Below are 57,671 nucleotides of genomic sequence, written 5' to 3' on the forward strand. Positions count from 1 at the left end.
CATAGGTGACGCGGGAATCCCCGAAATGCTCCACGATGTGCCGCGTTCGCCCGAAATAGGCGTCCGTCCGCGCTTCGATGGTTTTCTCGTCCAGCGGGCCGAGTGTTCCAAGCGCGCGCTGGAGCGCGACCTGCGGAGTATTCTGGGGATCGGAGGCGGTCATTATTTCTTTCCTGCTCGTCCCGTCAATTCCTGAGCAAGAAGGAAGGCCATTTCAAGGGACTGTTCCGCATTAAGGCGCGGATCACAGAATGTTTCATAGCGACCCGCCAGATCTTCTTCGGTGAGGCACTGTGCGCCGCCGATGCATTCCGTGACGTCCTGACCCGTCATTTCAAGATGGATTCCGCCCGGACGACGGCCAACCGCCTCGAAAACATCGAAGAACCCGAGAACTTCACCGAGGATATTGTCGAAGGAGCGGGTCTTGATCTTGCTGGACGTGGTCGTGGTGTTGCCGTGCATCGGATCGCACAGCCAGGTCACCGTACGGCCCGTACGGTTCACGGCGTCGAGCAGCGGCGGCAGATGCTCACGCACCTTGTCCTTGCCCATGCGCGAGATCAGCGTAATGCGGCCGGCCTCGTCATTCGGGTTCAGGATTTCGAGCAGCTGTTCGAGATCCGCAACCGTGGTGGTCGGGCCGACCTTGATGCCGATCGGGTTCTGCACACCGCGCAGGAACTCGACATGCGCACCGTCCGGCTGACGCGTGCGGTCACCGATCCACAGGAAATGCGCCGAGCAGTCGTAGTAATCGCCGCTCGTGCTGTCCACGCGGGTCAGGGCCTGTTCGTAAGGCAGCAGCAGGGCTTCGTGGGACGTGTAGAACTCCGTCTCATCGATCTGCGAGGCCGAGCCGTCGAAACCGCAGGCACGCAGGAACGACAGCGTCTCATCGATGCGATGGGCCAGATCCTGATAGCGCGCGGCGAGCGGCGAGCGCTCTACAAAGCCGAGGTTCCAGCTGTGGACCTGATGCAGGTTCGCATAACCCCCATGCGCGAAAGCACGGAGCAGGTTCATCACGCCGGCAGACTGGAAATATCCGGTCTCCATGCGGCGCGGATCAGGGATACGTGCCTCGGACGTGAATTCAGGTCCGTTGATGATGTCACCGCGATAGCAGGGCAGCGTCACACCATCGATCGTCTCGGTATTGGACGAACGCGGCTTGGCGTACTGGCCCGCCATACGCCCGATCTTCACGACCGGAACCTTGGCGGCAAAGGTCAGGACGACGGCCATCTGAAGCAGGACACGGAACGTGTCACGCACGATGTCGGCGGTGAATTCGTCAAAGCTTTCCGCGCAGGCGCCACCCTGAAGGACGAAGGCTTCTCCGCGCGATGCAGCCGCCAGACGCGTCTTGAGGCGGCGGGCTTCCCCCGCAAAAACCAGCGGGGGGTATCGATGCAGACGAGCTTCGACAGCAGCAAGCGCCCCTTCATCCGCATAGGACGGAGCCTGGACGATGGGACGGGAACGCCAGCTTGCAGGAGACCAGGACATCGTGGTGGTGGACGTCGGGGTCTGGCTCGAGGGGTGCATCAAATGCCCTCCGGAAGGATGTGAATGCGGGACTTGCGGGGCGCTGGTTATGGCCGAAAAAGCGCCGCGTTGATAGCGCGAAACGTCAGATTGTATCGCATGGCTCCTGTCTGCGGATGGAATGTTTCACGTATGGGCGAGACCCCATGCCACGCAAACCGGGATGCGCCACCCCAGACCACGACATCCCCATCCATCAGTTCGATGATGCGTTTCGGGTCGGACCGGCTTAAGCCGCCAAACGAAAAACGCGCAGGCACGCCAAGGGAAACCGACACCACAGGCGCTTGTGGATACTCCTCGTCCCGGTCCTGATGCAGTCCCATTCCCGCCCCCGGAGCATAGCGGTTGATGAGGCAGGAGGCGGGATCGAACGCCTCGTATCCCGCTTCCGCCGCTGCACGGCGCGCCAGATGACGAAGTGCGTCTGGCATGTCGGGCCAGGGCTGGCCGGTCTGGGGATCGGTCCGGGAATAGCGGTATCCCGACGGATCCGCCGTCCAGCCACAGGCTCCACAGGATGTCATGGCGGCGGACATCTGCCCCATACGGGTACGAAAATGGCGGAAAGGCGTCACAGCACTCACCTGTGTAATGGCCTTATGGAGCGTCTCCGCTTCAGGGAGCGCGAAACCGGGCAGCCACACGGCGCCCTCCGCCAGAACGGTCCGGGGACGCAACCGGGCGAAAAGATCATCCATCTTCCGATACCCCGGAGGGGAAAAGACTGCTGAAGATCGGCATCTCTTACATATAGGGGGCCTGCAGGAGGGGTGAAGGGGAAAAGAACTCTTGAACCCTGCGGGAAGCAGGCCGATTATAGAATCATATGCCGCCTTGCCGGTGACGTCAGTTCCTGACGTCTCCTGATCTCCGGAAGGCAGTCTTGTTGTCATGATCGGCCAAGGACCGGATCACATGTTGTCCTCTTCCCGTTTCTTCTGCCATGCCCTGCTGGCGACCGCCCTGCTGGGAGGGGCGGCACAGGCCCAGACCGCAGGTTTTGGTCAGCCTTACGCCGCCGGCACGACACTTCCCTCACAGCCGACCGACGGCACAGCACAGGCGCCACAGACCACGAATGGCGGCGAGCATTTCCGTGCGCGCGGTCATCTCAAGCCGCCACCGGGATATTCCGACACCCCGTCCAACGACTTTGAGCATGGCCCGGACCCGGATCACGAAGCCGGTGTAGAGCGCGATTCCGTCACGGGTGCGAACCTGTCCAAGTTCGGGTCGTCCTATCAGGGCAGCAACAACACGCAGTCCGGCCAGCTTGGTGACGCAACGGGCAATGGTTATGTCGCCCCGCGTGGAAACGGCTGGTAACTCACGCAACCAAAACCCCGGCAACCAGTTCTGGTTCTCGTATGAACTCCTGCGAGGATCAGAACCATGCCGTATATCACCGCTACTGATGGAACGAGCCTTCACGTCAAGGACATGGGGGCTGGCAAGCCTGTCGTCCTGATCCACGGATGGCCCCTCACCGGGGACATGTGGGAAAAGCAGACGCTGGCACTGGTCGAGGCGGGTTACCGCGTCATCACCTATGACCGTCGCGGGTTTGGACAGTCCGGCCATCCGATCAACTGCTACGATTACGATACGCTGGCCGATGACCTGGCCGTCATTCTCGAACAGCTTGACCTGTGGGATGCAACGCTCGTCGGGTTCTCCATGGGTGGTGGTGAAGTCGCGCGCTATCTGAGCCGCCATGGCCGCTCACGCATTTCAAAAACGGTGCTGCTGTCGTCCGTTGTGCCGTTTCTGCTCAAAACATCCGACAATCCCAAGGGCGTGGACATTTCCGTCTTTGATGGCATCAAGCAGAAAATTCGTCAGGACCGGTTTGGCTTCCTGAAGGACTTCATTCCCGACTTCTACGGCGTCAGCATGATCCATCACCCTGTCAGTCAGGGCGTACTGGACTGGACATTCCTGCTGGCGACCATGGCAAGCCCGATGGCGACGCTCGACTGCGTGGATGCTTGGGGGACCACCGATTTCCGCCCGGATCTTCAGGCCTTCACCGTCCCGACCCTCGTGATCCATGGTACGGCCGACTCAGCCGTCCCGGCGGGCATCGCGGGCGAGAAAGCCGCAGCTGCCATTCCGGGCTCGACCTGGATTTCCTATGACGGCGCGCCGCACGGGCTTTTCATGACGCACGCCGAGCGGGTGAACGAAGATCTGCTGCGCTTCCTCGCCACGCCCTGAGGCGCGTTAAAACGCGCCTTTGAGAAACGCCCTGCTGACCGGCATTTCGGTGCGCACGATCAGCAGGGAGCCAATGGCCAGCACCAGATCGTGCCGGATCGACGGGTCCTGTGACTGACGCTCAAGAGCATAAAGCTCGTCGAGTGTCGGATCGATCGTGGCGGTTGTGTGAGTCAGGGGCAGTTTGCGACGCAGCAGGTTGCGAACCAGCCCGTCCACTGCGGTCACTGCCGTATCCGGCAGGCTGCCATGCTGCGCGAGCTTGCGCAGCATCAGAACGTTCCGCCCGACCGTCAGGACCGAAAGCGTTCCGCGCAGCATGGCCTCTGCCCGGTCGCTGGACAGCGAACCCGCAAAACGGACGGCCCGCTCCATGCTCTGCGTGCCTTCATTAATCCAGACATACTCGTCCATCACCACGCCCGGCAGCGCGAGGCGTCGCAGGCTGCGCTTGAGCTGATAGCGCAGCACCTCGCCTGCCCTGGCAGGAGTGAATGGCAGGACGGCGCGGAAGATCACCACACCCGCACCCAGCCCCAGTAGCAGGGCGATGGTGGTGTTGAACCACCCGATCTCGTCAATACGCCCCTGATTGTCCATGCCCAGAAGGAACGGAAAGAACGTGCCGTAAGACGCTGCCATGACGGCGGTGGACGGATTGCGGGAGGCCAGCCCTCCCAACATCATGAAGAACCCGGCCACAAGGCAGAAGAACGGGTAATTGGCCGTCACCGGCATAACGATGAAGACCGGAATGACGCTCGCAACGGCGGCCCCGACGGCACCATAGAAGAAGGCTGCGCTTAGCAGGACCGTGTTCTCGAAGGTTGCAAACCGGGCGCAGACCACGGCGATGAAGGTCAGGAACACGCTGCCCTGCGGCCAGGCTGTCACTTCCCAGACATAGGCGCCAAACAGCAGCGCAACAGTGGTTCGAACACCGTTACGCATCGAGGCGCGCCAGTCAGGATTGCGGGTCAGGCGATGCCGCTCGGACACCGGCGCTCCATCCACGCTCGCACGATAGGATCGCAGGGTTTCACACAGATCCGACAGCATGACTTCCACACCCGTCAGAATAATTCCTTCGTTTAGCGAATCCTCATCGTCACGTGGCAAAACGGTCTGCATGCGACCGCGACATTCCGCCAGAAGGGCCTCAGCCTGAACCAGCGCGCCAATTCCGCGACGGTCGGTGACCAGTCGCTCTGGCAACCCGTCCAAAGCGTTCGCCATGTCTTCCAGAAAAGGCCGCAGGGCTTCTGGCTGGTGCGAAACAGATGTCATGCGCGTCCGCAGCCCCAGTCCGCGCGAAAGCACGCGCGCGACCAGCCCAAGCGTGACATAGGCGTGCTCGACCTCGTTGCCCTCACTGCGGATTTCGATGCGGCTGAATTCGATCTGATCGCTTGAGGCCTGAAGCGAGCCCAGCAGAGCGGACAGGTCGTCCGTGGCACCCGTCTTCTGGCGTAGCACAGCCGTCAGTGCCGGAATGGCGCGGGTCAGGATGCCCTGAAGACGCTTGCGCAGCTCTTCGCGTGCTCGCCCGGCAACATTGGGGAGCGCGATCATGCCCATGGCCGTCTCGCAGATCACGCCGAGGAAAATATAGGTGCCGCGGGCCATGGCAATGTTGAAGACATGATCCGGCTCTTTCACCGCGCCCAGCGCAATGATGGTGCAGGTATAGCCGGCCAGCACGAGGGCATAGCCGCGGAAGTTGTGCGTCAGAGTGGCCAATCCCGCGCACAGCCCGACCCAGATGGCCAGAGCGGGCAGGAACAGCCACGGATATTGCGGAAACGCCGCCATGAGCACGATGGCCATCACCATCCCAATCACGGTTCCAACGAGACGCCACCGCCCCTTGGAAATGCTCTCGCCGCGCGAATTCTGCGCGACGATCCAGACGGTCATGGCGGCCCATTGCGGCTCACCAAGTTCCATCCACAGCGCAATCGCCAGCGCCAGAAGCGCTGCGATCGTGGTGCGGAGGGCAAACATGACGGACGTAATGGACGGGGCGAACAGCCAGCCAAAATTCATGCCCGGTGCTGCCCTTCAGAAACTGTGTGACGGCCCGACTGCGGAGCCTCCGTGAGACCGTTACGCGCCGTCATGGTGTTTTCAGCCTGCTTTTCGGGGAACGTGACGTGTGAGGCTCCGCATGGTCACGAACTCCTCCGCACTGGTGGGGTGCAGGCCGATCGTGCGGTCGAAATCCCGCTTCGTCAGCTTTGCCGTGATCGCGATGGCGAGACCCTGAATAATTTCCGGCGCATCGGGACCGATCATGTGAGCGCCAAGCACGATTTTGCTCTGCGCGTCCACGACGAGCTTCATCAGGGTCTTGCCCTTGCGGCCCGACAGCGTCTGGCGCATCGGGGTAAAGCTGGACGTATAGATGTCCAGATCATGGCTCTGTACGGCTTCTTCTTCGCTCAGCCCGACCGTGGCGAGCGGTTGGGAGAAGAATACGGCTTTGGGCGTCGTGGCGAAGGACCATTCGCGGCCCGGCTCGCCAAAAAGGCGCTCGGCCAGAATATGGCCTTCGGCAATGGCGGTGGGCGTGAGGTTATAGGTGTCCGTCACGTCACCGATGGCATAGATGCCGGGCACGTTCGTCGTCGCATCATCGGGCTTGGCCGGAATACGGCCGTCCCAGGTCACCACGCCCGCATTATCGAGCTTCAGTGGCGCCAGATTGGGATGACGGCCCGTCGCCATGAACACGCAGTCCGTCTCGATGATGTCCCCGCCTTCAAGATGCAGACGATAGCCATCCGCAACCTTTTCAATCCGCTCCGGGGAACGACCGGGATGCGCCTTGATGCCGTTCAGCGGCAGCAGTTCGGACAGATGGGCGCGCAGCTCGTTGTCAAAGCCGCGCAGGGGGTGTTGCTGACGGAAGACCAGATCAACCTTCGAACCCAGCCCCGCGAAAATACCCGCAAACTCAACGCCGATATATCCGCTGCCAATGACGGCGACGCGGTCGGGGCGGTCCGTCAGATGGAAGGCATCGTCCGAGACGATCGCATGTTCAGAGCCGGGAATGTTCAGGCGCGTGGGCGTGGAGCCCGTGGCGATGACGATGTTCTTTGCCCGGACGCGCTGGACGGACGCATCCGGCGCCAGTTCGGACGGGCCGATCTCAACCGTATGGGCGTCCACGAAACTGGCATCGCCCGTAAACAGCGTGACCCCGGCCTTTTCCAGCATCGAGACATAGATGCGGTTGAGGCGCTCGATCTCGCGGTCCTTGGCGCTGATCAGTGTGGACCAGTCATGCGCAACCGGCGCGACATCCCATCCATAGGACGGGGCATCGGCGATCTCGCGGCCATAATCGGCCGCATAGACCATCAGCTTCTTGGGTACGCAACCCAGATTGACGCAGGTTCCGCCCCAGTGACGGCGCTCCGCAATCGCGACGCGCGCTCCGTTCTGGGCGGCGATGCGCGCACAGCGCACCCCACCCGAACCGGCACCAATAACGAACAGATCAAAATCCTGCATCATTCCGGCCTTTCGTACCCTTTTGAGACCTCAGCGCTCGGCGAAGGCCTTCTCAACGACATACGAACCCTGATGGCTCATATTGCCTTCCTCAAAACCCATACGCTCCAGCAGGGCTTCGGTGTCGGCCAGCATTTCCGGCGAACCGCAGATCATGACGCGGTCATGCTCGGGATCCAGCTTGTCGATACCCAGATCCTCGAAGATCTTGCCCGTCTCGATCAGCTTGGTGATGCGATCGGTCACGGCATAGTCTTCACGGGTCACGGCCGGGTAATAGCGCAGTTTGTCCTTCGCGAACTCGCCCAAGAACTCGTGCTCCGGCAGTTCGTGACGGATGTGATTCTCATAGGCCAGCTCGCCCGAAATGCGGACGGTGTGGCTGAGGATCACGTTCTCATAACGCTCGTAAGCCTCGGGATCCTTGATGAGGCTCATGAACGGCGCCAGCCCCGTACCCGTGGACAGGAAATACAGGTTGCGGCCCGGCTTGAGGTTGTCGAGCAGCAGCGTACCAACCGGCTTGCGGCCGATCAGGACCGTATCGCCGACCTTCACATGGCGCAGACGCGAGGTCAGCGGGCCATCGGGAACAGCGATGGAGAGGAACTCCATGTGGTCTTCGTAATTGGCGGACGCGATCGAATAGGCGCGCAGGAGCGGCTTGCCTTCGACCTCGATGCCGATCATCGCGAACTGGCCATTCTCGAAACGCAGGCCCGGGTCACGCGTCGTGGTGAAGCTGAACAGGCGGTCCGTCCAGTGATGGACCGTCAGTACCTTCGCCGGATACAGATGGGCGTATTCCTTGCTCGGCTCGGCAAGACGGTACTGCTTCGGGTGGCCTTCAAACGGCACCAGGCCGGTCAGGGGCTCGTCGATTGTTGGAGTCGGGGCGGCAAAAGTCGAGGTGGACATGTCTGGTTCTGTCTCCGGGGCGGAACGGATAACAGGTCACGGACCTGATAAGGGTCGGGTCTTTTAGCCCAATCATTGCCGCTCGGGAAACCCATGCGCGTTGAAGCGCATGCCGGAATGACGCACAAGACTCTTATGACAGACGACTCCATGCCGGACGCCACTCTTTCCGACACTCTTTCCCCGGCCGAACGCGCCCTTCAGCGGGCCGAGACCGAATTCGGGAACTCGCTCGACATTACGTCGCGCGAACGCCCTACCCTGCTGCGTCAGGTTGCGCGCAGGCTTGAAGGCCCGGAGGCGAGCCTGTCCCATGACGGGCTGATCGAGGCCCTGTGCGTCGTGCGCCGCAAGACATGGGCGTCCCAGCTCATGAATGTCTGCCGCAGGGCTGGCGAGGTCTGGATTGGCAAAGCCGATACGCAGGACGCGGCCGCTCGCACGCATGACCCGCGTGCCGACATGCCTGCCCTGCGCCGGACACTCGACGATGTCCTGATGGCGCGCTGGCAGGAAATGGGCGATTCCCCGCGCGCCGTGCTGGAAGATGTCCGGGCCGATCTGGCCGATACCGGGGTGATCCTGTCGAGCGGTCAGCTTGAAAAACTGTCCCAAAGCATCGCAGCCGCATTTGGCAGCGTGGATCTAGGATTCGAAGACGATCTGCGGATTGCGGAAGAACGCCGCGCCCGGGAACAGGCCGATATTCAGGCCCGTGCGGAAGAACGCAGAACGCGCGAACTCGAACGCCTGAAGCAGTGGGAAGAGGGACTGGTCAGCTTCGACGAGCTTCCGAATGTCCTGCACTGCTCGCGCCGCGAAGCCCTGCGCTGGATTGCCGAAAACCGAATTCCCGTTGCCCGCCGCGAAACGCGTCCGGACGGGATCGAACTGTTCTTCTTCGACCCAACGGAACTCAAACGCCTTCGGACGTTCCTGCCGCAATGGCGCAGCGGAACCAAAGACCGGCCGGAAGTTCTGGATCTGGGCAACAAGGCCGGTAATGCCGCCATTGCCCGCGTTGCCGCCTTGGACCGTTTTGCCGGGCATTTCCGCACGGCCCGGGCGCTGAAACGCCGCATCACGCTGGTGACGGGTCCGACCAACTCCGGAAAATCCTATACCGCGCTCAATGCGCTGGCGAATGCCGAAAGCGGTCTGGCGCTCGCTCCTCTGCGCCTGCTGGCTCATGAGTTCCGCGAGTCCCTGCTTTCACGCGGCGTTCCGGCATCGCTTTCCACGGGTGAAGAGCGAATTGAAATGCCGGGCGCGCGTCATCTGGCGGCGACGGTTGAGATGTGTCCGTTCCACAACCCGGTGGACGTGGCGATCATCGACGAAGCGCAGATGCTCGCCGATCCGGACCGTGGTGCCGCCTGGACGGCCGCCATCATGGGTGTCCCCGCACGGCATGTTTTCGTCCTCGGCGCGGCGGACTGTATTCCGCTGGTCAAGCGTATTGCCGAGCTTTGTGACGATCCGGTGGACGAGATCCATCTCGAACGCAAAAGCCCGCTCAAAGCTGGCGAGACACTGCACCTCGATGAGCTCAAGCCCAGCGATGCCGTCATCGCCTTCTCACGCCGCGAAGTGCTGGATCTGCGCGCCGAGCTCATGGCGCGCGGGCGTCGCGTGGCCGTGGTGTACGGCGCGTTGAGCCCGGAAGTCCGCCGTGCTGAAGCGGCCCGGTTCAATAACGGGGAAGCCGATATCCTGATCGCGACGGACGCGATCGGCATGGGGCTGAACCTGTCGATCCGGCGCGTCGTGTTCAGTGCGCTGCGCAAGTTCGACGGACGGCAGACACGCGATCTGGTCTCGCAGGAAATCAAACAGATCGGCGGCCGCGCGGGACGCTATGGCAAGCATGAAAGCGGGCTCGTCTGCGTGCTGGCCGGCGCTGGAAGCCCGACTTTCGTCAAGCGGATGCTGAGCGCGTCTCCTGAAGTTGTCACGGAACTCCGCCCGCTGGTTCAGCCGGATTCGGATATTGTCCGGGCCGTGGCAGAAGAAATTGCCAGCGACAGTCTCTATGGCGTTCTGACGCGTATCAAACACGCCGTTCTGCGGGCCGATGATCCGAATTACCGTCTGGCCGACATGGAACAGGCGCTGGAGATCGCAGCCGCTCTGGAAGGCGTCGAGCACCTCGACCTTTCCACCCGCTGGACTTACGCCATGTGCCCGATTGACGAGCGCGACAATGGCATTCAGCGCCTTGTCCAGTGGGCTGCGGACCATGCTGCCGGACGCCCGGTGCCACCACCGGGCACAGGACGCCTGCCGCATCCTGAGCAGGCAGGACGCGAAGAACTGGAACGGGCCGAAAAGCGGCACAAGCGACTGGTCGCGTGGCGCTGGCTCGCGCTGCGGTTTCCGGACGCCTATCCGGCGCGTCAGGACGCGGAAACCAACACGTCCATTCTTAATGACTGGATCGAACAGGTTCTGCGGACGCAGAGCCGGATGCGCGAAAGCCAGAAGCAGCAGCGCGTCGGTGGCCGCCCTGGACGCGGCCCCAATACGGACAGACCGGGTGGCAGGGCAGGCTTTTCCGGCCCGAAAAAGCCGGGGGGCCGCACCTTCCCTGCAAAAGGCAACAAACGACCGGGCGGTGCACGCAAGAGACCGTCATAAAATCAGGACCGGCCTGACATCTGTCAGGCCGGGAGATCAGGCCGTTCTGGACTGACCGATTGGTTTTACGTCCTGCACTTCACCCGATGTATTGCGAACCCGCCGCTCGATCCATTTCTGGGCCTGCAGCTTGATCAGCGGATCAAGCTGGCGATACAGGGTGAGCATCGTGTTTTCGTCGGGTGTCAGCGTCGCCTGAATGGCTTTGTAGGCCATGCCCGTCAGCAGGACTTCCGGTTCCACACCCAGAACTTCTGCAAGACTTCCCAAATGCTTGCCAACATGACCAGAACGGCCGGTCTCCCAGAAGGCCACGGCCGAGCGTGAAATTCCGACTTTTTCGGCAAGTTGCTGCTGGCTCAGTCCAGCCATTTCACGCAGAAGCCGGATGCGGCGCCCGAGTTCAAGCCCGGGGGAGAGCTGCGCCGCTGGAACCGCATTTCTGGTCAATACGGCCTCCGTTTCTCTGATCCATGCCCTGTATGTCATTTCGGAAACCTGGACTGGAGCGGCCGACTGGCCCTCGACTCTGAAACCGACCCGACCGGCCGCAAGCGTTATAATTTCCCTTACTTCACCATCAGGGCGTCCTGCAGCCGCCGAAGAGGCCCATTTCTGCCCGAGTCCGAGCTGAATTGTTGTTCTCATCACTAAGTCTCCGGCACGATAACAGCGGCGCTTCACGCCATGCGACAAAAACTCGCCGCCGGTCAGAATTTTCCCACCACAACGGGAAAATTTTTTCTGTTCGAACCATTTCAAGGATGGCGTTAGCTGGATCAGATTAGTCTTGTTTCGCTTTTCAGGGGAAGGGCAATCATACCCCCCTGCCCCTTTAAAAAAAGCGTGTAGCCCAAAAAGTTTTTTGGAAATCCAACTTCTAACGGTTACTCGGATGATTACTGGGCGTCCTGCGGGACAAGTATCATTGTTCCGAGAGCAGCACTTCCATGCAGCACAAGGTGACTTGCGTCATCACGTGACCACGAGGTCACGGTCGGGAGGAAAGCCCCGATCTGCTGTTCCTGAACCATCAGTGTCGGAAGGCAGGCCTTCCGGGTCATGGCAAATGGCATAAAACGGATCGTCTGCGCAGCAAGCCTGAAATGGCCCATCAGGCGGTTGCAGCCATCCGTACCATAGACCGTACCGTCCTGTTGCAGGGTCAGGCCGGGTGCCTCGGACGTGCTGTCGAAATGAAGACTGCCGACGCTCTGGATCCGCCAGGCCCCGTAGGGCGCCTTTACTGCTGTACCTGCAACACGCCGGAGCAGAAGCTGGGGATGATCGAGGGGCATGCCGCCATCCGGGGTCGCAAAAAGCCGACGCCCTTCAACCGTAATTTCCGCATTCAGTACATAATGCCCTCCGGAAGGCAGAACCGGATAGGTGAGCGTATAGGGGATGGGCACAGCATGATGGATATCTTCGCGCTGTTCGGCCATGACAAGCGGAGCGCCGTGTGTCGCACCCGTATCCTCGATCCAGACGCTCAGGACCGCCCCCGGCGGCAGGGCCATGCGCTCACGGTAAAGCGCCTGACCATGCAGAGTGCGCATGCTGTCCGCCTGTGCGGGACAGGATGACAGGACAGACCCTGCGGCCAGAAGAGCCAATGCGAAACGACGGATCGTGATCATGCCTGAAAGTCCTCAGCCGATGCGGTTCAGCCCGCCCATATACGGACGCAGAACCTCGGGGATATCGATGCTGCCGTCTTCGTTCTGATAGGTTTCCATCACGGCAATCATCGTCCGGCCGACAGCAAGACCGGACCCGTTGAGCGTGTTGACGAAAGCCGGTCCATTTTCTGCACGATAGCGCGCATTCATGCGGCGCGCCTGAAAATCTCGCGTGTTGGAGCACGAAGAGATCTCGCGCCAGGCCTTCTGGCCCGGAATCCAGGCTTCCAGATCATATGTCTTGGCCGCGCCAAAGCCCGTATCGCCCGCACAGAGCAGCATCCGGCGGAAGGTAATCCCCAGACGCGTCAGAATTGTCTCGGCGGCCTGCGTCATACGCTCGTGCTCGGCCTCGCTGTCTTCGGGCTTTACGACGGAGACCAGTTCGCATTTGGTGAACTGGTGCTGGCGCAGCATTCCGCGCACGTCACGCCCGGCCGAACCGGCTTCCGACCGGAAGCACTGCGAGAGCGCGGTCATGCGGATCGGCAGCGCATCGGCAGGCAGGATATCGCCCATGACGGAGGCTGTGAGGGGGACTTCGGCAGTCGGGATCAGCCAGCGGCCGTCTTCGGTCCGGAACGAGTCCTCGGCAAACTTGGGCAGCTTGTCCGTGCCGTACATCGCGTCGTCATTGACCAGAAGCGGCACGCTGGTTTCGCTGTAGCCGAACTCGGTCGTATGGGTGTCGAGCATGAACTGGCCGAGCGCACGTTCCAGACGGGCGAGCGCCCCGCGCAGAACGACAAAGCGCGTACCAGACAGCTTGGCAGCAGTCGGGAAATCCATCTGGCCAAGCGCTTCGCCGAGTTCGAAATGCTGTTTCGGCTCGAAGGTAAATTCGCGCTTCTCGCCACGGACATGAACAACGACGTTGTCGTCCTCGCTCTTTCCGTCGGGCACGGACGCATCGAGATGGTTCGGCAGTGCTTTGAGCACATCGTCGATCCGGGTCTGGATCGTGTTGGCGCGCTCTTCGAGCCCGGCGATCTGGTCACGCAGGGCTACGGCCTTCGCTTCGATCTCGGCCGTGTCGAGCTTCTGGCGCTTGAGAAGGCCAATTTCCTTGGCCAGCGCCTTGCGGGCAGCCTGTACGTCCTGCAGTGCAGCCAGTGCGGCGCGGCGCTCTTCATCATCACTGACAAGCTGCTGCCCCACAGGTGACAGGCCCCGACGTGCGAGAGCAGCGTCAAAAGCGGCCGGGTCGGCGCGCAGGGCTTTCAGGTCATGCATGGTTCAGGGCTCCGGCAGGTGTCATCAGTCTTCATCGGCAATCATGGCCTTGGGTTCAACGAACCGGGCCGTGAGAATGGATACCTCGTACAGCGCGACGAGGGGAATGGCGAGGCTCAGCATCGTAATCGCATCGGGCGGCGCAATCACAGCCGCTACGGCAAAGGACGCCACAACAGCATAGCGGCGGAAACGCTTGAGCTGCGCCACGCTCAGCAGGCCGACGCGTACCAGCAGCGTCAGGACGACGGGCAGCTCGAAACAGACCCCGAACGCCAGGATCATTTTCGTGACCAGCGTCAGATATTCCGAGACCTTGGCCTGAAGCTCGATCTGCATGCCGCCATTGGCGTCCTGCGGCGTCTGGAATGACAGGAAGAACTGCCACGCGTACGGAAAGACCACATAATAGGCCAGTGCCGCACCGATCAGGAACATGATCGGAGTGGCGATCAGAAACGGGGCGAACGCGCGTTTCTCGCTGCGATACAGGCCGGGCGCGATGAAGATCCAGGCCTGGATGGCGATCATGGGAAAGGACAGGCAGGTCGCGCCGAAAACAGCCACGCGGATATAGGTGAAGAAAGCCTCATACAGCGCGGTGTAGATCAGATGCGGCTGTTCGCCGTTCTTGCGCATGATGTTGCCGAGCGGCGCCGCCAGAAAGCGGTAGATCTCGCCCGAGAAATGGTAGCAGATGGCGAAGGCGATCACGAAGGTCACGATCGACCAGATCAGCCGTTTGCGCAGCTCCACGAGATGTTCGAGGAGCGGCATCGGCGTGTCGTTGATGCTGTCGGTGTCGGTCATTCGCCGTCCTTTCCGCTCGCGATGGGGATGCGCCGGCCAGCATGGATGGCCCGGACGGGCGGTAGGATATCGGGCGCACGCCAGCGGGAGCGCTCGTGCTGGAGCCGCCGTGCCGTGCTGGGCGGCAGAATGGACGGCGCGCCCGCAACATCATCGTTGACCCCCGCCTCTTCTTCCACCGGCATGTCCACGGCGGGTTCAAACTGCGGACGTGCGTTGTAGGGCACCGTTTCCAGATCGGTCAGGGACGATGCAGGCGGTGGCGGAAGCGGCGGTGCGGCCGGAACCCTGGGCAGCGAAGCGGCGGACGCCTTCGTGGAGGCATCCAGATCCAGACTGCGCCGGATGGAGTTGTCGCCGTCGATGGCCTTGGTGACGCGATCTCGCAGGTTGAAGCTCTTCAGATCCCGGAACTGGTCACGGGCCTCGGACAAATCGGCCTCACGGACCATCTCGTCCACATGGGACTGGAACTCCGAAGCCATGCGCCGCATCGCCTTCAGTCCGTTGGACAGGGTGCGGATGGCAACCGGCAGGTCCTTCGGGCGGATGAAGACCATCGCCACCATCACGAACAGCGCGATTTCCGAGAAACTGAAGTCAAACATGCGACATTCCTAGCCTGTCTGCTCCGTTCCGCCTACGGCAGAAGATTCGTTTGTATCCTCGCTAGGTTCAGGAGGCGCTTCGGTCGATGCGCGGTCCAGCAGGAAGTCTTCACGACGGGGCAGCGCACCAAGATCGGGCAGGGCGAAACTCTCCAGAAAATGCGCCGTGGTGCCCCACAAAACGGGACGTCCGGGAACTTCCTTGCGACCCTTCGGCGCAATCAGGCTGTCTTCGAGCAGGGCATCAAGAATGGCCTGTCCAAGCGAGACACCCCGGATGGCTTCGATTTCCGCCCGGGTGCAGGGCTGGTGATAGGCCACGATCGCCAGCGTCTCCATGGCGCCACGGCTCAGACGACGCGGCTTTTCGACGATTTTCGTCAGAGCCGAGGCGAACTCAGGCCGGGTGCGGAACTGCCAGCCGCCCGCGACCATCACCAAATCGATGGCATGACCGGCATAAAGCGTACGAACGGCTTCAAGAGCCTCCTCAACCGTCACATTCACGGACTGGGCCTTGAAAAGCTCTGCAATCGCAGCGGGTCGGACAGGTTCGGGACTGGCGAAAACCAGCGCTTCCACCAGGCGGCAGGCGTGATCGAGGGAAGCGGAGTCGGTCATGATGCGGGCCGCCATTCGATGTCCCCGAAAGCCTCGGGCTGACGCAGTTCAAGCACCCCGCCCTTCGCCATTTCCAGCCCCGCGAGGAGCGTCCCGGCCAGCGCCGCATTGCGCCCGTAAGGCCCTTCTTCGCCGTCCAGTTCGTTCGGGTCCGGCAGGAGAGAGGTGAGGGTCTGCCAGCCGACCACACTATCCGTTCCAAGGAGGCGCTTGAGACGGGACAGCGCGTCCTGCACGCTCCAGTAGCGGCGGGCACGAGGCGCATAGACCGTCCGGCGCCCCGTTCTGCGACGTGCGGACAGATAGGCGGTGATGAGCGCCGGCATGTCCACGCGCAGGCCGGAGCGGTCGATTTCAGTATGGTCCTCGCCCTGCCCGCGCCGGAACACGTCCAGACCAAGCCGGGGCTGTTCTGTCAGCCACTGGGCGGCGGCACGCATCCGTTCGAGTTCGATCAGGCGTTCCTGAAGAAGCTCGATGGCATCTTCGGCGTCCGGATCTTCGTTTTCGGCGGGAAGCAGCAGTTTGGATTTCAGCCAGGCGAGCCAGGCCGCCATGACGAGCCAGTCCGCTGCCAGTTCCAGCCGCAGGCTCCGCGCTTCCGCACGGGCCTTATCCACGACGGCCAGATACTGGTCCACCAGTTGCAGGATGGAGATTTTCGCCAGATCCACCTTCTGCTTGCGGGCCAGATCGAGGAGCAGGTCAAGCGGCCCCTCGAACCCGTCAAGCGTCAGATGGAGTGTCTCGCTCAAACGCCAGCTCTCAGAACTGGGCTGGCGTACAGGCGACGGACTGTGCGTGCAGCTTCACACAATAGGCGCGTGCGGCCTTCAGATCCTCAAAGCCACCAATCCGCAGACGGACAAAAGTGTGGTCCCCGCGCGTGGTCTTTTCGAACAGCGGCGTATGTCCGGCGAACAGAGCCGGTGCCTGATGGCGCAGGCTGTCCCATTCCTTGCGGGCTGCAGCTTCGCTGTCGAACGCGCCGAGCTGGACTTCATGCGAACCACTGCCAGACCTTTCCGCCTTCTGCACTGCCGGAGCAGCCGCTTTCGGCGCCCCTACAGTATCAGGATTCGGCCCGGGTGCGGGCAGCGGCTTCTCAACCGGCCGCGCCGCATGATGGACGGGTGCATCTTCCTTCTTCGGAGCTTCCTTGGCAGGCGCTGCCTTAGGGGGCTCGGCCGGAGCGGCAGCCTGATCCTGCGGCTTTTCCGGAACTGTGGCAGGCAGCGCGGTCCCCGGAGACATCTGACCCGTATCGGTCGGCGCAGCCGCCTCGGGCGGGATCGCAGGTGCCTGGGAGGCCGGAGCCTTGTCCGGAGTTGCGCCACCCTGTGCCGGGGCATCCGCTTTCGGGGCGTCTGTTGCAGGCGTCTCCGCCGCCGGAGTTCCGGGGGGAACGCCGTACTGACGGGCCAGCGCCTTCGTATCAGGCTGCTCTGGGCCAGGTGCCAGATGCGCTTCGCCGTTGCCGGTCATGTCGGTTTCGCCATCATCACCGCTCATGATCTGCATCCCGCCCGGATCGGCCGGACGGTCCTTCACGGGGCCCGGCGGCGGACCGATGATGGGAATGCCACCGTGATGGCCACCGGTCAGGGACCAGCCACCAACGGCCAGAAGCAGCACGACGCCAATACCAACCGCACCGCCGACGAGCTTGCGCGTGGCGGGATCACTGCCGAGTAGGGACGTCAGACGCCCTGCCCGGGCCGTATTCCCGGCCGCAGCCGGACGGCGACGCGGCGGGGGCTCGTCGTCATAGTCGTTGCTCAGACGTTCGCGGTCGAAACGCTGCTGCGGGCGCGGGCCTGAAGCGGGCTGCTTCGGAGGGCGGCCGTAATCGCCGGGATCGGGGCGGTTGCGATCCTGATCGTTTTCCGGGTTCATCGCATTTCCTCTACCGGCACAACGCCTAGAATGGTGAGGGCACAGCGCAGCGTTCCCGCAATGGCCGAAACCAGCGCCAGCTTGGCGAGGCTGGTTGCGCGGTCGTTCTCATGCAGGAAGCGCAAGGTGGTGTCTTCGCGGCCCCGGTTCCACAGGGCATGGAAGTCAGAGGCCAGATCAATGCAATAGGTCGCGATCCGGTGCGGCTCGCGCGCTGTCGCAGCAGCTTCGACGCTACGCGGGAAAGCAGCCAGACGACGCAGGACGGCCAGTTCGACGTCCGAAGACAGATTGGACAGATCAGCGCCGCACAGGGCTTCCGGCGTCACGGCGTCCGCCCCGAACATCGTCTCAGCCGAGCGCAGGACCGAGCGGCAGCGGGCATGGGCGTACTGAACGTAGAACACCGGATTATCCCGCGTCTGGGCCACGACGGCATCCAGATCGAATTCCATCTGCGCATCGGCTTTGCGGGTCAGCATCGTGAAGCGCACGGCGTCCCGGCCTACTTCATCCAGAAGGTCGCGCAGGGTCACGAACGTGCCGGCGCGCTTGGACATCTTCACCGGCTCGCCGTTCTTCACGACGCGCACGATCTGGCACATCACGACTTCAAAGCCGGTCTTGCCATCCGTCAGGGCGGAAATGGCAGCCCGCATGCGCGAGACGTACCCGCCGTGATCGGCACCGAGGACGTCGATCAGGACGTCGGCATTCTCGGCCTTCTGGGCGTGGTAGCCAATGTCGTTGGCGAAATAGGTGTTGGTGCCGTCGGACTTGCGAAGCGCGCGGTCCTGATCGTCGCCGAATTCAGTGGAGCGGAAGAGCGTCTGCGGGCGGGCTTCCCAGTCTTCGGGCATCTTGCCCTTGGGCGGCTCAAGCACGCCTTCATAGAGCAGGCCCTTGCTGTCGAGCTTGGCAATCGCGGCATCCACACGACCACTGGCCAGTGTTTCGGCTTCGCTGGCGAAGACTTCATGCGAAATGCCAAGCGCTTCCAGATCTTCGCGGATGGCGGCCATCATCTGCGTGAGGGCTTCACGACGCACGGTTTCGAACCAGACGGACGGATCTGCCGGACCACCTTCGGCGTTGGCAAGCGCACGACCATGCTTTTCCGCAATGCTTTCGGCGACCGGGACCAGGTAGTCGCCCTGATATTGCAGGCCGTTCGGCGTTAGCGGACTGAAATCATCCGCGGAAATGTCGGTGCCAATGGCCTGAAGATAGCGCCAGTATGTGGCCCAGGTCAGGGCGACGACCTGCGTTCCGGCGTCGTTGATGTAGTATTCGCGCGTCACGGGACTGCCTGCCGCTTCGAGCAGGTTGGCCAGTGCGTCACCGACCACCGCGCCACGGCAATGACCGACATGCATCGGGCCGGTCGGGTTGGCGGAAACGTATTCCACGTTCACGCGCGTCCCCTGCCCCATTGTGGAGCGGCCATAGCGCTCGCCAGCCTTCAGCACGGAAACAGCCACGCCTTGCAGGACTTCGGGCCTGAGCGTCAGGTTCACGAACCCCGGCCCTGCGGCTTCAGCCTTCGCGATCTCCGGCAGTTCGGAGAACTTCGCAACCAGTTCGGCCGCAATATCGGCAGGCTTGCGACGCGCGGGCTTGGCGGCCAGCATCGCAGCGTTCGTGGCCATATCACCATGGGACGGGTCCCGCGTGGGGGTCAGATCGACGCGCTGCACCACCTCTTCCGGCAGGCCGGGGACGACCGATCGCAGAGCGTCGCACACCTGAACCCGGGTGCGGGCAAAGAGACAGTCAGTCGTAAGGGTCGTGGTGTCAGCGGCCATTTCAGCTCGATTCCTGTAACGCGTCTTCAAATCAGAGGCTCTATCAGCCCAGCACGGAGAGGTCCGTCAACCGTCGATGTTCTTCCATCGCGAAACGATCGGTCATTCCGGCAATATAATCGGCCACCAGACGCCTGCGCTGCACGTCATCGGCGGCTTTTGCATGTCCGCGCAGCGGATCGGGCAGAAGGCCGGGATCTTCGGACAGGATGTCGAAAATTTCGCGCACGGCGATCTTGGCCTTCCGCGCCATACGGTTGACGCGCCAGTGGCGGTACATATTGGCATAGAGAAACTTGCGGATGGCCTTGTTGGCTTCCCGCATTTCCGGACTGAATGCCACGACAGGATATCCGGCATTGCGGATATCGTCCGCCGATTGCGGATTAAGGGCTTCGAGGTTCCGGCGCGTCTGCTCCGTCAGGTCGGTGGCGAGCTGGTTGATGACAACGCGGATGGTTTCATGACGCACACGCTGGGCCTGATCGGACGCCTCACGCCCGATCTGACGTTCCATGTCACGGGACCGGCGCAGGGCTTCGCCGACCAGCGGCAGGTCTGCGATATCTTCAAAAGACAGTAGCCCGGCGCGCAGACCATCATCTAAATCATGGCCGTGATAGGCGATATCATCCGACATGGCCGCAACCTGCGCTTCGGCCGAGGCGTGGCTTTGCAGATCCAGATGGTGTTTTGCGTCGTAGTCCACGAAATAGGGCGTCGGGCGTTTGACCGGGCCGTTATGCTTGGCAAGCCCTTCGAGCGCTTCCCAGGTCAGGTTCAGACCATCAAAGGCGTGGTAACGGGCTTCAAGAGCCGTCACGAGACGCAGCGACTGGGTGTTGTGGTCGAAACCACCCCAGTCCTTCATCGCGAGAGACAGCGCGTCTTCACCGGCATGACCGAACGGCGTGTGACCGAGATCATGGGCCAGCGAGACGGTCTCCGTCAGGTCCTCGTTCAGGTCCAGATTGCGGGCAATGGAGCGCGCGATCTGCGCAACTTCGAGCGAATGTGTCAGGCGGGTGCGGAAAAAATCGCCTTCATGGTTGATGAAGACCTGCGTTTTATATTGCAGGGTCCGGAACCCGGCAGAGTGCAGCACGCGGTCGCGGTCGCGCTGCCAGGGGGAGCGGACCGGGCTTTCCACTTCGGAATAGAGCCTGCCCCGGGAGCCGGAGTCCTGTACCGCGTAGATCGCTACCATCAAGACATGTCCTGTGTGTGAGCCGCCTGTCCGCAAACCTCGCCCGCAGGCATTACGGCCCGTAGAGCGCCGTCTGCGGCTGGATTACACGCTCATTCTACGCCAGCCCCACATCCGCGCAACCACGGAGCCTTTGCCCTTCGGGCCTCTCTGACCATATAATCAGGACCGCAGCCGTCTTGCTGGGCCTTACAGGGTCCAGCCGCCTTTTCAGAGTCCGGGAACACACGCCCATGTCCGACACCGTGCCTTTCAGCATTTCCGCCAGCGCCGCCGCGCGCATCAAGGACATCATCGCAGCCCAGCCCGAGCCCGACGGGCTTGCCTTGCGCGTTGCGGTTCTGGCGGGAGGCTGCAACGGGTTTCAGTACCAGTTCCGGCTGGAACGCGACCGGGCTGCGGATGATGTCGTCATCGAACGCGATGGCACGCAGGTGTTTGTTGATACGACCAGCCTCGACCTGCTGGAAAACGCCGAGCTGGAATTCGTGGATAAGCTGATGGGCGCGCATTTCACGGTCACGAACCCCAATGCCGCCTCGTCCTGTGGCTGTGGCACCAGCTTCTCGCTGGCCTGATCCGATGAGCCCGACGCCGTTCACCTTCGCAAGCTGGAACATCAACTCCATCCGCGCCCGCGCCCATCATGTTCAGGACTGGCTGGAACGCCATCCAGAATGCGATCTGCTGTGCCTTCAGGAAATCAAATGCGAGGACAGCCAGTTCCCGGCGCTGTTCGCGGAAGCCGGGCTGCATGTCGCGACCTCGGGGCAGAAAGCCTATAACGGCGTGGCGCTGATCGGGCGTCGGCCTTTCACGGTCACGCATCATGCGCTGCCGGGATTTGAGCATCCGTCCGCCCGCTATATCGAAACGGAACTCGACGGGATTACGATCGGCAATCTCTATCTGCCGAACGGCAATTCCGGCGGCGAAGACGGTTACGCGACCAAGCTGGCGTTCTTCGACGCCCTGGCGGCGCGAGCACGGGTTCTGCTGGATGCGGAAAAGCCGTTCGCGTTCATCGGGGACTTCAATGTCTGCCCGACGGACGAGGATCTGGCTCCCGGCGCCCTCCCCCTCGATGATGCACTGGTGCGTCCCGAGACACGCGCGGCTTTCCGCAGGCTGGAATGGATGGGCCTGACGGATGCACTGCGGGCCCTGCATCCTACGGGTCGGCATTACACGTTCTGGGACTATCAGGCCGGGGCGTTCCAGCGGAACTCAGGACTGCGGATCGATTATGCGTTGCTCTCCGCAAGCCTGACTGAACGACTGAAGTCTTTCATGATCGACTGGGACGAGCGGAGCAAAGAAAAAGCCTCCGATCACGTCCCGGTTCTCGTCACGGTCTGACAGCTTAGGAGGCGGGAGGGGTCCTCCGGCCCCTTCCCCATCTCAGGCGTGACGCAGATTGGGTTTTCGCGTCAGATGGCCGGACTGCCACTGATAGCCATTCCCGCTCCAGCGCCAGTGCCCCGGCACCCAGCGCATCCCATTCCCATGCGGCGGAATGGGCTCGGGCAGGACGTGCGGCGGTGGCGGCGGCTGACGGTAAGGGCCGCTATAGGGCACAAACTGTGCGTGGGCTGTTCCCGTCATGGGCGCAATCGCCATCGTACCTGCAAACAGGGCGGAAACAGCCAAGATCCCTGACAGATGTTTCAGCATCAATGCTCTCCTTCTCATGACGCCTTGTCACGGAAAGATGATGCCAGGGTGCTGCGGGCGGCCATGAGGCGCATCTATGGCGGAATCCGGGCAGCGCATAATTTTATGTTTCCAGACTTAGCCATCCGATACTGATCGCAAAAAAAGAGGGCACGTCCCGTAACAGGAAGCACCCCCTCTTCAGATGAACGACGGGCCGCGATCAGTTCAGAAACGGCTTGCCTTCATGAGCGACCAGCAGGTCGTGCAGATCCGTGGCGTGATCTTCCTCGTCAGCCAGGAAGCCTTCAAGCATGATGCGAGTTGTGGGGTCCTTGTCGCCGAAATAGCGGATCAGTTCCTGATAATGCTCGATCACCACGCGCTCGGCGATCAGGTCCTGCTTCACCATTTCAACGAGATTGCCGCCATTGCCGTATTCAGTGGCGGAACGGGTAGCCAGGCCTTCGGGATTGAAGTTCGGTACGCCACCAAGCTGGTCGATGCGGTTTGCGGCCGCCAGCATGTGTTTGCGCTCGGACGCCGCGTGTTCATTGAACTCCGCGCCAACGCTTTCGCTTGTCAGACCTTCAACGGAAATGGCGTGCATCGTGTAGCGCAGGACGCAGACCAGTTCGGTCGCGACAACAGCCTGAAGGATGTCGATCGCGGTTTTGACGTCGCCCCTATAGGTGGCCGTGACGGCACCATCGTCGAGAGATTTCTTTGCATTGGCGCGCAGCGTCTGCACGTCTGTCAGGAAGGCGTTCTTCTTGTCGTCAGCCATGGAAAATTCTGCCTCGAAGGTTGGGATCTGTTTCTCCAACGACAGAAATGACGAAGTGTTGCAGGCGGCATAAAAAAACCGGCATCTCCCGAATGGAAGATGCCGGTTCTGAAACAGCGAATGAGGCTGCTTAAGGCTTATTTGCTGGCGGTCGGCTTGGGCTTCGGCAGGTCGAGCGCGAGATGCAGCTCTTTCAGGCGGGCCGGTTCGATCGGGGCCGGAGCTTCCATCATCAGGTCCTCGCCGCTCTGGTTGAGCGGGAAGAGAATGACTTCGCGGATGTTCGGCTCATCGGCCAGCAGCATCACGATACGGTCCACACCCGGTGCGGCGCCACCATGTGGCGGGGCACCGTAACGGAAGGCGTTCAGCATGCCGCCGAAACGCTCTTCCACGACTTCGGGGCCGTAGCCTGCGATCTCGAAGGCCCGCAGCATGACTTCCGGCAGATGATTCCGGATCGCGCCGGAGGACAGTTCCACGCCGTTGCAGACGATGTCGTACTGATAGGCGTTGATCGTCAGCGGGTCCTGAGTGTTCAGGGCGTCGAGACCACCCTGCGGCATGGAGAACGGGTTGTGCGAGAAGTCGACCTTCCCGGTTTCCTCGTTCAGCTCGAACATCGGGAAGTCCACGACCCAGCAGAAACGGAACGCGTTCTTCTCGATCAGATCCAGCTCGGTTGCGACCTTGGTGCGGACGACGCCAGAGAACTTGGCGACCTCATCCCCCTTGCCTGCTGCGAAGAACACAGCGTCACCAGCCTTCAGGCCGCAGGCTTCACGGATGCTCTCGACGCGATCCGCTTCGAGGTTCTTGGCAATCGGGCCCTTGCCGCCTTCTGCTTCGAAAATGATGTAGCCCAGACCACCGGCACCGCTTTCACGCGCCCAGGTGTTGAGCTTGTCGAAGAAGCCGCGCGGACGATCACCCGCACCCGGAGCCGGGATCGCACGGATCTGGCCGCCGGACGCTGCGATCTTGGCAAACAGGCCAAAGCCGGAATCGCGGAAGGCTTCCGTGACGTCCTTGATGATCAGCGGGTTACGCAGATCCGGCTTGTCAGAGCCGTAGTCGCGCATGGCGTCGGCATAAGGAATGCGCGGGAATGCGCCGTCCGTGATCTTCCAGCCTTCGGGCGTAAACTCGTTGAACACGCCGGCGAGGACGGGTTCGAGCACCGTGAAGACGTCTTCCTGCGTGACGAACGACATCTCGAAATCGAGCTGATAGAACTCGCCCGGGCTACGGTCAGCGCGCGACGCTTCATCGCGGAAGCAGGGTGCAATCTGGAAGTAGCGGTCGAAACCGGCAACCATCGCAAGCTGCTTGAACTGCTGCGGAGCCTGCGGCAGGGCGTAGAACTTGCCCGGATGCAGACGCGCCGGGACGAGGAAGTCACGCGCGCCTTCGGGAGACGAAGCCGTCAGGATCGGCGTCTGGAACTCGGTGAAGCCCTGCGCGATCATGCGCTGACGCAGGCTCGTGATGACCTTACTGCGGAGCAGGATGTTCTGGTGCATCTTGTCGCGGCGCAGGTCGATGTAGCGATACTTCAGACGCAGGTCTTCGGGATAGTTCTCGTTGCCCGCCACCTGGAACGGCAGAACTTCTGCGCTGGAGCGGACTTCAAGGGCGTCGGCCAGAACTTCTACATCACCGGTCGGCAGGTTCGGGTTGCGCTGCGATCCGTGACGCACCACGACCTTGCCGGTCACGGTGATGACGCTCTCGACGCGCAGGCGCTCGGCCTTTTCCAGCAGGTCCGTGCCGGAGGGGATGACGATCTGCGTCACGCCGTAATGATCGCGCAGGTCGATGAACAGCAGGCCGCCATGATCGCGCTTGCTGTGCACCCAGCCGGAGAGACGGACGACCTGTCCGGCATTCTCCTCACGCAGGGCGCTACAGTCATGGGTGCGGTATGGATGCATGTCGGGCCTCTTCAACGTCCTGTGCGGATAAGTGCGCGCAGGAAGCCGGGACGGCCCTCTCATGTCAAGTTTTCTGCGAGTTCACAGGCGCGTTCAGGCCTTTTCCTGCATGAAACCGGCAAAATCGACCGCAGCCCGCGCCATGTCGGCCGCATGCCCTGCTCCGGCCAGTGCGACGGGCCTGCCATCCTTGAGATAGGTCGCAAGGAACTTGAAACCGCGGATATCGCCTTCCAGCGCAACGTTATCGAAGCTCTCGCCCCATCCCAGAAGCTCGATTTTCTTGCCGAACTGCTGCGTCCAGAACCACGGCATCGGAACATTCGGGGTGTCATGCCCCATCATCGCCAGAGCCGCGATGCGACCCTGCACTTCGGCATGGCGCCAGTGCTCGATTCGCCGGGGTGCGCCATCATGGAAGACAGCGGAGGCATCGCCTGCGGCATAGACATTGGGATAGGCCACAACCTCATCGCCCTGCGTCACCCGCATCTGGCCGTTCACGACAATCGCACCATGTTCGTCACGCTCCAGCCCCGACACGTAATCCGTAACCGGCGTCACCCCCACGCCCAGAAGCACGAAAGCGGCTGGCAGACGTGTGCCGTCGTCAAGCTCCACACCGGAGGCGGTTCCGTCGCCACCGTCCTCGGCATAGATCTCCGTGACCCGTGCGTCTGAGACGAATGCCACGCCGTTTTCTTCATGCAATTGCCGCAGGCGGATACCGATTTCGCGGCCGAACTGCTTTTCCATCGGGATTTCGCTGTCAGAGATGATCGTCACGCCCACGCCACGCTGACGCAGGGATGAGGCCGCTTCAAGGCCGATGAACCCAGCCCCCACGATCGTCACCGCCAGATTCGAGTCCAGAATGGCTGCAATCCGCTCCGCATCGGCCTCGCGGTGCAGCGTATAGACGCCTTTCATGTCCACGCCGGGAATGTCCGGCTTTCTGGTTACGGCCCCCGTGGCGATCAGAACATGATCGGCGGTCAGATCCGTGCCGTCCTGCAATTTGGCCGTGCGGGTCTGCGGATCGAACTGCGCCACATGCCCCCGGACACGGGTGATGCCGCGTTCGGTGTAGAATTCTTCTTCCCGTACAGGCGGCGCATGGGCCTTTTCGGATTCGCTGACGAGGACGGTCTTGCTCAGGGCCGTGCGGTCGTAAGGAAGATCCTTTTCCTCGCTCACCATCGTGATGGTGCCCGCAAATCCTTCCGCCCGGAGCGTCACCGCCGCGCTGACAGCCGCGGCCCCAGCCCCCAGAAGCAGGACGCTCTCGTTTTCCTGCCGTTTTTCCGGAGCCTGCCGCAGCTTTGGCTTCAGTCCGACCAGCACCCTGCCATCCACGATCTGGACCGGATATTGCGGCAGCGGATCAAGGGCCAGCGGTTCAACGAGGCTGCCATCCGTCGCGTCGAAAACAGCCTTGTGCCAGGGGCAGACCAGCACACTGCCTTTTTCCGTCCGGCAGAAGGCGCCCTGTTCCAGCGGTGCCTCCTTATGGGGGCACTTGCCCGCAAAGCCATGCACGCTGTCCCCGTCCCGGATGAGAACCACCGGCGTGCCATCCAGGGAAAATGGCGTGATCTTGCCGTCTTCGAGCGTATCGAAAGCACAGAGATCGCGAAAATCAGCGTTCGGGACGGATTGGGACATCGGATATAGCCTCCCGGGCGGGGATTGGGGACAGTCATGAGAGCGAACGCAGCATAGGCCGGCGGGTTGGCAAACATCAAAAAGCCCGCCCGGACATCGTGTCCGGACGGGCTTTTGAAAAACATCTGTCTGGTGAGGACAGGATCAGAACATGTCGTCGAATCCGCCGCCGCCGTCACCGCCACCGAAGTCACCGCCGCCACCAGAATCGCCGCCGCCGAAATCGGAGTTGGAGAAATTACCGGCATCCGTGCCCGAGCCGCCGAAGGGGTCGGAGGCGGAAGCATCACCGCCGTAATTGTTGATGATGGTGTCGCCACCCGTGCCCCAGCCACCGGCTGCATCGCCGCCGCCATGATGATCGGAGAACAGGCCTTCAAGCGCGTTGGCGGCCATCATGCCACCCGCCACACCTGCGGCTGTCGTCAGGGCCGAGCCAAGGAAGCCCGAGCCGCCACGCTGGAACATGCCCGGCTGATAGCCTGGCGGATAGGCGTACTGCTGCTGCGGCATGAAGTTCGGCGGCGGAGCAGCCTGTGAGCCCCAGCCCGGCGGCGGCGCGGACTGCTGCGGACGGTTGCCGCCGCTGAAGAGGCCACCAAACAGGCCCGGCTTGGACGCGCCGGACTGCTGCACCTGCGCGAGCTGCTGCTGGGCCTGCTGGAGCTGGAATTCGAGCTGACGGATACGGTTCTGCGCCTGTGCCAGAGCGGCTTCCTGCACCACGGCCATCTGGGTCACGCGATAGCGGGCTTCCGGATATTTCTGGAAGTTGTCGGCGATGAAGCGGTCCGCTTCTGGGTCGATGGGCGGCAGAGGGGCGGCCGGTGGCTGTCCAGGCCCCGTGACCTGCGGCCCTCCCCCGACACGGGCGACGAAACGGGCGATCAGATCGCGTTCTTCGTTGTTCATCGTCATCATCCTTCCAGATGAAGAAATTGCAGAGCGTCAATCATATGATGCACTCACACGCAGTCTACAAGATCGGCCACAAGATCGCTAAATGACGCTCCCTTCCGGTTATGGGCCGGTGGCTGTAAGGTGACGCCCGATTTCTGCCAACCGGAGCCTATCGAATTGTCTGCGACCCGGCCGCTCTGCTTCCAGGACCTGATCCTGCGCCTTCATCAATTCTGGTCCGAGAAGGGCTGCGCCATTTTGCAGCCTTACGATACCGAACTCGGAGCAGGCACGCTCTCCCCTCACACCACGCTCCGCGCACTCGGCCCCAAGCCCTGGGCCGCTGCCTATGTGCAGCCCTGCCGCCGTCCCTCGGATGGCCGTTACGGCGAGAACCCGAACCGTCTTCAGCACTATTACCAGTATCAGGTGCTGCTCAAGCCGACGCCGGAAGACAGCCAGCAGCTTCTGCTCGACAGCTACCGTGCCATCGGGATCGACCCCGAGCTGCACGATATCCGATTCGTCGAGGATGACTGGGAAAACCCGACCATCGGCGCCTGGGGACTGGGCTGGGAAGTCTGGTGTGACGGGATGGAGGTCTCGCAGTTCACCTATTTCCAGCAGGTTGGCGGTATTCCGACCGTCATGCCATCGACGGAACTGACCTATGGACTCGAGCGTCTGGCGATGTATGTGCAGGGCGTCGAAAACGTTTACGACCTCGATTTCAACGGCCGTGGCCTGACCTATGGCGACGTGTTTCTGCGTGCCGAGCAGGACTATTCACGCCATAATTTCGAGCTCGCCGACACGCAGATGCTGCTCACCCATTTCAACGATGCCGAGCGGGAGTCCATCCGGCTGTCCGAGGCCGGCGTGGCCCAGCCTGCCTATGACCAGTGCCTCAAGGCCTCGCATCTGTTCAATCTGCTGGATGCGCGGGGCGTGATTTCCGTGTCCGAGCGCGCATCCTATATCGGGCGCGTCCGTGCGCTTGCCAAAGCCGCCTGCGACGCCTGGCTCGCCGGTGAGGAGGAGACGTCCCATGGCTGAACTCTTTATCGAACTGTTCAGCGAGGAAATCCCCTCCGGCATGCAGGCCCGTGCGGCGAACGATCTGGGTTCGCTGCTGACCAAAGCGCTCGACGGCCTGAATCCGCGTGATCTGCGCATTTTCTTCGGTGCCCGCCGTATCGCGGCGATCCTGAATGTCGATGCCGAAATCCCGGCCCGCAGCGTGTCTGAGCGTGGCCCGCGTGAAGGTGCACCGGAAAAGGCGCTGGAAGGCTTCACCCGCAAGCATGGCGTCACACCGGCGGATCTGACGCTGGAAAACGGCTTCTGGGTTCTGAACAAGTCGCTCGACCCGGTGAGTGCGGAAAGCCGCGTGTCCGAAGCCGTGCCGGAGCTTCTGTGGAAGTTCCCCTGGCCGAAATCCATGCGCTGGGGCGCGGGGTCGAACTTCACATGGGTGCGCCCGCTGCGTCGGATCGCCTGCCTGCTGGATGGGCACGTCGTGCCATTCGCCCTCGCCCGTGACGGGGATGACGCGCATGGTCTGAAGGCGTCCAACCTCTCCGAAGGCCATCGCTTTCTCGCTCCGGGCGCGTTCGAGATCCTGTCTGGCCAGCAGTGGCAGGACGAGCTTGAAACGCGTTCGGTCATCGTGGACATGGACAGCCGCCGCGACATGGTGCGCACGGGTGTAGCGCGTCTGGCGGACCAGCATGGCATTACGGTCGTGCAGGATGACGGGCTGGTCGATGAAGTCTGCGGGCTGGTCGAATATCCGGTCCCGCTTCTGGGTAAAATCGACGCTGCGTTCATGGACCTGCCGGCCGAAGTGATGCAGGTCTCCATGCGGATCAACCAGCGCTATTTCGCGCTGCGCAATCCAGACGGCAAGGCTGCACCGTATTTCGCTTTCATCGGCAACCTGCCGTTCAAGGATGGCGGCAAGCTGACCACGGCGGGCAATGAGCGCGTGCTTCGCGCCCGGTTTGCCGATGCGCGGCATTTCTGGGATCTGGATCGCAAGACCACGCTGGCCGACCGTGTTCCGGCGCTGGCGGCGGTAACGTTCCATGCCAAGCTGGGCACGCAGGCCGAGCGCGCCGAGCGGATCTCGAAGCTTGCAGGCACCGTGGCGCAGGCCATGGGTCTTGATGGCGCACAGATCGCGCAGGCTGAACGCGCGGGTCTGCTGGCCAAGGCGGATCTGACGACCGGAATGGTCGGCGAGTTCCCGGAACTTCAGGGCGTCATGGGCGGCTATTACGCGGCGCATGATGGTGAAGACGAGGCCGTCTCCCGTGCCGTGGCCGAGCATTACCTGCCGCGCGGTCAGTCCGATGAGACGGCCAAGGCACCGGTTTCGGTCGCTGTGGCGCTCGCGGACCGGCTCGACCTGCTGGCCGGTTTTTTTGCCATCGGTGAACTGCCGAGTGGTTCGGGCGATCCGTATGCGCTGCGTCGTGCGGCTCTGGGCATCATCCGGACGATCCGTGACAACGGGCTGCGTTTAGACTTGTCTGACCTTCTTGCCAGAGCAGCAGACAGTTTCCACGACAATCCATTCAAAGACGTTCAATCCCAAACAAAATTGATGCCGTTTATTCAAGAACGTCTGCGCGTTATCCTTCGCACAGAAGGTCAAAGGCACGATGTTCTTGATGCATGCTTTGCTGGAAAGCGCTTTGACACCGTAGGGGAACTTGTACCAACAGCGCTGGATGGCGATCTGGTCCGGCTTCTGGCCCGGACTTCGGCGCTGTCAGAGATGATCCAGACGGAAGACGGACGCAACCTGCTCGCCGCCGCCAAGCGCGCCGCCAACATCCTGCGCATCGAGGACAAGAAGGACGGCCCGCATACCGGCGCACCCGATCCCACCCTCTATACGCAGGACGAGGAACGCGCTCTGGCTGCCGGTCTCGATCAGGCCGTTCCCGCAATCGAGACGGCCCTGAAGGAAGAGCGTTTCACTGATGCGATGCAGGCCATTGCGGCCCTGCGTCCGACGCTGGACCGTTTCTTCGGAGCCGTGACGGTCAACGCGCCGGAGCCGGAGGTGCGGGCCAATCGCCTCAGACTGCTGTCCCGCTTCCGCGAGACGACGGCCCTGATCGCCGATTTCGGCCAGATCGAGGGCTGAGGCCATGGGAGCGTGGTGGTCCGGGTCCGTCACCACGCTCCTTCACACTCCCCCGGCCCAACTCTGCGCCGCTTTAGCCCATAAGGTGGTGCAGAACCGTTTTCAGGGCGAGCCGCAGCAGGCTCGTGCCTGGGAAGCGCAGATTGACCTTTTGCGCGACATTCTTCCGACAATTCCCAACGCGCAGGACTGGCAGGTTCTGTTCGAGTTCCCGATCCCGCGGCTTGGCGGGAGAATTGACACGGTTCTGGTCTCACCCGGCGCGATTTATGTGCTGGAATTCAAGATCGGCGCGTCCAGTTTCGACGGTGCAGCGCTCTCCCAGACGGAAGGTTATGCGCTCGACCTGCTGGATTTTCATGCTACCAGCCGGGCCCATCCGCTCATTCCCATTCTGGTTGCCACAGATGCGCCGCCCCGTGCTCAAACATCCCCTCTTCTGCTCCCGCTGGGCGTCACGGAGGTTCAGCGCGTCAATGCAGCGGGACTGAAAACGCTGCTGACCACGCTGGCGGCGCACACGGCGCAGACGGCTCATACCGATCACCCACTCATCCCCGCGCAGTGGGAACATGCCCCCTACGATCCGGTCCCGAGCATCGTGGAAGCCGCCCGGCAGATCTACGCGACACATAGCGTTGCCGATATCCACACGGCCCGTGCGGACGCGACAAACCTGACGCAGACCTCGGCCTGTATCGCCAGCATTCTGGAAACTGCCCGGACGGCTGGGCGCAAGGTCATCGTGTTCGTCTCGGGTATTCCGGGCGCGGGTAAGACGCTGTGTGGCCTGAAGGCGGCTTTTGCAGATGGGAGCGATGGAACGGGTGCGACGTTCCTGACCGGAAACCCCACCCTTGTCTCGGTGCTACGCGAGGCCCTGACGCGCGATACGGTCAGGCGGGGGCAGAAGCGTCCCCTCGTGGAACAGCGGATGGAGTCCACCATCCAATCCCTGACCAAATTCCGCGATCACTATGTCGGGCGTCCGGCGGAATGTCCGCCCGAGCAGATCATGGTCATTGACGAGGCCCAGCGCTGCTGGACGCAGACTCAGGCTGTCCGCAAAAGCCAACAGCGGCATGTGAAGCTGACAGAGTCCGAGCCCGCGCATCTGCTGGACATCATGGGACGGCATGACGGGTTCGCGGCCATTCTGTGCCTGATCGGGCATGGGCAAGAAATCAATGATGGTGAAGGCGGTCTGGCCTGCTGGGGTGAGGCCCTTCTGAGCCGCCCGGCGTGGCACGTTGAGGCGGCTCCGGACGTGATCGGAACCGGGGATCTGACGCATCTGCCTGCCACGCTCGAAGCCGGAAGGCAGCGCTTTTTACATCTCGGTGTCGCCATCCGATCCCTGCGCGAGGAGACCGCCCCCCGATGGGTCAATGCCGTCCTTGATGGAGACGTCGAAACGGCACGGCATCTGGCCGGGCTGACAGATCTGCCGTTTCGGCTCACGCGCAGTCTGGACGATCTGCGTGCCGGGCTGCGTCATCGCTCGCGCCTGACCTATCGGTGTGGGCTGGTTGCAAGTTCGAAAGCGAAACGTCTTCGGGCCGAAGGGCTTGGCTGTGAAGTCCCGCACATGGACGACAAGGCCGTGTCCCAATGGTTCCTGAACCGCTGGGTTCCGGATAGGGATATCCGGGCGTCTGACGCCCTTGAGACCTGTGCGACGGAGTTTGCCATTCAGGGGCTGGAACTGGATTTTGTGGGGCTGTGCTGGGATGGCGATCTGATCCGCGCACCTTCAGGCGATCGCTGGCAGCCGCGCCGCTTTTCGGGCACGAAATGGGCCAATGTCAGTGCAGCGGAAGCGACTTTATGGCGGCTGAACACCTATCGCGTCCTGCTGACACGGGCCCGGTACGAGACCCTGATCTGGGTGCCGCAGGGCAATGCAGATGATCCAACACGAGATCCCGAAACACTGGACCGGATCGCGGATTTTCTGATGGCATGCGGCGTGCCTGCGCTGGAACCGGTCGCACACGCACCTGCCTTTACCGTGCAGAATGATCTGGCGGACCTTCTGGCCGGTTAGTCCTCGTCCTCTTCCACACCCGGATCACGCTCGTTGCGATGCACCCAGGCGGACATGAGCAGCCCAAAGCCGAACATCATCGTCAGCATGGCCGAGCCACCATAGGAAATGAGCGGCAGCGGCACACCACCCACCGGGATGGCCCCCATAACCATGGACAGGTTCACCGCGCAGTACAGAAAAAAATCCATCGCAATGCCCAGACCCAGCAGCCGCCCGAACTGGTTGCGGCTGCGGATGGCGATGAGCATGCCCCCCATAACGAGCGTTCCCAGCAGCACAATGACGGCGATCCCGCCGACAAAGCCCCACTCTTCTCCGATCATGGTGAAGATGAAGTCCGTCTGTTTTTCCGGCAGGAAGTTCAGCTGGCCCTGACTGCCATGCAGGTATCCCTCGCCCCACATGCCACCGGAGCCGAGCGCGATCTTGGACTGGATGATGTTGTAACCCGCACCCAGCGGATCATGTTCGGGATGCAGGAACGTATCGATCCGGGCCTTCTGGTAGTCGTGCAGATGGCTGTAGATCAGCTTGCCCATGAACGGCAGTGGCGCCACGAGCAGCACGATCTGCCACAGGCGCATCCCGGCTGCGAAGAACAGCGTCGCCCCGATGACACCGATAATCGTCGCAGTCCCGAGATTGGGTTCCTTGAGCACTAGCAGGACCGGCAGCAGCGTCAGAAGTGCGGGCGGGATCAGGCGCAGCGGATTGCCCATCCGTTCGTTACCGATCCGGTGAAACCAGGTCGCCAGCATCAGAACGAGGCCGATTTTCGCGAATTCGGAGGGCTGGAACTGCATCCCCGCCAGATTGATCCAGCGTTCCGCGCCCTTTCCCACATGCCCCATCCGCAACACAAGGGCGAGCAGCGTGACCGAAAGAAGATAGACCGGAACCGCCGCCATACGCAGAAGACGGGGGCTGATGAGCGAGACGGCGATCATCATCACCAGACCGAACCCAAACCGCACCATCTGCGGCGCGGCAAACGGCTTGGCCGAACCACCACCGGCTGAATAGAGCGCGATATAGCCCACCCCCGCTAGCACGCAGACCAGCAGAACATAGATCCAGTTGACCTGAAGCAGGCGCGCCATCGGGCGGAAATCGGGCTCGGCCCGTAGGAGACGCCGATCGGATTTAAGGAAGCCGAACGTGTTCAGGCCATTGCGCTTCATTGCGTTGTCCCCGGCTCCGAGTGAGCGTCTGCGACGGGAGGGGCTGTGGAAACAGAGGGGATGGCTTCAGCCGGAGCGGCCGGCGTTTCTGCTCCGGCTGGTGGTGGTGCAACAGTTGGGGCGGCAGGACGGACATCACTGGCCGGGTCGCGCAGCAAGGTGTCGGTCATGATGAGCTTGGCGAGAGGCGCGGCTTCATCCGCACCAGCATTCCCATGTTCCACAACCACTGCGACGGCATATTTCGGATTGTCGTAAGGCGCAAAGCAGATGAACAGCGCATGGGGCCGGTATTCCCAGGGCAGGTTCATGGAATTGAAGTGCCCGGACTCACGCAGTGCGCGTGAAACACGGCGGACCTGTGCCGACCCCGTCTTTCCCGCCATCTGGATCCCCGGCAGGTCCAGCCGCGCCTTGGGGGCCGTGCCATGCTGATCGTTGACGACCGCGAACATCCCGCCCCGCACGACGTCCAGATAGTCCGGCGGCAGATCGACCTTTGCCACGTCCTCCACTGAAGCCAGCGCTGAAAGCTGATCGTTGGTCGCGCGTAGCAGATGCGGCTGCACGTTCCGGCCCGAAGCAATACGGGAGGTATAGGTGGCAAGTTCCAGCGGCGTGACCTGCACGAAACCCTGCCCAATGCCCGCATTGACCGTATCGCCACCATTCCAGTGGAAGCCGTGCTTCTGCCGCCATTCAGGCGTCGGGATCACGCCGGACCGGACATGCGGCAGCTCGATCTCAGGCTTGACGCCCAGCCCCATCGCATTGCCGACCGCCTTGATCGGGTCCATGCCGCACCGGCGCGCCACTTCATAGAAATAGACGTCGCAGGAGAATTTCAGACCCTCACGCATGTTGATCATGCCGTGGCCCCAGCGGTTCCAGCAATGGAAGCGCACACCGCCCAGATCGTAATATCCAGGGCAGTTGAAGCGGTCCTGTGCCGTAACGGAGCCTGATTTGAGGGCGGCAAGGGCCACGGCGGGTTTAAAGGTCGAGCCGGGCGGGTAGAGACCGGACACCGCCTTGTCCACCAGCGGCGTGCGCGGATCGCTGGCCCATTCGTTCCACTGGGCGTGACTGACGCCGGAATCGAACAGCGACGGATCGAAGGACGGCGTGCTGACCATCGCCATCACCTCGCCGTTGCGACAGTCCATGACCACCGCACTGGCCACACGGTCTTCAAGACGGTTGAGCACCTGCTGCTGAAGGACGGAGTCCAGCGTCAGGCGCACATCCTCGCCCTGCTGGCCTTCCACGCGATCGATCTCGCCAATCACGCGACCGACGGCGTTGACTTCCATCTCCACGGAACCCGATTCGCCACGCAGGGATGCTTCCTGCGTCTGTTCGATCCCGGCCCGTCCAACCCGCATTCCCGGCAGCGACAGCGTCGTGTCCTTGGAGACGTCCTCTTCGTTTGGCGGTGCGACATAGCCCACGATATGGGCCATCAGATCCTTGAACGGATAAAGCCGTGTCGATCCCACATCGACCAGAACACCCGGCAGAGAGGGCGCATTCAGCTCGATCCGGGCCATGTCGTCCCAAGACAGGAATTCATGCAACGTGACGGGCACGTATTTATGGACATGCCGCAGATCACGTTCGATGCGCGCACGGTCATGTTCATCCAGCGGGACGATCTGGGAAAAGCGCTCGATGACGGCCGGAATATCCGTCGTCTCTTCCGGCATCAGAAGCGCGCGCCAGCTGACCTTGTTGTCCGCCAGCGCGATACCGAAGCGGTCATGAACCGTGCCGCGGGCTGGCGCGAGAAGACGCTTGCTCGTCCGGTTGCGTTCGGCAAGCTGGCGCAGGTGCCCCCCATCCACGACCTGCAGATTATACAGCCGCCGCCCGAGCACACCCAGCACCCCGGCCTGCACGGCCATGACCAGCAGCGCACGGCGCGTGAAGACGCCCCGCCCCGAACGCACAGGCTCAGCCTGGCGCTTTTGGCGCATCCGCGACCGGAAAGGGGTTTTTCGGGAAAACATCAGGGCAGAAATTCAGATCCGGAAAAGAAAACAGCCTTCCACGCGGCACGCAGAAGACGCTGTCAGGCCTGATCGGGATTGGCAAATGTGCGGCGTCCCCAGACAAACAGCGCTGTCAGGCTGGGATAGATACCGATTGTAAGCGCCGCCTGAAAGAGGCCAGGTGCGGGAGAAAGCAGTGCAACGGCATGCAGGCACACCAGCGCCCACTGAAAAAAGGAGGCCAGAACAGCGAAAATGCTGAAAATCAGCCACCCAGCGATGAAACCCAGACGCGACAGGCCATAGCGCCAGTGATGCGCCACGCCATAAATCACAAGCAGGGACAGCAGCACTGTGCCCGGCGGCCCGAAACTGAAAATTTCCACGATCAGCCCGCACAAAAAAACCGCAAGTGCTGGCATGGAACGGGGGCGGCTATGCGCCCAGAACCAGACCGTACACATCGCAATCCCAAACTGAAGCTGCGCCTGCCCCGGAATTCCGAACGGTGCGGACAGCAGAATGGCGGACAACATGATGAACAGCGACGGCATGGCCGCCCTGCTGGACATGTCGAGCGCGCGGCGGAAGGTCTGTTTGGGCTCAACCGCGGAGTGCAGATGCGGCGTGGAGTTCTCGGCAACCATGGCGCTTACTGCCCTCCCCGCCCCGGCATGTCCGGCAGATTGGGCAGCCATGAGAACGGCAGAGGACCGGTCAGCGGATTTTGCGGCAGTTTGCGCACCTTCACACGGCCTGGCGCATCAGGTGCCTGCGAATCGTCATCGCCGTAATCGAACACGCGGACGATATCCAGTCGGTCCAGATCCGCATCCGGAACCACGACCGGCCGGTTCGGTGCACTGTAATGGACCGTGCCAACCGGCAGTCCGGCAGGCATCGTGCTCTGGCCGCGGGTTTCCACGCGCTCGCCCTCAACAGGGTGGTGATCCTGTGGATAGAAGATCAGGCGCGGCGCGGCGGTATCGTCACCAGCCATGATCGCATCCCCATGTGAGCTTCCAAGCGTCACAGGAATGCGGCTCGCATCATCGTTGATCATCAGAACGCGGACCGTATGGGGCCCGACTTCGGTCACACGTCCCAGCAGCCCTGCAGCGTCCAGCGCGACATCCCCGATCCGCACCTCATGTCCACTGCCCACATCCAGCAGAACTGCACGTGAGTACGGGCCACCGTCGTCCCGCGTCACCCGACCGGTCACATACTGAGGCACCGTCTCGGGGATCCAGTGCAGGCTTTTCTTGAGACGACCGTTCTCGGCCGCGAGCGCCACCGCAACGTCATACCAATGCCGCAGAGCACGGTTTTCTTCGCGCAGCCGGGCATTTTCTTTCGCCAGATCCGTCGCACCGCGCAGGTCCGTCAGCCAGACTGTGGCGCGCTCCTGCGGCCAGACGAGCCCATGATAGGCCGGCGCCATGAAATCCGTCGCCATAAGTCGCACCCCGTCAACGGCCGGACGACGGACCAGTCCGAGAAGGACAAGCCCGACCGCCAGCAGGATCAGGATGGGCAGGACCGCCTTTGCAAGCACCTGCCGGGCATGGATGGAAAGCATCCGGCGTTAGACAGTCCTCAGTACATGCTGCTCAGAACGCTGCGCAGACGACGCATTTCTTCAAGCGCCCGCCCTGTTCCAAGTGCCACGCAGGACAGGGCGTTCTCCGCGACCGTTACGGGCAGACCCGTATAGAGGCGCAGCACCTCGTCCAGACGGTACAGCAGCGCACCGCCACCGGACAGAACGATGCCCTTGTCCACAATGTCGGCCGCGAGTTCGGGCGGCGTGTTTTCAAGCGCGGTCGTCACGGCATCGACGATCTGCATGACCGGCTCGGCCAGGCTCTCGGCGATCTGGGCCTGGCTGACGATCACTTCGCGCGGCACGCCGTTAATGAGATCACGTCCTTTGATTTCCGTCAGCGGACCGTCCGGGTTTGCGGGATCATCCGGCATCATGGCCGAACCAAGCTCGATCTTGATGCGCTCTGCCGAGCTTTCGCCGACCAGCAGATTATAGGTCTTGCGGATATAGGAGATGATGGCTTCGTCCATCTTGTCCCCGCCCACGCGCGCCGAACGGGCATAGACGATACCGCCCAGCGAAATGACGGCCACTTCCGTCGTCCCGCCACCGATATCCACGATCATGCTGCCCGAAGGCTCCGTGACCGGGAGGCCAGCGCCGATGGCTGCCGCCATGGGCTCCTCGATCAGCATGACCTTACGCGCACCCGCACTCTCGGCACTTTCCTGAATTGCGCGACGTTCAACAGCCGTGGCGCCAGAAGGCACGCAGATGATGATCTGCGGGCTCGCGAAGGCGCGGCGGTTGTGAACCTTGCGGATGAAATGCTTGATCATTTCCTCCGCGACTTCAAAATCCGCGATCACACCGTCCCGCAGCGGACGGATAGCCGTGATGTTTCCCGGCGTACGGCCGACCATCTGCTTGGCTTCGTTCCCAACCGCAAGAACCTGCTTCTTGCCCCGCACCTCGGCGATCGCCACAACGGAAGGCTCATCGAGGACAATGCCACGACCCTTGACATAAACGAGCGTGTTGGCAGTGCCGAGGTCGATGGCCATGTCGGCAGACATGAGACCCAGCAGACGAGAAAACATCCAAAACTCCTGGCGCAGCTCTGTGCGGGGGACAGATAGCGGATCGTGATTGCGGGGCGGTTCCCCGCGGGTGGACTTAACCAGACACAGCAGGTTCAGCAAGGCCCGGAGAGTCAATATAATGCGCGTGGCGTTAACGGATCGTACAGATCCCATCGAGCGACATTGAAAAAAATAATTGTGCGCCCTGATCCTGCCACCCTTCTGTCACGTTGTGAGTGTCTAGAATTGTGAAATCGTTCCTTCCATGCCGATCACCGGACCGTGGTTCGGAACGCCAAACAGGATGTTTTGTCATGAAGACCTTCACAACACCGCGCTTTCTGGCAGCTCTGGCCCTCTGTGGCGTCGCTCTGACCGGCTGTGGCAGCCCCTATGACAGCGGCTCCCGTGCCGGGTCCGGTGCACTGATTGGTGCAGGCGGCGGTGCGGCAATCGGCGCATTGGCTGGTGGTGGCCATGGCGCGCTCATCGGTGCCCTTGCGGGAGGTGGCACAGGTGCGGCAGTTGGTGCGGCGACAACGCCCAACCGCCCACGTAACGGATATTGAGCTATAAGCAGCGCTCACTCCGTTAGAGACGATCAAGGATTCGGACTATGAGGACCGTTTTTTCCCATTCTGCCCTGCGCTGCACCGCGCTGGTCGGAGCATTCGCCACGGTTATGGCTCTGGGTGGATGCGAAGGGAATTATGACCCAGGCTCACGCGCACTGGGAGGCGGCCTGCTTGGCGGCGGAACCGGCGCTGCGATCGGTGCACTGGCTGGCGGTGGCCGCGGTGCGGCAATCGGCGCGCTGGCTGGCGGCGTTCTGGGTGCCGGCGCGGGTGCCGTGACCACTCCCAACCGCCCTGGCTATCAGAGTGGCTATGGCAACGGCCAGCAGCAGGGTTATTACAACAACCAGCAGGGCAGCTACCCGCAGCAGCAGGGTCAGTACATGCAGCCGCAGTATCAGTGCCCTCCCGGCACGACCTGCCAGCAGCCCCAGTACCAGTGCCCGCCTAATACGAACTGCCAGTATCCCCCCAATAGCGGGTATTCCCAGCAGGGCGGCTATCCGCAGCAGCAGCCCCAGAATTACCAGGGCGGATACGGCTACTAAGCCTCACCGCCCGGAACCATCAGCCTCAGATCATTCTCAGGCCGATGATCGCCAGGAGGATGCCCAGAAACCATCTCTGAGCATCTTCCGGCAGGCGTCCAGCCAGCAGCGTTCCGAGCAGAATGCCTGGGATGGACCCCATAAGCAGCTCCACCAGCACAACTGAATCGACGGCACCTTGCAGCCAATGTCCTCCACCAGCCAGAAGCGCCAGCGGAACGGCGTGGGCGATATCCGTCGCCACGAGCACCCGTGTGCTGACCCGGGGATACAGCACCGTCAGCGCAGCCATGCCGATGGCGCCCGCCCCTACTGATGAGAGTGTCACCAGCGTTCCCAGAACGATACCCAGCAGAACCGTCAGGGCATCGACCGTCTGCGGGCGCAGCGTCCCGGCATTGGTGGACCATTTCTGCAGCCAGGGCTTGAACAGGATCGCCGGCACCGTCAGCAGAAGGGCCACGCCCAGAACTTCCGTGATCAGCTTTGAGATGAACGGGCTCGGACCAAAATGTCGTAAGAAGATCAGGCACAACAGACCGGCGGGAAGACTACCAGCCATCTGAAGAAGAACGATTCTCCAACGTACAACGCCGTGATGACGGTTAAGCGCTGTTCCAAAGATCTTGGTAATGGCCGCGTAGAGCAGATCCGTGCCAACAGCCGATTGCGGTTTCACGCCAAAAAGCAGGATCAGCAACGGAGTCATCAGGGACCCACCACCGACCCCGGTCATTCCGACGAGGAAGCCAACCAGAAGCCCTGAAAGCGTATAGAGCCATGAATGCGGCATGACGGTCCCTTATTACTCAGATAAGGGAACCATAATGATCGTATTATGTTTGTCCACTGCTTATATATACTATATATTATGGTTGTTTTATTCTGTGCTAAAAAAATGGGCCTGCAGGTTCCCCACAGGCCCGTTTCCGAAAGTGTTCTGAACCTGACAGATCAGGACAGCGCTTCGGGCTCCGTCCGCTCACGCTTCGTCAACAGCTTGTTCAGCGCGTGAATATACGCACGAACAGCGGACACAACCGTATCGGCATCGGCGCCCTGCCCGTCCACGAGTTTGCCGTTTTCCTGCAGGCGCACCGTCGTGCGCGCCTGCGCGTCCGTGCCTTCGGTGACATTCGCCACCGAGAACAGCGCGAGTTCGGCCGTGTGCGGGAACGCTTCGCCAATAGCCCGGAACGCTGCATCAACGGGGCCGTTTCCGCTGACTTCTGCATACTGGATGGCACCGTCCACGCTGATTTCAAGCTTGGCGTGGGATTTCTGCTTCGTGCCGGATGCCAGTTCCAGCGAAATCAGATGAACACGCTCGTGATCGCGGCTCTCGTCATCGACGAGTGCACGGATATCGTCGTCGAACACAACCTTCTTGCTGTCGGCCAGATCCTTGAAACGCGCGAAAGCTGCGTTCAGGGCCTCATCTTCCAGCGGCGGATAACCGAGCTGCGCCAGCTTGTCACGGAACGCTGCGCGGCCTGAGTGCTTGCCCATGACCAGCGAGGTCTTGTTCCAGCCCACGCTCTCCGGCGTCATGATTTCGTAAGTCGCAGCGTTTTTCAGGATACCGTCCTGGTGGATGCCACTTTCATGCGCGAATGCATTGCGGCCGACGATCGCCTTGTTCGGCTGAACGTCGAAGCCCGTGATCGTCGCGAGCATGCGCGACATGCCCAGCAGCTTCGTCGTCTCGATACCGGTTGTCTTGCCGTACTGGTCATGACGGGTGCGCAGGGCCATGACGATTTCTTCAAGCGCCGCATTGCCAGCACGCTCGCCGATACCGTTGATGGTGCACTCGATCTGACGCGCGCCACCTTCGACGGAAGCGAGCGTGTTGGCGACGCCGAGCCCCAGATCATTATGGTTATGGGCGGAGAAAATCACCTGATCCGCACCCGGCACGCGCTCGCGCAGCATGGTGAAGATGGCGCGCATTTCTTCCGGCGTGGCGAAACCGACCGTGTCGGGGATGTTGATCGTGTTGGCGCCATTGCGGATCGCCATTTCCACGCAGCGGCACAGGAAGTCCGGATCGGTACGGGAGCCGTCCTCGGCCGACCATTCGACGTCATCCGTGAACTGACGGGCCTTCTGGTTGCCCGACGCAATGATTTCCAGAACCGTTTCCGGCTCCATCCGCAGCTTGTACTTCATGTGCAGCGGCGATGTGGAAATGAAGTTGTGAATGCGCGGACGCTCGGCCTTTTTCAGCGCTTCGCCACAGGATTCGATGTCGCGCTTGCCACCGCTGCGGGCCAGACCGCAGATCACCGATCCGCGGACATCTTCGGCAATGCGCCGGACACTCTCGAAATCGCCTTCTGAGGCAACGGGAAAACCGGCCTCGATCACGTCCACACCCAGATTGCTCAACGCATGGGCCATGCGGAGCTTCTCTTCGATGTTCATCGAAAAGCCGGGGGACTGTTCGCCGTCGCGCAGCGTGGTGTCGAAGATAATGACGCGGTCGTCGGCGATGGTGCCGAAGGACGGATGGTGGAAAGTCATGATTGCGATCGTCTCGTCTGGTTCAGGATGGTTTTCGGTCTGTTATCCCCTGAACGCAACGGAGCGCTGTCCGCCTTGGAAAGGCGTTCAGGGGCCGATAAGTCGAAGCGAGAGGATCGAAAGATACGTCATGGGTGGGTTAAATGACCGATTCTTGCGTCATGCGCAACCCGCATGACCGTGAAGTCTCTATTGCGAAACCCGCAGATCAGCCCGTCATGACACCCGAATGTGTCGCAAAATAGCGGTCTATGGCGGTTTTCATGGCACTGGCCACCTGCGTCCGATGCACGGCCTGACGCAGCGCCGCTTCATCGAGCCGGTTGGACATGAATCCCATCTCCACCAGAACCGACGGAATTTCGGACGACTTCAAAACCACGAACGCCGCATGGCGTGACGGATGGGTCAGCAGCCCGATCCTGTTGCGGAACGAACTGACGACGCTTGACGCCATATGTGCGGACCCCCGGCGCGTTTCTTCTGACACGAGACTGGCGAGGATCTGCTGCACGTCGGGAGACATGCCGTGAAAAGCCGGTCCCGCGAAACGATCGGCACTGTTTTCAGTCCGCGCGAGGGACGCCGTCTGCGCGTCAGAGGCGCCACCCGAAAGCGTATAGACGCTCGCGCCCCGCACATCCCTGTCATGCAGGGCATCGGCGTGCATCGAGATAAAGAGATGCGCCTGATGCCGCTGCGCCAGCTCAACGCGGCCTTCAAGCGGAATGAACCGGTCTTCGGAACGGGTCATGGCGACGCGGTACTGACCGGACGCAAGAAGCTGGCGGCTCAGTTCGGAAGCAGCAGCTTCGGCAATATGCTTTTCATAAGTACCTGAAATCCCTATGGCACCAGGGTCTTTTCCGCCATGTCCGGGGTCCAGCATGACAAGTGGCTTTGGAGGCGCGGCGCCCCGATGCACAGCAGGTGCAGACAGTTTTCCATGGAGCGGATGACGCGCAAATGCCGTCATGGGTGCCAGCAGCGGCAGTCCCGAGAGACCACTTACCAGTGTGCGTCGCGTCAGCATCCCTTGTTTCCCGGTCGCAGCGGTGAATGACGGGGTAAGCATACAACACGAAACCCTGTCAGGAACATGGCACAAAACCACCGGAAAACAGCGCACGAACAAATGAAAAGACACCGCGCTTGCCACGGAAGGCGGTTTCAGTCATCCTGCGCAACAGGGACCTGTAAAGTGCGGTCCGACCGGATCACGGGCTTAAACCTTTCCCGTACCGCTCCCGCCTTTTCCTGTCCTCACCACGACGTCCCGTCGTTTGACAGATGCGCGACTAGCCTTCCGCACCCTGTCCTGACCGGATCGAAGTGGTGATATGTAACTCCGGTACAGGCCAGACGCCCGTCCGGATCAGGTTTTTCATCCGGCTCCAGATTCTGGACCGGCCGTCTGTTCAGGGGACGAATGTCACTCAACGTGCTCGCAGCCAGTAACCTCAGCGCAACGGGACCCAACGTGTCCCGTCGCTGCGCGTTCGGACTGCGCCGTTCCCTCCACCCCACACAATCTGACGTTCCCCCCGGCCCAGGCAGCCATTATGGAGCGTCGTGGAGTTCAGTTTTCCATGACCAAGCGTATGCTCATCGACACCACACACGCGGAAGAAACGCGTGTTGTGGTCATGGATGGTGACCGCGTCGAAGATTACGACGTCGAGACATCGACCAAGAAGCAGCTCAAGGGCAACATCTATCTTGCCAAGGTCATTCGCGTAGAGCCGAGCCTTCAGGCCGCTTTCGTCGAATATGGTGGCAACCGCCACGGCTTCCTCGCCTTCAGCGAAATCCATCCCGACTATTTCCAGATCCCTGTCGCAGACCGCGAAAAGCTTATCGCGCTCCAGGAAGAGGAAATTGCCGAGCGCGGCGATGCCGGCGATGATGCCGAGACCGAAACGGTCGCTGAAGACGCATCCGACAGCGAAGACGGTGACAACCATGACCGTCGCGCACCCGAGACCGTTGGCGGCGAGCACGACACGGGCGAAGAAAGCGCGTCGTCGCGTCGCACGGCCCGTTTTCTGCGCAACTACAAGATCCAGGAAGTCATCCGCCGCCGTCAGGTGCTGCTGGTGCAGGTCGTCAAGGAAGAGCGCGGCAACAAGGGCGCGGCCCTGACAACCTATGTCTCCCTTGCCGGTCGCTACTGCGTCCTGATGCCGAACGCCCTGCGTGGCGGTGGCGTTTCGCGCAAGATCACGTCCGATGCCGACCGCCGCCGTCTGCGCGACGTCATTGCAGAGCTGGACCTGCCGAAATCCATGGCGATGATCGTCCGGACAGCCGGTGCCGGTCGCCCGGCTCAGGAAGTCACGCGCGACTGCGAATATCTGCTCCAGCTCTGGGACGATATCCGCTCGCACGCCCTGTCTTCGGTCGCGCCGACGCTGGTCTATGAGGAAGCAAGCCTCATCAAGCGCGTTATCCGTGACCTGTATTCCAAGGACATCGAAGACATCCTCGTGGATGGCGAAGCCGCCTGGAAGAGCGCGCGCGAGTTCATGCGCCTGCTGATGCCGAGCAACGCCAACAAGGTGAAGCTCTGGCAGAACCGCGGCCAGAGCCTGTTTGCGCGCTACAATGTCGAAGGCCATCTGGACGCGATGTTCTCGCCCACGGCCCGTCTGCCGTCAGGTGGCTATCTGGTCATCAACCAGACCGAAGCCCTCGTCGCCATCGACGTGAACTCCGGCAAGTCCACCTCCCAGCGCAACATCGAGGAAACGGCCCTGCGCACGAACCTCGAAGCTGCCGAGGAAGTGGGCCGCCAGCTTCGTCTGCGCGATCTGGCCGGTCTGGTCGTGATCGATTTCATCGACATGGAAAGCCGCCGCCACAACGCACAGGTGGAAAAGCGCCTCAAGGAAGCCCTGCGCTCCGACCGCGCACGCATCCAGGTCGGGCATATTTCCCATTTCGGCCTGCTGGAGATGTCCCGCCAGCGCCTGCGTCCGTCCATTGCGGAATCCGTCCTGACGCCCTGCCCGCACTGTCAGGGCACCGGCTTCATCCGTGGAACGGAAAGCTCGGCCCTGCATGTCCTGCGCGCCATCGACGAGGAAGGCGCACGTCAGCGTTCGGCTGAAATCGAAGTGCATGTGGGCTCGGAAATTGCGCTCTACATCCTCAACCACAAGCGCTCCTGGCTGGCGGATATCGAACGCCATCACCGCATGCAGGTGATTTTCCGCACGGAAGAAAACCTGGCTGCGGCTGACATGCGCATCGAGCGCCTTCAGGCCCAGACCCCGGCTCCTGCACAGGTCCGCGCTCCGGAACGCGCTGTCGAACGTGCTCCCGAGCATGTCCGGACGATTGAGATCATCGAAGAACAGGCTCCTGTCGCCCTGCGCACGGAAACGCCTGTTGTCGATGCCGAGATCATCGAGGACGTGGCAACCTCCGAAAGCGACGAGGAAAGCAATGGCGGCCGTCGCCGTCGCCGTCGTCGCCGTCGTGGTGGCCGTCGTGAGCAGAACGGTGACGTTACGGCTACGGATAACGGTCAGGAGCAGGATGCTCCGACGGCTGAAACCCGCGAGATCGCAGCACCCGAAGGCGCAGATGAGAACGGGATCATCCCGGGCCGTCGCCGGACCCGCTTCAAGCGTGTCGTCAAGGAGAATGAAGGCTCCGAGACAGCCGCTGCCGAACCCGTGTCCGAGGCCCGTGACGTGGCCCCGGCCCGTCCGACTCAGACCCCGCGTCCGAGTGCTCCGGCACAGCCCCCCCGCAACCCGCGACGTCGTGAAGAGCGCGAGGAGCGTCCGGCTCCGCGTCGTTACACGGGTCCGACGCCGGCTGATCCGTTTGGTGGCAGCTTCGACATCTTCGACGTGATCGAGCAGGCCGAGTTTGAAGGGACGACACAGGCCCTTCAGACTGGAATCAGCGCCCCCACGGAAGTCGTGATCGAGCATATCCCGGCTGCTGAAACGACCATCGTCGTGGAAGAACCTGTGGCGGAGGAGGCTCCCAAGCCCCGTCGGGGTCGTGGACGTCGTCCGGCCCGCGCCAAGGCTGTGGAGGCCGCTCCAGCCGAGACGGTTACAGCTGAAGCCCCTGTGGCCGACGCAGCACCGGCAGCGGAAGAGCCTGTGGCCGAAGAGGCTCCCAAGCCCCGTCGGACTCGGACGCGCCGCGCACCGAAGGCACAGGCCGTCGAGGCTGAAGCTCCGGCTGAGCCCGTGGCAGACGTCGCTCCGGCTCCGGCAGAGGTCGCATCCGAAGAGGCCGTCAAGCCAAAGCGCATCCGCGCCCGTCGCGCTCCGAAGGCCAAGCCTGTCGAAGCTGCAACGGAAGAGGGCAATGTCCTTCAGCCGGTGAACATTGATGAAGTCGCGCCGGCGAAGCGTCGTGCTGGCTGGTGGAAGCGCTGATCTTTCAGCGTCTTCGCCGAACATGAAAAAGGCCGGTCGGGATATCCCGACCGGCCTTTTCCTTTAGTACGAAATAAGCTTTCTAGCGGCAGACGCTCTGTGCGCCGGTTGCCGCAATATAGGTCCCGGTCAGCGGCTGGAAACAGGCATTGCGCGGGCAGGAACTCGTGCTGGCCACACCCTGCGGGTAGAGCGCTGCACCTGCCTGAGCCTGCTCCTGAAGCGCCGTACCGCAAAGCGGTGTGTTCAGCGGTGCGGACGGATCATTGAACAGCTTTTTCTTGCCATCCTCTGGCGCTTCCTCTGCCAGACCCGGAGCAAAATCCTGCGGCGGGATTCTGGCCTGCGTTGCAGAAGCGGCAGGATGCGCAGGAGCCGTTGGCTGCTGGGCGCAAGCTGCCAGCAGCGGCAGGGCAACAAGACTCAACCAGAACGAACGCATGCAGACTCCGGATCACAGATCAGATGGAAAGATTACAGTCCAAGATCGCCCTGCGGCGACAGACTGTCCAGTCTTGCCCCACGATCCCCGTTCGCGAAAGACAGAACGACGCGATCGGCAACAGGGCGGGCCTCCGCACTCGTAACGGGCTGTCCGTTCTCATCCTGCACGAGGACATAGCCCCGGCTAAGAATGGCGCGGGGAGAGACAGCTTCAAGATGGCTACCAAGTCCCTGAAGCCGGGCCTGCTGGAGACGGATGGCGCTTCTGAGAACATCCGACGACAGGCGCTGGCGCTCGGTTCGGAGCTGAAAAGTCTGGAGCGAGCGCTGCCAGGCCGTATCCAGCCCACCCGACACGCTCCGAAGGGCAGCGCGACGGCGTTCGATCAGCAGTTCCGGGCTGGGCAGATGGGTCGTGGGTGCCGTCAGGCGCGCGCGGGCGCGGCTGACGAGAACTTCGGGCGCGGGCAGACGCAGGGCCTGCAATCGCGTCCGGCTGCGTCCGATCAGAAGCTCCGGCGATGGAAGGTGCATCCCCGGCGCGTCGAGCCGGTTGCGGATACGCATGAGGAAGGACGGGAGTGCCAGATCGAGACGCTGTCCACGATCATCCAGCCGCATCCGGGCGGAATCGAGCAGTCCCGGCAGGTCCGGCAGACGGGCGGCGGCCTGATCCAGTCTTGCCCGCGCCGTCTGGATGATGCGGGTAAGCGCACCCGTCAGGCGCGCATTGCGATGCGCCATGTCCGCGACCATTTCCGACCGCAGGGGCACGGCCATTTCGGCCGCAGCAGTCGGTGTGGGCGCGCGACGGTCCGAGACGAGATCGATCAGCGTGGTGTCAGTTTCATGGCCGACCGCCGAAATGACCGGGACGGGACATGCTGCAACGGCGCGCAGGACGCGTTCGTCGTTGAAGGCCATCAGATCTTCGAGAGAGCCACCACCACGCGCGACGATCAGAATATCCGGCGTGCGCGGGCGGCGGACGGACATGCCTTCGATGGCAGCGGCAATCTGGGCTGCCGCGCCCTCTCCCTGCACCGGAACCGGCCAGAGCAGGACGTCACGCGGGAAACGGCGGCTGATCGTCGTGATGATATCGTGCAGCACCGCGCCGGAACGCGACGTGATGACACCCACGAGGGACGGCAGGAACGGAATGGCTTTCTTGCGCTCGGGGTCGAACAGCCCTTCTTCGAGCAGCTTGCGGCGCAGGCGCTCGATATTTGCAAGCAAAGCCCCCTCGCCCGCGAACTCCATGCGGTCAATGACAAGCTGGTAGCTGGAGCGTTCGCCATAGGCCGAGACGCGGCCGGTTGCGATGACTTCATTGCCGTTCTCGGGCGCCATGCCGAGACGCGAGACGCTTCCGCGCCAGATCACACCGGCGATCTTGCCGCCTTCATCCTTGAGCGACAGATAGATATGGCCGGACGGATAGCGCTTGAGTTCCGTGATCTCACCACGCACGCGGACACGGCCGAATCCGCTCTCCAGCGTGCGTTTGATCGCCCCGGAAATTTCGGAAACCGAATATTGCGGAACATTCCCGCGGATCGATGCGCCATCACTCTCCATCATGGCATCAGTCTATGCTACGCACGCCGTCAAACGAAGCCCACGATTGCATAATAAAGGATAAGCGGAATGCGCGTTTTGCTGGTCGGGTCCGGAGGGCGTGAACATGCCCTGGCTACATGTCTTGCGCGCTCGCCGAGCCTGACCGCCCTGTATGCCGCCCCCGGCAATCCGGGAATGGCCGCGGTTGCAACTCTCGTTCCGCTGAAAGCCGACGACGTTGCCGGGCTGGTGCAGTTCGCACAGGATCAGAAGATTGATCTGATTGTCCCCGGTCCCGAAGCGCCGCTGGTGGCCGGTCTGGCGGATGTCTGCGCTGAAGCGGGCATTCCGTGCGCGGGTCCGACGAAGGCTGCGGCCCTGCTGGAAGGCAGCAAGGCGTTCACGAAGGACGTAGCGGACGCCGCTGGCATTCCGACGGCACGCTGGGAGCAGTTCGAGGACGAAGCGCCTGCCATCGAGTTCGTGCGTCGTCGAGGTGCACCGATCGTCATCAAGGCGGACGGTCTGGCTGGCGGCAAGGGCGTGGTTGTCGCCCAGAGCGTTGAGGAGGCCGAGAACGCCATCCGTCAGCTCGGTATGCCGCTTGTGATCGAGGAATGTCTGGTGGGCGAGGAAGTCTCGCTCTTCGCCTTCTGCTCGGACGACAAGGCCGTGCTTATCGGTGCGGCCCGCGATCACAAGCGCCTCGGCGATGGCGATACCGGCCCAAATACCGGTGGCATGGGTGCGATTTCCCCGCCCCCCGCTTTCGGGCGCGAGATGCAGGAAAAGGCGCTCGACATCATGGTGCGCCCCATGCTGGCGGAGATGGTCCGTCGTGGCACGCCGTTTCGGGGTGTGATCTTCGCCGGGCTGATGCTGACGACCGAAGGGCCGAAGCTGATCGAATACAATGTCCGCTTCGGCGATCCGGAAGCCCAGGCCCTGCTGATCCGGCTGAAATCGGACCTGCTGCCGATCCTCGCGGCACTGGCGCAGGGCAGTCTGGACCATGCGGCCGCAGAGTTTTCCGACGAACACTCAATCTCGCTGGTGCTGGCCGCGAACGGCTATCCGGACGCCCCGAAAAAGGGTGGCCGGATCAGCGGGATCGAGCGCGCCGAAGCTGTTCCGGGGGTCTCGGTCTTTCATGCAGGAACAAAGCTGATCGACGGCGTTCTGGTTGCCGATGGCGGGCGTGTGCTGACGGTCTGCGCCAAGGCGGCAACGCCGGAAGAGGCCCGCAAGCTGGCCTATGAAGGCGCATCCGCAATCCAGTGGGAAGATAAAATCTTCCGTAACGATATCGGGCTGTAAGATCGGACAGGGGCAAGCTGTCAGTTGATCGTTCCGGATTTCTGGGAGACAGCCGTTTGCCCCTGATGGCTTTCATCGAAATGTAGGTGATGCCCTGCTTCCAGTGGCCTGCTCTCTTCAGGCAAAACAAAAACCTGAGCATTCTGCCGGTCGATCAGGACCGCAGAATGCTCGAAAAACGGCAGGCCAAAAGCCCCCTTTTCAAGAGACGACTGAAACAGGACGCTGAACGCGGGCAAGGCATGGCTGCCAATGTTCATATCCGTTACGGCATGTCGGCGCCCCACCGAAATGCCGACATAGCGTGTGGTCACGATGGGGTCCTGACGCAGGTCTTCGGGCGTCACCCCAGCGTCACTGGCCCAGGATTGGGGCATGACAGTTTCCGAAAGATCCGGGTCCAGAGCCATTTCCCGGCTGTGATGACCGATCGTGACAGCCATGCGTCCATCCGCAGACACATCGCTTCCATAGGCAGCCGAGCCCATGAGCCTCACAGGGGCCGTGCGACAGGCTGCCGTACGTCTGAAGCGCAGTAACGCGATTTTCCGGTGTGGGACGTCCAGCAGGATTGATGTCGTGTCAAACACGTCTCCACCCAGCCCCAGCATTCCGATGATCGGCAAACCGTTGATCTGGTGTCGGGCGGGTCCTTCCAGAAGGTTGGCGAGCACGCCGTGAAGATTGAGTTCTCCGAGCTGAAGATCTTCCAGTCCGGTTCGGGATGTCACGATCAGCTCCCCATTCTGCGCCATCAGGGGCGCATCCCCGCCTCGTGGGAACCAGAGGTCCGCCGTGTCATGCACGAGAATGCGGGAAAAAGCCGGGCTGACGTAGAACGCTGCCTTCTCGCCGTTAACGAGGGCTTCAATGAGTGGGGAGTCACCGTGCCCCCCAAGTAAAGGAAGCACGATGGAGGCCACAATACAGTCGGAGACATCCCTGTCCTGCGCCCAGACAGATACAGGGTGCAGCACGAGCGCCAAAACCGCTATCCAAAAAACTGTTCTCATGCCCATTCCTTTCCTGAGAAGAAAGGAAAGCACAAATACTGCTATCTCCTCAGACTTTATTGTACCCACACGTGAGAAAACACCATGTGGTTCAACAGCGTCGAGTAATAGTTGCCGAGCCGTTTTGAGACGAAATCGACGGTGCGCATCTGGATCATGGGCGCGCCGGGCATCTGCTTCATAATGGCACGTCCGGCATCCTGCCATATTGGGGCAGCTTTTGCGGGGTCAGTCTGCGCCATGGCCTGACCAAACAGGGACTGGACGTGCTGGTCGCAGAAGCCGGTGAAGTTCGGTGAAACGGCCGAATTCGGATGGTAATTGTCACAGCCAAAAAGGTCGTCGAGAAATGTCGAGGCAGATGGGTAATCTGCGAACCAGTAAGCCAGCGCAATCTGAACATGATTGGCGCTGTTCTGCTCGTAGGGCTCCGCAAGGCCAGCTGTAATCGGACGCAGTTGTGCGTTCAGCCCTATGGATTGGAGGGCGTTGCGCAGATAAGTCCCCATACCGAGTTCCATGGCGCGGTTGGGAACAACCAGTGTTACGGATGCACCCTCGGCCCCGGCCTCATGGATAAGCCGACGCGCACCCTCTATATCCTGCGGACAGTCCATTCCCAGATCAGCGCCCGGAATGCCGTGCGGCACCATCTGGCACAAGGGCTCGGAAATCGCGTTGCCACCGAACAGGATGGTCATGGCATGCCGGTTGACGGCCATGCTGACAGCCCGACGCACCCGCACATCCGTGAACGGCTTTTCATGGATGTTCATCGCCAGATAATACAGGCCCAGCAGCGTATTGATGTGCACCTGGGACGTATATTGCGCGCCCAGTTCACCCAGACGGTCTGCTGGCTTGGCGTCCAGCATCCAGTCATACCGGCCCTGCTCAACGGCTGTGACCTGCGCTTCGTCCGAGAGGCCGAAATCATATTCGATCCGGTCCACGAAACCATCTGTCTGGGCCTGCGGGTTCCAGATGTGGAAATAAGGGTTTCGCTCCAGCACCATCCCATGCCCCGGATCATACTGGGTGATGCGATACGGGCCTGTCCCCGGAGCGGTTGTTCCACCAAGGTCGTGAGGCGGGATGGAGGCAGGCAGGATCACGGCGTGGGGAAACGCGAGTTCGTAGAGAAATTCGCCATCCGGTTTCGTCAGATGAAAGACGATTTCGCCAGTTTCAGGGTGTCCTTCAACACCGGGAAGCGTACAGCGGTCAGGCTTTTCCAGACAATCTTTCGCGCCTTCGATGCCGCCGTAGAACGACGCTGCGGTCGGGCTGCCCGCGCGATAGATGCGACGGAAAGACGCCACCACATCCTCGACCCGTACGGGAGAGCCGTCTGAAAAATGCAGCCCAGGCCGCAGATGCAGGCGCCATGTCAGACCATCCGGACTGATCTGGGGCATGGCATCAGCGAGGTCCGGCACAACCTCCAGCCCCGCCGTTCCCGGCACCATACGAAACGTCAGCAGCGGATCATACATGTTGAGGAACACCTGAATGTACTGGGTTCCGTAGTTGATCTGCGGGTCCAGCGTGCCGCCGGGACCATCGGCCGTCAGGTGCAGCGTGCCGCCACGATGGGGACTACCGAGCGTGACGCCGTTCCAGTCAGGCGGTGTCTGCTCCTGCGCGCGGGCCTGAGAGAGACCCAGCCCCAGAAACAGACCCGCAGCGAAAAGCGCAGCCCCCCGCGTCATTCAGCGCTTCGCAAGTTCGCGCAGACGCGCGATCAGGGCGTCCGCATTTCCATCAGCCGGGATGGTGCCGGCATAACGCGCATTCGGGTCCATAATGACGATCTGCGGCGCGGGGACAAAGTGATCCCCCTCCTTCTGGAGCGGCGCATGATATTCGGCCGTCATGGCCTTGATCATGTTCGGTGTTCCGGTGAAGGGCATGACATGGGGGGCGACGGGAATGACGTATTCCCTCAGCGCATCAGTCTCGTCGAACGGGTTGAGGGACACAGCAAGCGGCGAAATGCGGATGCCTTCTGCCCGCAGCTTCACCAGAGCCTGATCCATGCTCTTCAGAACAGGCTGGCATTTGTCCTCGGGGCAGTTGGCGTCGAAGAACCAGACCAGCATCCAAGTGTTGTGGAAATCGCCTTCGGTGACGGTGCTTTCGCCCAGCGAGTCCAGACGGAAGCTGCCGCCGACCTCATTGCCGTTGGACTGAACCAGAAGGCCAGGCCCGCCATTGGACGCAAGATGGAAGCCGACATATCCCAGAACGGCCGCCACAGCGAGCACGCTCCAGATGATGCGATTGCCGACCCGCTTGCGGCGTTCGTGATTGGTCTGCATGACCTTCCTGTCTTTAATGTGCGTCAGCCCAGCTTGGGCCGATACCGGTTTCTACTTCAAGGGCCACGTCGAGTGTGGCGGCCCCTTCCATTTCCATGCGAACGAACTCCGCCAGGGCCTTTGCGTCCTGCTCTTCAACTTCGAAGAGCAGTTCATCGTGCACCTGAAGAACCATTTTCGCCTTCAGCCCAGTGGCTGGCAGACGCCGCGCCAGATGGACCATCGCGCGCTTGATGATGTCCGCCGCACCGCCCTGAAGCGGGGCGTTGATGGCCTGACGTTCCGCATAGGCGCGACGGGCACCGTTCTTCTCGGTGATGCCCGGCACATAGCAGCGACGCCCGAACGGTGTCGTGACATAGCCATGCTTCTTCGCCTCTTCCTTGGTCCGCTCCATATAGGCGCGGATGCCAGGATAGCGGGCGAAATAGGCGTCGATATAGGACCGTGCCTCGCCCGGCGAAATCTGGAGCTGCTGCGCCAGACCGAAGGCCGAAATGCCGTAAATGATACCGAAATTGATGGCCTTGGCCCGGCGACGGGTCAGGGGGTCCATGCCTTCGAGCGGAATACCGAACACTTCGGACGCCGTGCGCGCATGAATGTCCTGCCCAAGACGGAACGCCTCAAGCAAAGGTTCGATCTTCGCGACATGGGCCAGAAGACGCAGTTCGATCTGGCTGTAATCCGCCGAGAGCAGAACACATCCGGGAGCCGCCACGAACGCCTTGCGGATGCGCGCGCCTTCTTCGGTGCGGATGGGGATGTTCTGAAGGTTCGGCTCGTTGGAAGACAGACGGCCCGTCGTGGTGATGGCCATCTGGAAGGACGTATGAACCCGCTGCGTGTCCTGATCCATCTGCTGAACCAGCGCATCGGCATAGGTCGATTTCAGCTTGGCCAGCTGACGCCAGTCCAGAATTTTCCGCGGCAGGTCATGCCCCTGCTCGGCCAGCGTTTCCAGCACGCCGGAATCCGTGCCCCAGCTTCCGCTTTTCGTCCGCTTGCCGCCTGGCAGGCCCATTTCGTCGAACAGGATCTCACCGAGCTGCTTGGGGGAGCCGACATTGAAAGTCCGTCCCACCTGTTCGTGGATTTCCTGCTCGATCGTGCCCATGCGCTCGGCAAAATCGACGGACATGCGACGCAGTTCGGTGGCGTCCACCTTGATGCCGGCATCCTCCATATCCGTCAGGATCTGGATCAACGGGCGCTCGATTTCCTCATATAATGCCAGAGCCTGACGGGTCCGCAACTGCGGACGCAGCACCTGCCACAGACGCAGCGTCACGTCCGCATCCTCGGCGGCATATGCGGTCGCTACATCGATTGCGACCTGCGCGAACGGGATGCGCTTGCGGCCCGTCCCCGTCACAGAATCATAGGGGACAGGCGTGTGCCCCAGATGCAGTTCCGACAGCTCATCCATGCCCTGACCGTGCTCAGCGGCGGACTGGGCGTAGGAAATCAGCATCGTGTCGTCGATGGGCGTGATCTCAGGAACACCTGCGCCGCGAAAGACGGTCAGATCGTATTTCGCGTTCTGGAATACTTTCAGGACGGACGCATCGCGCAGCAACGGCCCCAAACGCTCCAGCGCCTCGGCACGGTCAAGCTGGCGGCTGGCAGGCTCATCTACTGGAGCCTCTTCCAGAAGATCGCGCGTCACTTCATGCAGGAACGGCACATAACAGGCCTTCCCCGGCGCGACCGATAGCGACAGCCCGACCATATTGGCCTGCCGCGCATTGAGACTGTCCGTCTCGGTATCGACGGCCACCACACCTGCGACACGCGCATCCGCAATCCAGCGGTCCAGCGCCTCCAGATCCGTCACGGTCTCGTAGGGACCATAAGCTGCATCGGGGATCGCGACTGTCACAGCCTCGTCCCGTTCCGCCGCCTTCTCCTCGGGCCGGACGATCTGACGCGTGAACGGACGCGGCTTTGCGGCCAGACCTAGCCCCATGCGCTGGATGGTGGAGTGGAACCCCATCTCCTCAAGCCAGTCCCGCAGCGTCTCACGGACAGGCTCGCGGCAACCCAGTTCGCTGATCGGTTGCGGCATGGGCGCGTTGTCGTCCAGCAGAACCAGCTTGCGGGACATGCGTGCGGCCTCGGCATGTTCGATCAGGTTATCCCGCCGCTTGGACGCCTTCATGCTTGGTGCGGCGGCGAGGATCTGCTCCAGCGTGCCGTATTCGTTGACGAGCTGCGCGGCACCCTTCGGACCAATACCGGGAACGCCGGGCACATTGTCCGTCGAATCCCCCATCAGCGCCTGCACGTCCACAACCTGATCAGGACGGACGCCGAACTTGGCTTCAACCTCGGCCTCACGGATCGGCTTCTGCTTCATCGGGTCCATCAGCTCAACGCCGGGACGCACGAGCTGCATCAGATCCTTGTCAGACGAAATGATGGTGCAGCAGCCGCCGTCTTCCACGACCGCTTTCGCATAGGCTGCAAGAAGATCATCCGCTTCCCAGCCTGCAAGCTCGATCGACGGCACGTTGAAGGCCGCCGTGGCATCGCGGATCAGACCGAACTGTGGGCGCAGGTCTTCAGGTGGCTCGGGACGATGCGCCTTGTACTGCGGGTAAATTTCATTACGGAACGTCACGCGACCGGCATCGAAAATTACGGCCAGATGCGTTCCCACATGATCCCGCAGCAGCCGCGTCAGCATGTTCGTAAAGCCATAAACCGCGTTGACTGGCACGCCTTCAGGGCTGCTCATCGGCGGCAGGGCATGGAACGCACGGAAGATGAAACCAGACCCGTCGATCAGTACCAGATGAGGCTTTCCCGAATCAGGCTTTTCCAGATCAGGTTTTTCTGACGGCACGAATGTCTCCCTTCTCGCCCCAAAGGAGCGGACGTTCTAAAATCTTGGCGATGATAGGCCCATTCCCTTCCGTTTCAAACCGCTTCGCACGTCTTTCCTGCACAGTGCTCTGCCTGCTGGCGCTCCAGGCCTGCACAGCGCCGCATATGCCGGACCTGCATCCAACAGCGCAGGAAACTGCCCTCATCCCCCCTACACTGACACTCGACATGTCAGACGGCGCCCGTATTCCACTTCGTCTCTACCCGGCCACCACACCAGAACCGCGCGGCATCATTCTTGCCCTGCATGGATATGGCGACAGCCGGGACGCGTGGGAATTTGCTGCGCCGACCTTTGCATTCGCAGGCTTCACTCTTGCCGCCCCCGACATTCGCGGTTTCGGACAGACAGCGGACCGCGGCGGATGGAGCAGCACGGCAAGGCTGGTTCAGGACGCCCGCGAACAGGTGCTCTGGCTGCACGCCCGGTATCCGAACACACCCATTCACCTCATGGGCGAAAGTATGGGAGGCGCCATCGCACTCCTGCTGGCAGCAACAGACACGCCGCATATTGCCAGCACAGTCCTTCTCGCCCCGGCAGCGCTGGATATCGGTCAGCCCTGGGAGGGCCTTCTGGGGGGCATGGATCTGCTGGCGCCACACTGGAAACTCGACGGATCAGCCGTGCCAGGCCACCGGGTTGCCAGCGACAATATGCGCGCCCTGCGACGGATGTATTTCGACCCCCTCACTCTGCACAGCTCAATAATTCATCCGCTCTACGGCCTGACATTGCTGATGCGGAGCGCTTACGAAGCCGCCCCCAAAGCCCGGACCCCGCTGCTCATCATCTTTGGAGGCCGGGACCAGTTCGTCCTGCCGCCCTTCACGGTGCGTCTGCTCCAAAAACTGCCCCGCGGCACCCGGATGGACGAACTGCCCGGCGGCCATCATCTCCTCAGCCGGGATCGCAGAGGGGCCGCACAGGATGCTGTCTCATGGCTGACCGAACCGGAGCACTTTTTGCCATCGGGTGGCGATATTGCCGCCGCGGCATGGCAGGCCACAGCCCAGACCAGCACTTTTCCATGACCTTCTCGCCATCACCCGGCTGAACAGCAGAACTTTCAAAAAGAGGGCTGGCAATCTTCTGCCGAAGCAGTTATCTGAACCCACATGGACCTGTAGCTCAGCTGGATAGAGCGTTGCCCTCCGAAGGCAAAGGTCACGCGTTCGAATCGCGTCAGGTCCACCACCAATCTTAAAATTCGCTGTTTTCCGGCAGGTTTGATATTCGACTTCAGACTTGCCATCGACGGAGACGCCATTTGCGTCTGCTTGGGAGGCAACTTCACTCGGGCTCCGGCGGCCTCGATGGCAGCGATCTGGTGTATATGCAGCCAGCTTCAGCGGGCGTTCGGGTTGCAGCCTTTCTCAGACACTGCGGACTACATCGAGGCGGAAGTCGAACCT

Annotated in this window: 48 protein-coding genes and 1 tRNA gene (1 of these 49 only partly in view); 14 read left to right on the forward strand and 35 right to left on the reverse strand. The window is 61.9% G+C overall.

Annotated elements, in window-relative coordinates; translation table 11 throughout:
* The 3 genes in view from JK202_RS06530 to alkB are tightly spaced (at most 47 nt apart) and all read right to left on the reverse strand, a layout consistent with a single transcriptional unit that may run on beyond the window.
* On the reverse strand, positions 1-163 hold the 5' portion of the coding sequence (locus JK202_RS06530) for a nicotinate phosphoribosyltransferase (protein WP_211559400.1). Its footprint begins 1,052 nt before the window's first position; 163 of the gene's 1,215 nt are visible here — the first part of the coding sequence; the start codon lies at positions 161-163; its stop codon lies beyond the left edge, outside the window.
* Entirely contained in the window at positions 163-1,551 is a 1,389-nt protein-coding gene (locus JK202_RS06535; RefSeq protein WP_211559687.1) for a class II 3-deoxy-7-phosphoheptulonate synthase, read from the reverse strand. The genes JK202_RS06530 and JK202_RS06535 overlap by 1 nt, the downstream gene beginning before the upstream one ends.
* Before the next feature lie 47 nt (positions 1,552-1,598).
* Positions 1,599-2,252: a DNA oxidative demethylase AlkB gene (gene alkB / locus JK202_RS06540; RefSeq protein WP_211559402.1), complete on the reverse strand. Its 654-nt coding sequence runs from the start codon at positions 2,250-2,252 to the stop codon at positions 1,599-1,601.
* 217 nt (positions 2,253-2,469) lie between these two features.
* On the opposite strand from alkB, the gene JK202_RS06545 reads away from it, so the two are divergent.
* Positions 2,470-2,880, forward strand: a complete 411-nt coding sequence (locus JK202_RS06545) for a hypothetical protein (protein ID WP_211559404.1) — start codon at positions 2,470-2,472, stop codon at positions 2,878-2,880.
* A gap of 66 nt (positions 2,881-2,946) precedes the next feature.
* The gene (locus tag JK202_RS06550) at positions 2,947-3,771 is read left to right on the forward strand and encodes an alpha/beta fold hydrolase (RefSeq protein ID WP_211559407.1); all 825 of its coding nucleotides are present in this window, start codon (positions 2,947-2,949) and stop codon (positions 3,769-3,771) included.
* 6 nt (positions 3,772-3,777) lie between these two features.
* On the opposite strand, the gene JK202_RS06555 is transcribed toward JK202_RS06550, so the two are convergent.
* From JK202_RS06555 to JK202_RS06565, 3 genes are all read right to left on the reverse strand, one after another.
* Positions 3,778-5,817, reverse strand: coding sequence for an FUSC family protein (locus tag JK202_RS06555; protein WP_211559409.1), 2,040 nt, complete (start codon positions 5,815-5,817; stop codon positions 3,778-3,780).
* Between the two features lie 81 nt (positions 5,818-5,898).
* Complete coding sequence (gene gorA, locus JK202_RS06560) at positions 5,899-7,293, reverse strand: glutathione-disulfide reductase (RefSeq protein WP_211559411.1); 1,395 nt, start codon at positions 7,291-7,293, stop codon at positions 5,899-5,901.
* 27 nt (positions 7,294-7,320) lie between these two features.
* Positions 7,321-8,208, reverse strand: coding sequence for a ferredoxin--NADP reductase (locus JK202_RS06565; RefSeq protein WP_211559412.1), 888 nt, complete (start codon positions 8,206-8,208; stop codon positions 7,321-7,323).
* Between the two features lie 135 nt (positions 8,209-8,343).
* Between JK202_RS06565 and JK202_RS06570 the strand changes: the two genes are divergently transcribed.
* Positions 8,344-10,845, forward strand: coding sequence for a helicase-related protein (locus JK202_RS06570; protein WP_211559689.1), 2,502 nt, complete (start codon positions 8,344-8,346; stop codon positions 10,843-10,845).
* Between the two features lie 36 nt (positions 10,846-10,881).
* Here the strand turns inward: JK202_RS06570 and JK202_RS06575 are convergent, their stop codons facing one another.
* From JK202_RS06575 to JK202_RS06620, 10 genes are all read right to left on the reverse strand, one after another.
* Complete coding sequence (locus JK202_RS06575) at positions 10,882-11,295, reverse strand: helix-turn-helix domain-containing protein (RefSeq protein ID WP_249199747.1); 414 nt, start codon at positions 11,293-11,295, stop codon at positions 10,882-10,884.
* 449 nt (positions 11,296-11,744) lie between these two features.
* Positions 11,745-12,485, reverse strand: a complete 741-nt coding sequence (locus JK202_RS06580) for an META domain-containing protein (protein WP_211559416.1) — start codon at positions 12,483-12,485, stop codon at positions 11,745-11,747.
* 12 nt (positions 12,486-12,497) lie between these two features.
* Positions 12,498-13,760: a serine--tRNA ligase gene (gene serS, locus JK202_RS06585; RefSeq protein WP_211559418.1), complete on the reverse strand. Its 1,263-nt coding sequence runs from the start codon at positions 13,758-13,760 to the stop codon at positions 12,498-12,500.
* A 24-nt stretch (positions 13,761-13,784) separates the two neighbouring features.
* Positions 13,785-14,570, reverse strand: a complete 786-nt coding sequence (tatC, locus tag JK202_RS06590; protein WP_211559420.1) for a twin-arginine translocase subunit TatC — start codon at positions 14,568-14,570, stop codon at positions 13,785-13,787.
* On the reverse strand, positions 14,567-15,178 hold the full coding sequence (gene tatB / locus JK202_RS06595; RefSeq protein WP_211559423.1) for a Sec-independent protein translocase protein TatB: 612 nt from the start codon (positions 15,176-15,178) through the stop codon (positions 14,567-14,569). The genes tatC and tatB overlap by 4 nt, the downstream gene beginning before the upstream one ends.
* A gap of 9 nt (positions 15,179-15,187) precedes the next feature.
* On the reverse strand, positions 15,188-15,814 hold the full coding sequence (scpB, locus tag JK202_RS06600) for an SMC-Scp complex subunit ScpB (RefSeq protein ID WP_211559425.1): 627 nt from the start codon (positions 15,812-15,814) through the stop codon (positions 15,188-15,190).
* Positions 15,796-16,554: a ScpA family protein gene (locus tag JK202_RS06605; protein WP_211559427.1), complete on the reverse strand. Its 759-nt coding sequence runs from the start codon at positions 16,552-16,554 to the stop codon at positions 15,796-15,798. Before JK202_RS06605 ends, scpB begins: the two co-directional genes overlap by 19 nt.
* A 10-nt stretch (positions 16,555-16,564) precedes the next feature.
* Positions 16,565-17,695, reverse strand: a complete 1,131-nt coding sequence (locus JK202_RS06610; protein WP_211559428.1) for an SPOR domain-containing protein — start codon at positions 17,693-17,695, stop codon at positions 16,565-16,567.
* On the reverse strand, positions 17,692-19,500 hold the full coding sequence (gene argS / locus JK202_RS06615; protein ID WP_211559430.1) for an arginine--tRNA ligase: 1,809 nt from the start codon (positions 19,498-19,500) through the stop codon (positions 17,692-17,694). Before argS ends, JK202_RS06610 begins: the two co-directional genes overlap by 4 nt.
* Before the next feature lie 43 nt (positions 19,501-19,543).
* Positions 19,544-20,707 carry a deoxyguanosinetriphosphate triphosphohydrolase gene (locus JK202_RS06620; protein WP_211559433.1) on the reverse strand — a complete coding sequence of 388 codons (1,164 nt, stop codon included), beginning with the start codon at positions 20,705-20,707 and terminating at the stop codon, positions 19,544-19,546.
* A gap of 233 nt (positions 20,708-20,940) precedes the next feature.
* Between JK202_RS06620 and JK202_RS06625 the strand changes: the two genes are divergently transcribed.
* Positions 20,941-21,285, forward strand: coding sequence for an iron-sulfur cluster assembly accessory protein (locus JK202_RS06625; RefSeq protein WP_211559435.1), 345 nt, complete (start codon positions 20,941-20,943; stop codon positions 21,283-21,285).
* A gap of 4 nt (positions 21,286-21,289) precedes the next feature.
* On the forward strand, positions 21,290-22,066 hold the full coding sequence (locus JK202_RS06630) for an exodeoxyribonuclease III (RefSeq protein WP_211559691.1): 777 nt from the start codon (positions 21,290-21,292) through the stop codon (positions 22,064-22,066).
* 42 nt (positions 22,067-22,108) lie between these two features.
* On the opposite strand, the gene JK202_RS06635 is transcribed toward JK202_RS06630, so the two are convergent.
* The 5 genes from JK202_RS06635 to JK202_RS06655 all read right to left on the reverse strand — a co-directional run bounded on the left by JK202_RS06635 (position 22,109) and on the right by JK202_RS06655 (position 27,658).
* Positions 22,109-22,381, reverse strand: a complete 273-nt coding sequence (locus tag JK202_RS06635; RefSeq protein WP_211559437.1) for a YXWGXW repeat-containing protein — start codon at positions 22,379-22,381, stop codon at positions 22,109-22,111.
* Between the two features lie 202 nt (positions 22,382-22,583).
* Positions 22,584-23,147 (reverse strand): bacterioferritin, encoded by a 564-nt coding sequence (locus tag JK202_RS06640; protein WP_211559439.1) that lies wholly within the window; start codon positions 23,145-23,147, stop codon positions 22,584-22,586.
* Between the two features lie 137 nt (positions 23,148-23,284).
* The gene (aspS, locus tag JK202_RS06645) at positions 23,285-25,081 is read right to left on the reverse strand and encodes an aspartate--tRNA ligase (protein ID WP_211559441.1); all 1,797 of its coding nucleotides are present in this window, start codon (positions 25,079-25,081) and stop codon (positions 23,285-23,287) included.
* A 93-nt stretch (positions 25,082-25,174) separates the two neighbouring features.
* Positions 25,175-26,746: an FAD-dependent oxidoreductase gene (locus tag JK202_RS06650; protein ID WP_211559443.1), complete on the reverse strand. Its 1,572-nt coding sequence runs from the start codon at positions 26,744-26,746 to the stop codon at positions 25,175-25,177.
* Positions 26,747-26,890: 144 nt separating this feature from the next.
* On the reverse strand, positions 26,891-27,658 hold the full coding sequence (locus tag JK202_RS06655) for a DUF2076 domain-containing protein (protein ID WP_211559445.1): 768 nt from the start codon (positions 27,656-27,658) through the stop codon (positions 26,891-26,893).
* Positions 27,659-27,823: 165 nt separating this feature from the next.
* Between JK202_RS06655 and JK202_RS06660 the strand changes: the two genes are divergently transcribed.
* The 3 genes from JK202_RS06660 to JK202_RS06670 are packed head-to-tail and all read left to right on the forward strand — an operon-like array spanning position 27,824 to position 32,850.
* The gene (locus JK202_RS06660) at positions 27,824-28,702 is read left to right on the forward strand and encodes a glycine--tRNA ligase subunit alpha (RefSeq protein ID WP_062033727.1); all 879 of its coding nucleotides are present in this window, start codon (positions 27,824-27,826) and stop codon (positions 28,700-28,702) included.
* Positions 28,695-30,803, forward strand: a complete 2,109-nt coding sequence (gene glyS / locus JK202_RS06665; protein ID WP_211559447.1) for a glycine--tRNA ligase subunit beta — start codon at positions 28,695-28,697, stop codon at positions 30,801-30,803. The genes JK202_RS06660 and glyS overlap by 8 nt, the downstream gene beginning before the upstream one ends.
* A 4-nt stretch (positions 30,804-30,807) precedes the next feature.
* Entirely contained in the window at positions 30,808-32,850 is a 2,043-nt protein-coding gene (locus tag JK202_RS06670) for a DUF2075 domain-containing protein (RefSeq protein ID WP_211559449.1), read from the forward strand.
* On the opposite strand, the gene rodA is transcribed toward JK202_RS06670, so the two are convergent.
* The 5 genes from rodA to JK202_RS06695 all read right to left on the reverse strand — a co-directional run bounded on the left by rodA (position 32,847) and on the right by JK202_RS06695 (position 38,674).
* Positions 32,847-34,034: a rod shape-determining protein RodA gene (rodA, locus tag JK202_RS06675; protein WP_211559451.1), complete on the reverse strand. Its 1,188-nt coding sequence runs from the start codon at positions 34,032-34,034 to the stop codon at positions 32,847-32,849. The two genes, JK202_RS06670 and rodA, sit on opposite strands and share 4 nt — an antisense overlap.
* A complete protein-coding gene (mrdA, locus tag JK202_RS06680; RefSeq protein ID WP_249199749.1) occupies positions 34,031-36,043 on the reverse strand; it encodes a penicillin-binding protein 2 in 2,013 nt (670 codons plus the stop codon). The genes rodA and mrdA overlap by 4 nt, the downstream gene beginning before the upstream one ends.
* Before the next feature lie 62 nt (positions 36,044-36,105).
* The gene (locus JK202_RS06685; protein ID WP_211559453.1) at positions 36,106-36,672 is read right to left on the reverse strand and encodes a hypothetical protein; all 567 of its coding nucleotides are present in this window, start codon (positions 36,670-36,672) and stop codon (positions 36,106-36,108) included.
* 5 nt (positions 36,673-36,677) lie between these two features.
* The gene (gene mreC / locus JK202_RS06690; RefSeq protein WP_211559455.1) at positions 36,678-37,607 is read right to left on the reverse strand and encodes a rod shape-determining protein MreC; all 930 of its coding nucleotides are present in this window, start codon (positions 37,605-37,607) and stop codon (positions 36,678-36,680) included.
* A 17-nt stretch (positions 37,608-37,624) separates the two neighbouring features.
* Complete coding sequence (locus JK202_RS06695) at positions 37,625-38,674, reverse strand: rod shape-determining protein (protein WP_011253257.1); 1,050 nt, start codon at positions 38,672-38,674, stop codon at positions 37,625-37,627.
* A gap of 296 nt (positions 38,675-38,970) precedes the next feature.
* On the opposite strand from JK202_RS06695, the gene JK202_RS06700 reads away from it, so the two are divergent.
* Both JK202_RS06700 and JK202_RS06705 read left to right on the forward strand, forming a co-directional pair.
* A complete protein-coding gene (locus JK202_RS06700) occupies positions 38,971-39,225 on the forward strand; it encodes a YMGG-like glycine zipper-containing protein (protein WP_211559457.1) in 255 nt (84 codons plus the stop codon).
* Positions 39,226-39,272: 47 nt separating this feature from the next.
* Complete coding sequence (locus tag JK202_RS06705; RefSeq protein ID WP_211559459.1) at positions 39,273-39,779, forward strand: hypothetical protein; 507 nt, start codon at positions 39,273-39,275, stop codon at positions 39,777-39,779.
* A gap of 25 nt (positions 39,780-39,804) precedes the next feature.
* On the opposite strand, the gene JK202_RS06710 is transcribed toward JK202_RS06705, so the two are convergent.
* The 3 genes from JK202_RS06710 to JK202_RS06720 all read right to left on the reverse strand — a co-directional run bounded on the left by JK202_RS06710 (position 39,805) and on the right by JK202_RS06720 (position 43,338).
* On the reverse strand, positions 39,805-40,572 hold the full coding sequence (locus JK202_RS06710) for a sulfite exporter TauE/SafE family protein (protein ID WP_211559461.1): 768 nt from the start codon (positions 40,570-40,572) through the stop codon (positions 39,805-39,807).
* 161 nt (positions 40,573-40,733) lie between these two features.
* Positions 40,734-42,305 carry a 2-isopropylmalate synthase gene (locus JK202_RS06715; RefSeq protein ID WP_211559463.1) on the reverse strand — a complete coding sequence of 524 codons (1,572 nt, stop codon included), beginning with the start codon at positions 42,303-42,305 and terminating at the stop codon, positions 40,734-40,736.
* Positions 42,306-42,513: 208 nt separating this feature from the next.
* On the reverse strand, positions 42,514-43,338 hold the full coding sequence (locus JK202_RS06720; protein ID WP_211559465.1) for an N-acetylmuramoyl-L-alanine amidase: 825 nt from the start codon (positions 43,336-43,338) through the stop codon (positions 42,514-42,516).
* Between the two features lie 556 nt (positions 43,339-43,894).
* Between JK202_RS06720 and JK202_RS06725 the strand changes: the two genes are divergently transcribed.
* Positions 43,895-46,708, forward strand: coding sequence for an Rne/Rng family ribonuclease (locus JK202_RS06725; RefSeq protein WP_211559467.1), 2,814 nt, complete (start codon positions 43,895-43,897; stop codon positions 46,706-46,708).
* 82 nt (positions 46,709-46,790) lie between these two features.
* On the opposite strand, the gene JK202_RS06730 is transcribed toward JK202_RS06725, so the two are convergent.
* Positions 46,791-47,150: a hypothetical protein gene (locus JK202_RS06730; RefSeq protein ID WP_211559469.1), complete on the reverse strand. Its 360-nt coding sequence runs from the start codon at positions 47,148-47,150 to the stop codon at positions 46,791-46,793.
* Positions 47,151-47,182: 32 nt separating this feature from the next.
* Positions 47,183-48,736, reverse strand: coding sequence for an exodeoxyribonuclease VII large subunit (xseA, locus tag JK202_RS06735; protein ID WP_211559471.1), 1,554 nt, complete (start codon positions 48,734-48,736; stop codon positions 47,183-47,185).
* A 66-nt stretch (positions 48,737-48,802) separates the two neighbouring features.
* Between xseA and purD the strand changes: the two genes are divergently transcribed.
* Positions 48,803-50,032: a phosphoribosylamine--glycine ligase gene (gene purD, locus JK202_RS06740; RefSeq protein ID WP_211559472.1), complete on the forward strand. Its 1,230-nt coding sequence runs from the start codon at positions 48,803-48,805 to the stop codon at positions 50,030-50,032.
* A 20-nt stretch (positions 50,033-50,052) separates the two neighbouring features.
* Here the strand turns inward: purD and JK202_RS06745 are convergent, their stop codons facing one another.
* The 4 genes from JK202_RS06745 to polA are packed head-to-tail and all read right to left on the reverse strand — an operon-like array spanning position 50,053 to position 56,214.
* A complete protein-coding gene (locus JK202_RS06745) occupies positions 50,053-51,045 on the reverse strand; it encodes a hypothetical protein (RefSeq protein WP_211559474.1) in 993 nt (330 codons plus the stop codon).
* 56 nt (positions 51,046-51,101) lie between these two features.
* Positions 51,102-52,757 (reverse strand): ABC transporter substrate-binding protein, encoded by a 1,656-nt coding sequence (locus JK202_RS06750; protein WP_211559476.1) that lies wholly within the window; start codon positions 52,755-52,757, stop codon positions 51,102-51,104.
* On the reverse strand, positions 52,758-53,366 hold the full coding sequence (locus JK202_RS06755) for an SCO family protein (RefSeq protein WP_211559478.1): 609 nt from the start codon (positions 53,364-53,366) through the stop codon (positions 52,758-52,760).
* A gap of 13 nt (positions 53,367-53,379) precedes the next feature.
* The gene (polA, locus tag JK202_RS06760; RefSeq protein WP_211559480.1) at positions 53,380-56,214 is read right to left on the reverse strand and encodes a DNA polymerase I; all 2,835 of its coding nucleotides are present in this window, start codon (positions 56,212-56,214) and stop codon (positions 53,380-53,382) included.
* A gap of 50 nt (positions 56,215-56,264) precedes the next feature.
* On the opposite strand from polA, the gene JK202_RS06765 reads away from it, so the two are divergent.
* On the forward strand, positions 56,265-57,290 hold the full coding sequence (locus JK202_RS06765; RefSeq protein WP_211559482.1) for an alpha/beta hydrolase: 1,026 nt from the start codon (positions 56,265-56,267) through the stop codon (positions 57,288-57,290).
* A gap of 86 nt (positions 57,291-57,376) precedes the next feature.
* Positions 57,377-57,453: transfer RNA gene (locus JK202_RS06770), tRNA-Arg, on the forward strand.
* Positions 57,454-57,671 lie beyond the last annotated feature (218 nt).

Source organism: Gluconobacter sp. Dm-62, from assembly GCF_018256155.1.
GTDB lineage: Bacteria > Pseudomonadota > Alphaproteobacteria > Acetobacterales > Acetobacteraceae > Gluconobacter.

What these genes read in the sequence shown, in the direction of transcription:
- gorA (WP_211559411.1), bottom strand. Translation starts at nt 7,293, where the DNA reads ATGATGCAGGATTTTGATCTGTTCGTTATTGGTGCCGGTTCGGGTGGG.
- JK202_RS06625 (WP_211559435.1), top strand. Translation starts at nt 20,941, where the DNA reads ATGTCCGACACCGTGCCTTTCAGCATTTCCGCCAGCGCCGCCGCGCGC.
- purD (WP_211559472.1), top strand. Translation starts at nt 48,803, where the DNA reads ATGCGCGTTTTGCTGGTCGGGTCCGGAGGGCGTGAACATGCCCTGGCT.
- argS (WP_211559430.1), bottom strand. Translation starts at nt 19,500, where the DNA reads ATGGCCGCTGACACCACGACCCTTACGACTGACTGTCTCTTTGCCCGC.
- JK202_RS06685 (WP_211559453.1), bottom strand. Translation starts at nt 36,672, where the DNA reads ATGGTTGCCGAGAACTCCACGCCGCATCTGCACTCCGCGGTTGAGCCC.
- JK202_RS06745 (WP_211559474.1), bottom strand. Translation starts at nt 51,045, where the DNA reads ATGAGAACAGTTTTTTGGATAGCGGTTTTGGCGCTCGTGCTGCACCCT.
- rodA (WP_211559451.1), bottom strand. Translation starts at nt 34,034, where the DNA reads ATGAAGCGCAATGGCCTGAACACGTTCGGCTTCCTTAAATCCGATCGG.
- JK202_RS06640 (WP_211559439.1), bottom strand. Translation starts at nt 23,147, where the DNA reads ATGGCTGACGACAAGAAGAACGCCTTCCTGACAGACGTGCAGACGCTG.
- JK202_RS06670 (WP_211559449.1), top strand. Translation starts at nt 30,808, where the DNA reads ATGGGAGCGTGGTGGTCCGGGTCCGTCACCACGCTCCTTCACACTCCC.
- scpB (WP_211559425.1), bottom strand. Translation starts at nt 15,814, where the DNA reads ATGGCGGCCCGCATCATGACCGACTCCGCTTCCCTCGATCACGCCTGC.
- JK202_RS06750 (WP_211559476.1), bottom strand. Translation starts at nt 52,757, where the DNA reads ATGACGCGGGGGGCTGCGCTTTTCGCTGCGGGTCTGTTTCTGGGGCTG.
- tatC (WP_211559420.1), bottom strand. Translation starts at nt 14,570, where the DNA reads ATGACCGACACCGACAGCATCAACGACACGCCGATGCCGCTCCTCGAA.
- JK202_RS06725 (WP_211559467.1), top strand. Translation starts at nt 43,895, where the DNA reads ATGACCAAGCGTATGCTCATCGACACCACACACGCGGAAGAAACGCGT.
- JK202_RS06655 (WP_211559445.1), bottom strand. Translation starts at nt 27,658, where the DNA reads ATGAACAACGAAGAACGCGATCTGATCGCCCGTTTCGTCGCCCGTGTC.
- JK202_RS06730 (WP_211559469.1), bottom strand. Translation starts at nt 47,150, where the DNA reads ATGCGTTCGTTCTGGTTGAGTCTTGTTGCCCTGCCGCTGCTGGCAGCT.
- JK202_RS06620 (WP_211559433.1), bottom strand. Translation starts at nt 20,707, where the DNA reads ATGGTAGCGATCTACGCGGTACAGGACTCCGGCTCCCGGGGCAGGCTC.
- xseA (WP_211559471.1), bottom strand. Translation starts at nt 48,736, where the DNA reads ATGATGGAGAGTGATGGCGCATCGATCCGCGGGAATGTTCCGCAATAT.
- JK202_RS06755 (WP_211559478.1), bottom strand. Translation starts at nt 53,366, where the DNA reads ATGCAGACCAATCACGAACGCCGCAAGCGGGTCGGCAATCGCATCATC.
- tatB (WP_211559423.1), bottom strand. Translation starts at nt 15,178, where the DNA reads ATGTTTGACTTCAGTTTCTCGGAAATCGCGCTGTTCGTGATGGTGGCG.
- JK202_RS06550 (WP_211559407.1), top strand. Translation starts at nt 2,947, where the DNA reads ATGCCGTATATCACCGCTACTGATGGAACGAGCCTTCACGTCAAGGAC.
- alkB (WP_211559402.1), bottom strand. Translation starts at nt 2,252, where the DNA reads ATGGATGATCTTTTCGCCCGGTTGCGTCCCCGGACCGTTCTGGCGGAG.
- JK202_RS06535 (WP_211559687.1), bottom strand. Translation starts at nt 1,551, where the DNA reads ATGCACCCCTCGAGCCAGACCCCGACGTCCACCACCACGATGTCCTGG.
- JK202_RS06635 (WP_211559437.1), bottom strand. Translation starts at nt 22,381, where the DNA reads ATGCTGAAACATCTGTCAGGGATCTTGGCTGTTTCCGCCCTGTTTGCA.
- JK202_RS06715 (WP_211559463.1), bottom strand. Translation starts at nt 42,305, where the DNA reads ATGACTTTCCACCATCCGTCCTTCGGCACCATCGCCGACGACCGCGTC.
- JK202_RS06580 (WP_211559416.1), bottom strand. Translation starts at nt 12,485, where the DNA reads ATGATCACGATCCGTCGTTTCGCATTGGCTCTTCTGGCCGCAGGGTCT.
- JK202_RS06765 (WP_211559482.1), top strand. Translation starts at nt 56,265, where the DNA reads ATGATAGGCCCATTCCCTTCCGTTTCAAACCGCTTCGCACGTCTTTCC.
- JK202_RS06610 (WP_211559428.1), bottom strand. Translation starts at nt 17,695, where the DNA reads ATGAACCCGGAAAACGATCAGGATCGCAACCGCCCCGATCCCGGCGAT.
- JK202_RS06720 (WP_211559465.1), bottom strand. Translation starts at nt 43,338, where the DNA reads ATGCTGACGCGACGCACACTGGTAAGTGGTCTCTCGGGACTGCCGCTG.
- JK202_RS06555 (WP_211559409.1), bottom strand. Translation starts at nt 5,817, where the DNA reads ATGAATTTTGGCTGGCTGTTCGCCCCGTCCATTACGTCCGTCATGTTT.
- mrdA (WP_249199749.1), bottom strand. Translation starts at nt 36,043, where the DNA reads ATGTTTTCCCGAAAAACCCCTTTCCGGTCGCGGATGCGCCAAAAGCGC.
- mreC (WP_211559455.1), bottom strand. Translation starts at nt 37,607, where the DNA reads ATGCTTTCCATCCATGCCCGGCAGGTGCTTGCAAAGGCGGTCCTGCCC.
- JK202_RS06705 (WP_211559459.1), top strand. Translation starts at nt 39,273, where the DNA reads ATGAGGACCGTTTTTTCCCATTCTGCCCTGCGCTGCACCGCGCTGGTC.
- JK202_RS06565 (WP_211559412.1), bottom strand. Translation starts at nt 8,208, where the DNA reads ATGTCCACCTCGACTTTTGCCGCCCCGACTCCAACAATCGACGAGCCC.
- aspS (WP_211559441.1), bottom strand. Translation starts at nt 25,081, where the DNA reads ATGCATCCATACCGCACCCATGACTGTAGCGCCCTGCGTGAGGAGAAT.
- JK202_RS06630 (WP_211559691.1), top strand. Translation starts at nt 21,290, where the DNA reads ATGAGCCCGACGCCGTTCACCTTCGCAAGCTGGAACATCAACTCCATC.
- JK202_RS06570 (WP_211559689.1), top strand. Translation starts at nt 8,344, where the DNA reads ATGACAGACGACTCCATGCCGGACGCCACTCTTTCCGACACTCTTTCC.
- glyS (WP_211559447.1), top strand. Translation starts at nt 28,695, where the DNA reads ATGGCTGAACTCTTTATCGAACTGTTCAGCGAGGAAATCCCCTCCGGC.
- JK202_RS06650 (WP_211559443.1), bottom strand. Translation starts at nt 26,746, where the DNA reads ATGTCCCAATCCGTCCCGAACGCTGATTTTCGCGATCTCTGTGCTTTC.
- JK202_RS06710 (WP_211559461.1), bottom strand. Translation starts at nt 40,572, where the DNA reads ATGCCGCATTCATGGCTCTATACGCTTTCAGGGCTTCTGGTTGGCTTC.
- JK202_RS06695 (WP_011253257.1), bottom strand. Translation starts at nt 38,674, where the DNA reads ATGTTTTCTCGTCTGCTGGGTCTCATGTCTGCCGACATGGCCATCGAC.
- serS (WP_211559418.1), bottom strand. Translation starts at nt 13,760, where the DNA reads ATGCATGACCTGAAAGCCCTGCGCGCCGACCCGGCCGCTTTTGACGCT.
- JK202_RS06700 (WP_211559457.1), top strand. Translation starts at nt 38,971, where the DNA reads ATGAAGACCTTCACAACACCGCGCTTTCTGGCAGCTCTGGCCCTCTGT.
- JK202_RS06545 (WP_211559404.1), top strand. Translation starts at nt 2,470, where the DNA reads ATGTTGTCCTCTTCCCGTTTCTTCTGCCATGCCCTGCTGGCGACCGCC.